This window comes from Acetobacter conturbans (assembly GCF_011516755.1).
GTDB classification, from domain to species: Bacteria; Pseudomonadota; Alphaproteobacteria; order Acetobacterales; family Acetobacteraceae; genus Acetobacter; species Acetobacter conturbans.
Window position 1 is genome coordinate 1 of record NZ_WOSY01000015.1, and the last position, 55,433, is coordinate 55,433.

Sequence of the window (55,433 nt, forward strand, 5' to 3'; positions counted from 1 at the left end):
GACTGGCCGACTACAGAACCGTCGCCCATGTCCTCGCCGACGCACAGAGACTGGGCATCACAAAGCTCGGTATCGTCGGACAGGACCAGTTCATGAACGAACAGTGAGAATGGTTATGGCGTTGCGTTTTTCCCGTCTGCCTCTGGCGCTCTCCCTCGTCGCGGGGCTGTCGCTCAGCTCCGCCCTGACGGGCGTGGCCTGTGCGGCCGACGATCTGAGCCCCTCCGTGAGCAAGCCGCTGGCGGCAGCGGATTCCGCCCTGTCGGCGAAGAACTATGCGAAGGCGATGGAGGCGGTGAAGGCCGCCGATGCCGTATCGGGCAAGACGGCGTATGATTCCTACGTCATCGAGCAGATGCGCGGTGCGATCGCGGCGCAGTCCGGCGATGTGGCGACGATGACGGATGCGTATGACAAGGTGATCGCCTCGCCGCGCACCAGCAAGGAACAGAAGGCGCAGATGCTGCAGGCGGAGGCGACGACCGCCTATACCGCCAAGGATTATGCGCGCGCGGTGACCGGGTTCGAGCGGTATCTCAAGCAGATCGGCCCGAATGCGGCCATCGAGAAATATCTGGTGCAGTCCTATTATCTGCAGAAGGATTACGCCAACGCCGGTCGTATCCAGAAGCAGCTTGTCGAAGAGACGCTGAAAGCGAAGAAGGTTCCGGCCGAGAACGACCTGCTGATGCTGGCGACGTGCCAGACGCAGGTGAAGGACACGGCGGGTCAGATGCACAGCTACGTGCTGCTGGCGACCTACTATCCGAAGCCCGATTACTGGGCGCAGCTGCTGCATGCGCTGGTGACCAACAACAGCCTGCCACCGGCGTTGCAGCTCGATGTCTATCGCGTGCGTCTGGCAGCGGGAAACCTGACGCAGGCGTCGGATTTTCTCGATGCGGCCGAGATTGCCGTGCAGTCTGGCGTGCCGAAAACCGGTCTGGACATCCTGACGCAGGGCTATGCGGCGGGTGTGCTGGGCAAGGACCCGGGGGCTGCGCGTCAGGCGAAGCTGAAGGATTTCATCGCGGCGACGGTGGAGAAGAAGAAGGCGTCGATCGCGGCTGACGAGGCGGCGGCGCTGAAGGCTCCGACGGGCGATGCCCTTCTGACGGTGGGCTACAATTACGTGACGTTCGGCGAGACCGACAAGGGTGTCGGCCTGATGCAGCAGGGAATTGCAAAGGGTGTGCGGGACGTGAACATCGCCCGCCTGCATCTGGGTGAGGCCCAGATGGACGCCGGTCGCACTGCCGATGCCGTCACCACCCTCCGCACCGTCGACGGAACAAACGGCGCTAAAGATATCGCTCAGCTCTGGATACTGAAAATACAGAGTGGCACCCGCAAATAACGCAAGGGCGGGCGCTTGTCATGGTCGGATGTGGATGTGACGATCATGACCATGCCTGCCGTACAGGGTGTTCCTCTGGCCCATGTTGGTGAGCCTGCGCGGACCAAGGAGACGGTTCAGCACTTCGTGGCCTGTCGTTAAATCGAGGGGGCAGTCCACAGCAAAATGCCGCGTACACAATTTCCCATGATGCGTGCAACACGACGTCGTTACGTATTCCGGGTGGATTTGTGTGGCGACGGACGAGGAACCTCCGCCCAACGAGGACGGTATCGAAGCTTTCACGATTCCGGTGGGACGAAAAGCCATTCTGCGCGTTGTCGTGGATTGTGAGGCCCGGAAGCAGGCATCGGTGGCTGAGCTGCACTGAGCGAAGAGCCGCGAGATAATTATCCTCTTTATGCGTGGCGAAGGTAGTTTGCGAAACGATGCGCCGGTTCATGAAGAGGGCGCGGATATCTGCCTGCCAGTGAGAGCGGACTCAGGTCATTCCACGGAAGCTCGGTGAGTGCCATGATGTTCTGGACTGATGAAATGGAAGGGAGACGCAGAGCCGATGCCCGCAGAACAGGACGCCCTGAAGCAGGTTGACCGGAACCTCGACGCAAGCCTTGAGCGGCTGTTTGCTTTCCTGCGTATTCCGAGCATTTCCACCAAATCCGCCCATACGCAAGATTGCCGCATCGCCGCTGAGTGGCTGGTAACGGAGCTGAAATCTCTCGGATTTAGGGCTGCAACGCGGGAGACTCCGGGGCACCCCATCGTGGTTGCTCGTCGCGAGGGACCGGCAGCCGCGCCGCATGTGCTGTTTTACGGCCATTACGATGTGCAGCCCGTTGATCCGCTCGCCTTATGGGAGAAGCCACCTTTCGAGCCGCGGCTTGCGACGGGTCCGGACGGTGCAAAGGAAATCCGCGCCCGTGGAGCCGCTGACGACAAGGGGCAGGTCATGACGTTCATTGAGGCGTGCCGCGCCCTGATCGAAGCAGATGGCAATCTGCCTGTCGGCGTCACGTTTGTGATTGAGGGTGAGGAAGAGTCCGGCGGCATGAATTTGCTGCCCTTCCTCAAGGCCAATGCCGAAGAACTGAAAGCCGATCTGGCGCTGATCTGCGATACCGGTATGCTGGATGCGAAAACGCCTGCCATAACAACGATGTTGCGCGGCATGGTCGGTGAGGAAGTGACCATCATCGGGGCCGACCGGGATCTTCACTCCGGTATGTTCGGGAATGCCGCGCGCAACCCGATTCAGGTTCTGTGTGATATTATCTCGGATCTTCGTGACGGCACGACAGGCCGTGTCACGCTGGCCGGATTTTATGATGGTGTGCCGGATATCCCAGACAGAGTGCGTGAACAGTGGCGCAGTATCGGGCCATCCGATGAAATGGGGCTTGGCTCAGTCGGTCTCCGCTGGCCGGCAGGCGAGGTCGGCTATACCGCTCTTGAGCAGACATGGTGCCGTCCAAGCTGCGAGATCAACGGCATTTCAGGCGGCTATGAGGAAGATGGTTTCAAGACGGTGCTGCCTGCGAAAGCATCCGCCAAGATTTCCTTCCGTCTGGTTGGCGAGCAGGACCCCGACGCTGTCCGTCGCAGTTTTCGCGAGCATGTCCGGTCGCGACTGCCAAAAGACTGCACGGCAGAGTTCACAGCACATGGCGGCTCCCGCGCCAGCGTGGTTCCTGCTGACATGCCGCAGCTCGGGAGAGCGCTGGATGCTCTCACTAACGAATGGGAGACGACTGCTACGGTCATCGGTTGTGGCGGTTCCATTCCCGTGGTCGGTGAGGTCAAAGAAGCGCTGGGTCTCGACACGCTGCTGATCGGTTTCGGACTTGATGATGACCGCATCCATTCTCCAAATGAGAAATACAGCCTTACGTCTTTTCATAAGGGCACCCGCTCGTGGGTGCGTGTTCTCAAAGCGCTCGGCCGATGAGAGATCTGCCTCTTGCCCTCACGATGGGTGATCCCGCCGGGATAGGGCCGGAGATCACGGCTGGCGCGTGGAATGCTCTGCGTGAGGAAGGCCCTGTGTTTGCATGGCTGGGTGATCCGGGGTGTCTACCCTCATCTCTGCCGGTGCGTGAGATCGAAACCATTGAACAGGCCGCATCTGTTTTCAGGAAAGCGTTGCCGGTCCTGCCATTGGCGCTTCCTGCAAGCGTTCGTGCCGGTGAACCGGATTCCGCCAACAGCCATACCGTGATCGACAGCATTGCCCGCGCGGTAGGTCTTGCCCTTGCCGGGGCTGCCGGTGGGGTGGTGACCAACCCGATCAGCAAGGCCGTGTTGCGTCGCGCGGGCTTTCCCCACCCCGGTCATACGGAGTTTCTTGCTGAACTCTGCCTTGTTCCGGGACGTGAGATCATGATGCTCGCCAGTCCGATGCTGCGTGTGGTGCCGGTCACGATTCACGTGTCCTTGCGGGACGCGCTCGACAGGCTCGACGAGGAGATGATCGTGGAGGCGGGTCGCACCACGGCTCTGGCGCTGCAACGTGATTTTGGAATTGCCAGTCCCCGTCTTGCTGTTGCCGGGCTGAATCCACATGCCGGGGAAGGGGGCATGATGGGGCGCGAAGAGATCGAGATGATCATCCCCGCCATCACGCGCCTGAAAGCCGAAGGGATCGACGTGTATGGTCCGTTGCCGCCGGACACGATGTTCACGGATGCGGCGCGTGCGAAATATGATGCAGCGCTATGTATGTATCACGATCAGGCGCTGATCCCCATCAAGACTCTGGACATGGCCAATGGCGTCAATGTCACGCTTGGCCTGCCGGTTGTGCGTACATCGCCCGATCATGGCACTGCTTTCGATATCGCGGGCAAAGGGATCGCGGAATCGAGCAGTCTTGTCGCCGCTCTTCGGCTTGCGGGGATTCTGTCCAGAAATCGCCAGAAATATACGGAAGGATTCCTAGTATGAGTCTTCGTCAGCGCCTTGGCGTGAACATTGATCACGTTGCCACCATCCGCAATGCGCGCGGTGGCGTGCAGCCTGATCCCGTGGAAGCCGCATTGCTCGCCGTCAAAGCCGGGGCGGACGGGATCACCGCCCATCTGCGCGAGGATCGACGTCATATCCGTGACGAGGACCTGATCCGTCTGCGTTCCAGCCTGCGTGCGCCGCTCAACATGGAAATGGCCGCGACGGAGGAGATGGTCGGCCTCGCCTGTGGGCTGAAGCCACATGCCTGCTGCATCGTGCCGGAGCGGCGCGAGGAAGTGACGACCGAAGGCGGCCTGAATGTCGCCGGTCAGGCTGTCTCTCTTGCGCCGATGGTGCGCAGGCTGACGGATAAAGGCATTCGCGTATCGCTGTTTGTCGATCCCGTAGCAGAGCAGATCGCGGCGGCTGCGGCGGTTGGGGCTGCTGTGGTGGAACTGCATACCGGGGCCTATGCCCTCGGAGCAGACGGAGAGATTGCCCGACTGAAAACCGCAGCCTTGCAGGCTTCCAGTCTGGGACTGGAAGTTCACGCAGGGCACGGGCTGAGCTTTGGGAATGTCGCGCCTGTCGCTGCCATCCCGCAGATCGTGGAACTCAATATCGGCCATTTCCTGATCGGTCAGGCCATTTTCGACGGACTGCCCGCAGTCATCCAGGAAATGCGACGGCTTATGGATGCTGCCCGGAATACGTTGCCCTGATCCCCGTTTCGTCCGGGCCGGGGGAAATGAAAGCGGAAGGTTCTATGATTGGCTCACGGTACAGACCTCTACTTTTGCGAAGAGGCGCTGACCGCCCACCAGTCATGATCCGGCGGCAGTTGACCCCGCTTTTGCCGCCTGCCATTGAAAGATCAAGCACGATGGTTTCTCCGGTGCCCCGGAGAATGAAAAGGGAAGCCGGTCAGGGTCCGCCCCAAATCCGGCACTGCCCCCGCAACTGTAGGTGGTCGCATCGTCCCGCCGGGCCTCAGGTCCGCCACTGGAGTCATGCTCCGGGAAGGTTAGGGACAATGTTGCCGGAGCATTCGGTCCGGCAAACCACGAGTCAGGAAACCTGCCATCGCTCCGGCCTGTCCGGAGGCTGACCGATTGTCCTCTGGCGGGGTGCCTGGAGACTGAACGGAACCATGCGGCCCTGTGCTACAGGTACGCGCTTCTTGCCCCCATAGTAACATGCCCGACGGCAGAGTCGGCAAGGGAGGGCAGGATGGACGCAACGCTTTACGTCTGTGTCACGTGCGGCAGGCAGGACGACCCCGAAGCCGAAACAACGGGTTCCCGTCTCTATGAAGCCGTGCGCGGAGAAATGGCCCGCACAGAAACTCCGCATGTCCGTGTGGAAAGCGTCGCGTGTCTTGCAGCCTGCTCCCATAGTTGCACGGCGGCAGTCAGCATGCCGGGCAAATGGTCATGGCTGCTGGGACGATTGTCCCCCGGCATCGCCGCTGACCTTCTGAATTACGCGGGTGCCTATGCCGCGTCGAAGTCCGGGAACGTGCTGCCGTCCAGGCGCCCCGCCTCATTGCGCGACGTCATGCTCGGGCGTCTGCCTCCCACCTCTGTCACCGTTTCCTCGGAAGGATGAGACCTTTGGCTGCTCAGGGAAAAATCGCCGCGACCATCATCACCGGCTTTCTTGGCGCGGGAAAGACAACGCTGCTCCGGCATCTGCTGGAACAGGTGGACGGGCGGCGCATCGCCGTGATCGTCAACGAGTTCGGCTCTCTCGGCATTGATGGCGACACCCTGCGGGCCTGCGGCATCGCCGGTTGCCGCGACGAGGATATCGTGGAACTGGCCAATGGCTGTCTCTGCTGCACGGTTGCGGATGATTTCCTGCCGACCATCGAGCGCCTTCTCGATCGTCCCGAGCCACCGGAACATATCGTCATCGAGACGTCGGGGCTTGCGTTGCCCAAACCGCTCCTGAAGGCATTCAACTGGCCGACAATCCGCCCGCGCCTGACGGTGGACGGCGTGATCACCGTGGTCGATGCACCTGCCGTGGTGGATGGTCGCTTCGCTGATGACCCCGAGGCAGTGGCCGCCCAGCGCGCCGCCGATCCCTCGCTGGACCATGACAATCCGCTGGCCGAAGTGTTCGAGGATCAGCTCCTCTCGGCCGATCTGGTGGTGCTGAACAAGACTGACCTGCTGGATGAAAAGCAGCTTGCTGCCGTCGAGGCGATGATCGCTGGCGAGACGCGGGGGCAGGCTCGCATTCTTCAGGCCGATCACGGTCGTCTCGATCCGCGTATTCTGCTCGGTCTTGGTGCTGCGGCCGAGGATGATCTCGATACGAGGCCATCGCACCATGATGGCGCGGACGATCACGAGCATGATGATTTCGAGAGTTTCGTTCTTGATCTTCCTGAATATGACTCCGTGGATGAGTGTGTGTCTCGCCTGACGCACGCTGCCCGTGAGCATGACATTCTGCGCATGAAGGGCTTTGCCGCCATCAAGGGCAAAAACCGTCGTCTCGGGGTGCAGGCCGTTGGCGCGCGGGTTCGTCATGAGTTCGATCCGGTTCATGGCGGCAGCGGTCGTCTGGTCATCATCGGCCAGCAGAGACTGAACCGCGCTGCCATTGCCGCAGCACTCGGCGCTCCCTGAGGATAAGCGGCAATGCATCTTCTTCTGCGGGAAACGCGTAGCCTCGACGAAGACGCCACAGCGGAAGATCTTGAGCACAGTCCGGCAGATATCGTGTTTTTGTCCTTCGTGGACAGCGATCTGCTGGCGCTGGGCCGGGCTCAGGAACGGGCCGTCGAAAAAAATGGTGAAACAGGCACGCTCCGGCTCGCACAGTTGGGACGGCTGCGTCACCCCATGTCGGTTGACCTGTATGTCGACCAGACTGTCACGCAGTCCCGTTGTGTGGTGGTCCGTCTTCTTGGCGGCATCGAATACTGGCGTTACGGCGTGGAGGAACTGTCCCGCGTGTGTCGGGCGGAGCGTATTCCGCTTGCCTTGATTGCCGGAGATGGGCGGCAGGACAGGCAGCTTGCCGAACTCTCGACGGTTGATTCCGAAATTCTGGAACGATTAAACGGCTTTTTCCGTGAAGGTGGCGCGGAAAACATCGATAATGCGCTCGCGCTTATGGAAGCCCTTGCTGGTCTCAGGGAAGACGGCAACGAGCAGCCGGTTTCGCTCCCGCCGTTTTTGGTGTCCCGTCACGCATCGCGCCAGCAGGGTCCGCGTGCGGCGCTGGTGTTCTATCGGGCGCATGTGCAGGCGGGTGATACAGCCGCTATCGACGCCCTTGCCGATGAACTTGAACGGCAGGGTATCGGCACCGACTGTCTCGCTGTGGCCTCTCCCCGTCAGGGAGAGGCGGCGTTGGCGCTGGCTTCATGGCTGAATGACACGAAGCCGGACATCCTGCTGAACGCTACATTTTTCTCGGCCCGGGATGCGGATGGCGCCTCGGCACTGGAGGCGGCGGGACGGCCGGTGCTGCAACTGTTGCAACCCGGCGGGACGGAAGCCGCGTGGCGCAAGGATTTCCGGGGTCTGGCCCCCTCCGATCTGGCGATGCAGATCGTGTTGCCGGAACTTGACGGACGAATCGGCACATTTCCGATTTCCTTCAAATCGGAAACCGGAGAGGGCAATGCAACACCGCGTCATGTGCCCTACGAGCCGGGTATCAGGGCAGTTGTGGCCCGTGCTCTGGGCTGGGTCCGACTGGGTCGTCTTGCACCGTCCGAACGGCGCGTCGCCATCATTCTTTCCCATTATCCCGGAGCGGAAGGGCAGGCTGCCCATGCGGTCGGGCTGGATACATTTGCCAGCGCGTCGTCCATTCTCGAATTGCTGAAGGAACACGGATATACGCTTGGCGGTGAAAATTTGCCGGAAAGTGCAGCGCTTGCCCGCTGCCTCACGCAGGAACCGGCATCTTCTGTCCTGTCCCGCGAAGCCTATGTCCAGCATTTTTCTTCTCTCCCCGAGACTTTTCGGGAAAGCATCACGCAGGCTTGGGGTGAGCCGACGTTCCCCGCGTTCGGCTGGCGGATGTGGCGTGCCGGCAATGTGCTGATCGCCGTGCAGCCCGATCGTGGTCGTCATGCGGATCGTCGCACTCAGTATCATGATCCGGACGTGCCGCCGTGCCACGACTATATCGCGTTTTATGCGTGGTTGCGGAAAGAGACTGACGTGATCGTGCATCTTGGCACTCACGGCACGCTGGAATGGCTTCCCGGCAAGACTGCGGCGCTGTCGGAAAGCTGCGCGCCAGCGGTGCTTCTGGATGGGTTGCCGGTGATTTATCCGTTCATCGTCAATAATCCCGGCGAGGCAGCCTGCGCCAGACGCCGTCTCGGTGCGGTGATCGTGGGGCATCTGACACCCCCCATGGACACGGCGATCCTGCCTCCCGGCCTCACCGATCTCGAACGTCTGATCGATGAATATGCTGAAGCCGACGGGCTGGATCGTCGCCGGGGTATGCTATTGCGCCGGGAGATCCTCGATCATGCGGAGCGTGCCGGTGTGCTGGCGGAAAGCGGCGTCGCATCTGGGGAAACCGACGAACAGGACGCCCTTGCCCGTCTGGATGCCTATCTCTGCGATGTGAAGGATCTTCAGGTCCGCCGTGGATTGCATGTGTTTGGTCGTCCTTCTCCACATAGTGCGGCGCTGACACGGGCTATCGCGGAAACATCCGGTCACCTCGACGCGTTTGTTGCTCCGTTGGTCGCCGCCTGCCCGGATGCGGAGGCGCGGGCGCTGATTACGGCACTGGATGGTCGGTTCATCGAGCCCGGTCCGGCGGGGGCACCCACACGGGGCCGGTGCGATGTATTGCCGACGGGGCGCAATCTTTTCACGGTGGATCCGCGCATGTTGCCGACTGCCAGCGCGGTCGAACTGGCCCGAAAAAATGCTGATCTGATCCTGATCCGTTATGAGCAGGATGAGGGAGAGCCACTGCGTCATCTCGTGCTGGATCTCTGGGGATCGGCAACATTGCGGACCGGCGGCGAAGACCTCGCGCTTGCGTTTCTGCTGATGGGCGTCCTGCCCACACGGGATGGGAATAGCGGACGCATCACCGGATTTGAGATCGTGCCGCTGCCAGTGCTCGATCGTCCGCGTGTGGATGTCACGTTACGGATTTCCGGTTTGTTCCGCGATGCTTTTCCGGGACAGATCGCTCTGTTCGATCAGGCCGTGCAGGCACTGGCCGAGCGAGCGGAAGACCCGGAATGGAATCCCTTGGTGGCTGAGCGCGATGACGTGCCTCCGCGTGTGTTCGGGCCTCCTCCCGGCGTTTATGGCACTGGTATCGACGCGATGCTGGCCAGTGGCGACTGGCAGACATCGTCTGAACTTGGCCACGCCTATATCGATGCCTCTTCCTCGGCTTATGGCGGCACACGCCAGGGTGAGGCGGACCCGGAAAATTTCCGAAAAGCTATTTCCCGGGCAGACATTCTTCTGCATGTGCAGGACCACGCGGAGACGGATCTGCTCGACGGTTCCGATCGTGCCGCGCATGAAGGAGGGCTTGCTCTCGCCGCCCGTACACTGGGCTCGCAACCTTATATCCTGCACGGCGACACCAGCCGTCCCGATGCGCCCGTGCTGCGGGAAACAGCCCGTGAAGTGGCGCGTATCGTGCGGGGACGGCTCGCCAATCCACGCTGGTTGCACGATATGACGCAGCATGATTATCGGGGCGCGGCGGAGATTGCGCGGGGTGTGGAAGCACTGCATGCCTGCGCGGCTATGCTGCCCCAGCGGTTAGATCCTCTGTTCGATGCCTGTTTCGAGGCGATTCTGGATAAGCCGGACATTGTTGATTTCATGAAAACCGTCAATCCGGATGCTTACAACGCAGTCCGTTCGCGCCTGAAGGATGCTCTGCACCGTGGGCTTTGGCAGCCACGCCGCAACTCTGTCATCGAGAGTCTTGATGATGAATAAGGAGCCTGTCTTCGATACCGCTCAGGAGCAGAGGGGAAGGCTTTCTTCCAGTTTTTTCCACTGGTTTTCATCAGAAGGCAGACCGAAGCGGAGCTGGTTAGGACGTTCATGAAAAGCCCGTGTTACAATGCCGGTCCGGCATAAAGTTTCCCAGACCTGGTGGGCATTCGGCACGTTCACCAGCGTAAACAGCCGCGTTCCGCCCGCAATGGACCATCTTTGCTTCTTGATGAGGGTATGAAGACGTTCTGTTGACTGCAACAGCTTCGCTCCGGTCTCCTTGTGCCAGCGGCGATCGGACAGCGCCTGTGCGCCGCATGCCAGCGCAGGACCACTGACAGCCCATGAGCCCAGTATCTTACGGAGCTTTTCGGAAAATTCCCGGTTCGCCACAACAAATCCCAGACGAAGACCAGCCAGCCCATAGGCTTTGCCGAAGGAGCGGAGGACGATCAGCCCCGGCTGCGGCAGGGCAGGGATCATGGAAGTCTCGTTCCAGTCTCCGAAAGCCTCATCGACGATCAGGATGTTGCCTTTCTTCGCGCACTGTTTTGCAAGATTGGAAAGAAGGGAAACGTCCAGAAGGCGGCCATCGGGATTGTTGGGATTGATCACCACGCAGGCTGTGCGGGGTGGGGCATCGAACAGGGCGCCGATGTCGGTCACAGGCTCCACGATCCGACCACAGGCGCTCCATGCTTCGGCGTGACCGGTATACGCAGGACCGAGAATGCGGGCGCGTTCCAGCCCGAGGACAAGGGGCAGCGTGCCAATGGCAAGCTGCGTGCCCGGCGTTGCGACAAGCATGTCGGCATCGGTCGCGCCGTAGGCTTCGGCGGCAATGCGGCGCAGATTATACTCAGCCTCCGGTTCCGGCAGCCGGGTCAGGAGCGTCGGGTCAGACATTTGGAACGGGTATGGAAACGGGCTTATGCCTGTCGAAAGGTCGATCAATGGCGTTACAGCGTCTGGGAAACGCTCCCGGATGGCCGCCAGATTGCCGCCATGCGGAGGAAGTCGGGTCGGGACGGTCGCGGTCATATCGGGAGTGCGGTAGGATGGAGGCATGACTGTTCCACTGATTGCTCCCGCCACGGCAGCCGTCGCTGCGGCGATTGAAGGGCTGCTTGGCTATCCCGCGCCGCTGTTTCGTCGCATCAGCCACCCCGTCGTCTGGATTGGCACCCTCATGGCATGGCTGGACCGGCGATTCAACGATCCGACGGCTTCGCGCACCCGAAAGATCGTGGTGGGCGGAGGCGCTCTCATCGTTGAAACCGGCGTGCCGACCTTGCTCGCGGTTCTCTTTACCTGTGTGGTGCGGCATCAGGCTGTCGTCATGGGACTGGTGGCGAGCAGTTGCGTGGCCCAGCGGTCCCTGCACCAGCATGTCGAGGCTGTGGCGGACGGACTGGAGCAGGGAGGGCTTGAGGAAGGCCGGCAGGCTGTTTCCCAGATCGTCGGGCGTGACCCTGCGACGCTGGATGAGGCTGCCGTGGCGCGCGCGGCCATTGAAAGTCTGGCCGAAAACTTTTCCGACGGGGTAGTGGCGCCGCTGTTCTGGTGTGCTGTCGGTGGTCTGCCGGGAGCAGTGTTCTACAAGGCCGTGAATACGGCAGACAGCATGATCGGTCATCGCTCCGAGCGATATGAAGCGTTTGGGAAAGTCGCTGCGAAAATGGACGATCTTATCAATCTGCCTGCCTCACGTCTTGCGGTGGTGTGGATTGTTCTGGCGGCTTTCGTGAGTGGAAAGGACTGGCGCGGCGCACTGCTCACTGTGTGGCGTGACTCCCACCATCATCGTTCACCTAATGCGGGCTGGCCTGAAGCTGCGATGGCAGGAGCGCTGGGTGTCGCGCTGGCGGGCCCCCGCACCTATGGAGGCGTGGTCGTGCCCGATCACCCGATAGGGGATGGTCGTCGGGAGGCCACGGCGGCAGATATTCGGACGGCGCTGTGTCTTTATCGCCGGGCGTGCTGGATACAGTTTGGCGTATTGGTTGGTCTGACGATGATGGCTTTGAAAAAGCGACGTTAAAGCCATTCGTTTTGAGGAATTTTTATCGAGCGAGAGCGAGCAGCGCATCCAGATCGACATGCTGCGCGAGATGGGTGGCCCACGCATCCAATGCGTTATCCACCCGGACGGTCTGATCCATGCCGATGGAATGGGCAGCGCGCTCCATGCCGCACAGGGTGAGAATGGATGCGCGGGCTCGGGCGTTGTCCAGAATGCCATGCAGATAAGTGCCGAACACCCGTCCATCCTGTGAAATGGCGCCTTCCGGACGTTCCTGATCAAGCACGACAAAAGGCCTCTCCCGATCCGCGCCGTCCGTTTGCCCCATATGCATTTCGTAACCGTGGACAGGCATATTGTTCGTGGTCAGAAAACCGCTGGCAGGACGGAGAATTTTCTCATGTTCGAGCACGGTCACCACGTCGAGAAGACCCAGTCCGTCGCTGTTGCCTGCCGGTCCTTCGATCCCCGATGGGTCGAGAATCTGTCGCCCCAGCATCTGATAGCCTCCGCAAAGACCCAGCACGGCCCCCCCGCGACGATGATGGGCGAGAATGTCAATGTCCCATCCTTCCCGTCTTAAGGCAGTAAGATCGGAACGGGTCGATTTGGAACCGGGAAGGATCACCAGATCGCAGACAGGGAGCGGCTGTCCGGGGGGCACAAAGATCAGTGAAACCCCCGCCATGTCTTTCAGAGGATCGAGATCGTCGAAATTGGACAGAAGCGGGAGCCAGGGCACGGCAATGCGGAACCCCTCAGCTCCGGATGAGCGTGTCAGATCCCGCAGATCGGCGGCGTCTTCGGCGGGGAAACTGCGCGGGATGTCGGAATGGGGGATCAGGCCGAGAGGCGCCCAGCCGGTATGATGGGCAATCGCCCTCATGCCATCGGCAAAAAGGGAGAGATCTCCCCGCATCCGGTTGACGAGAAACCCCTTTATCCGGGCGCTGTCTTTTTCATCCAGAACGGTTTTTGTGCCCACAAGGGCCGCGATCACGCCACCCCGGTCGATGTCGCCCGCGAGAACGACATCGATATCTGCAGCTTCCGCGAACCCCATATTGGCGATGTCATGCTCGCGCAGGTTCACTTCCGATGCGGAGCCTGCGCCCTCGACCAGAACCAGATCAGTATCGCGCCGTAGTTGCCCGAAACTTTCCAGCACGGCAGGCATCAGGCTTGCCTTGCGAAACTGGTAGCCCCGAGCAGAAACATTCTCCTGCACCATGCCGCGCAGAACAAGTTGCGCGCCGATTTCGCTCTGCGGTTTGAGCAGGACCGGATTCATATCCACGGTCGCAGGTACGCGGCACGCCTGAGCCTGCAACGCCTGTGCGCGGCCGATTTCCCCACCGTCCACGACGGCAGCGTTATTGGACATGTTCTGCGGCTTGAACGGACGCACGCGCAGGCCGCGGTTGGTGAAGGCGCGGGCCAGACCGGCGACCAGCACCGATTTTCCCACGCTGGAGCCGGTGCCCTGAATCATCAGGGCGCGGGCGGTCAAAACTCGACGCCTTCCTGTGCTTTGACCCCGGCCTTGAAGTGATGCTTCACCAGCGTCATTTCCGTCACCAGATCGGCGGCTTCGATCACTGCCTGCTTCGCGTTCCGGCCAGTGACCCACACATGCTGCATCTTCGGGCGAGCCGCGATGGAAGCCAGCACCCGTTCGGGCGCGATGTAATCATAGCGGAGAGCGATGTTCAGTTCGTCCAGAATGACCAGCGCCACGTCCTCGCGCTTCAGTGCCAGCTCCGCTACAGCCCATGCCCGTTCACAGGAGGCGATGTCGCGTGTCCGGTCCTGCGTCTCCCATGTGAACCCTTCACCGAGCGCATGCCATTCCACCATGTCGCCAAAGCGTTCCAGCGCGTGACGTTCGCCCGTGTCCCACGCACCCTTGATGAACTGCACGACCACAATGCGCTTTCCGCGTCCAAGCATGCGCAGGGCGAGACCGAAAGCGGCGGTCGATTTTCCCTTCCCCGTGCCGGTGTGAACCGCGAAGAGACCGCGTTCTTCCGTTTTGGAGGCGACTTCTTCGTCCTGAATGGCTTTTCGGTGCGCCATCTTTTCCCGATAGCGGTCTTCATCTGCGGTGGCGGTCATGACGCTTCCTCCTGATGGGGCGATGGTGGCCATCTTTTAACGGCTTTCCATCGCGATGGCATGAAAATAGCTGCCGGACACATGTCCGCGCCGTCCACCTGCGGGACCGAGATCCACGCCGTATCCGTCCGTCATACGGGCGAGCGGCAGATCGGAACCGGGTTTTACAAGGGTGGAATGATGATATTCATGGCCGCGCACGACCGTATCGGCGCAACCAAGCACGCCGTCCGCCTCCAGAGTGGCGCGGCGATATCCCAGATGCAGTCGTCGTTTTGCAAAGGACGTGCTGTGGCTGAGTAGTCCCGCCATCGGATGGGCTATTCCCTCAGCGTCGGTCAGGGATTCACCCAGAACCATATAGCCACCGCATTCGCCGTGGACGGGACGATGATGTGCGAATTCTCTCAGTCCTGAGAGAAACCTTTCGCATGCTGCCAGTCGTCCGACATGGAGTTCCGGATAGCCGCCGGTGAGCCAGCACACGTCGCAGTCCTGCGGAGGCGGTTCATCGGCAAGCGGCGAGAAAGGAATGAGTTCCGCCCCTGCATTGCGCCATGCAGCGGCAAGATGCGGATAGAAAAACATGAATGCTTCATCACGGGCAATCGCGATTTTCTGACCCGGAGGTGCGAGGAGAGGGGGGATTTCACCCAGAGAAAAGTGGAGGGGCGCTGCGGCGTCATTCAGCGCATCGAGGTCAAGGCAGTGTTCAGCCGTATCGGCCAGCCGATCCAGCAGCGCGGAGAGTGCAGGGTGTTCCGTCGCCTGAACGAGGCCGAGATGGCGTTCGGGAATGGCGAGTTCGCTCTCACGCGGAAACGCACCGAACACGACAATCCCGGCGCGTTCCAGCGCATGACGCGCCATGCGCTCGTGCTTTTCTCCCGCTACCCGGTTCAGGATGACACCAGCCAGCCTGACATTGGCGTCCATGCATGAAAAACCGAGCGCCACGGCCGCAGCGGACTGGGCCTGACCGGTAATATCGAGCACGAGCACAACCGGTATGCCGCTTCGGGCCGCAAGATCGCTGGCTGCGCCACGCCGCCGCCCGTCCGTCAGGCCGGAACGCTCTTCCAGCCCGTCGAACAGCCCCATTGCGGCTTCCACCACCAGCAGGTCGGCGTCGGTGGTGCTTTCCCTCAGGTTCAGGGCGTTCTGCGTAGGCGACAAGGCCCAGCTGTCGAGCAAAAGGGACGGTCGTCCAGTCGCGGCGGCGTGGAAGGCGGGATCGATGTAGTCGGGTCCGCATTTGGCGCCAGCGACGCGGACGCCCCGCCGCCGGAACGCCGCCAGCAGGGCGCTTGTCACAGTCGTTTTGCCGCCCCCCGAACGCGGAGCCGCGATCAGCAATGCGCCTGTCATGCCCGTTTGTCCTTAGCCTGAAGCCGCCTGTGTTGTATGCGCCACGCTTGATGCGGATGTGTCACGCGGGTCTCACCATTGTGTTGACACGCCGGGGTCGCCCTGTAAATCACCCCATCATGATGGTTCCCGTAGGTTGCGGCAAAGTCGCGATCCGGGGATGAAAAGGGAAGCCGGTCAGGGTCCGCCCGAATCCGGCACTGCCCCCGCAACTGTAGGCGGTGTGGGTTGCTCTTTCCGGCAATGTGCCGGCCCACTGGAACATTCTGTTCCGGGAAGGGATGAGTTGACCCGGTTAAACCGTGAGTCAGGAGACCTGCCATCATGCCGGATGTTGCGGACGAGACATGTTGGACGGGGTGATCTGACAGGTTGAGCGGATGGATCGTGCAGATGCACGGACCGATGTTTTCCTCGTGGCAACGCTGACAACCACGAGCGCTTTACTGATGCCATTCCGTGCCTTGCTGCTGACGGGAGCCTCGCTGCTCTCTTCCGTTTTCGTGACTTCCGCCCATGCGTCTTCCGGAGTGAGCGCTGCTTCTCAAACGGCAGCACCAACTACCGGAAAACCTGTTGCCTCCGCCGCGAAACCGATGGTGGCCGCCAAATATGCGGCCCCTGCCGCGCAGTCTGCCTCTGCCGCCCGGAATGCGAACATGCCGACGGTTCCTGCCGTTCTCTCGGAACACACCGACACATGGCCCGAGAACATCACCGTCAGCGCCGCGCGCCGCGCCATCCCCGCCGATGAGATCGGCACGGCCATGACGATCATCACCGAAAAGCAGATCCTCACCCAGCAGAGACGCTCTCTGACGGATATCCTCATCCGCCAGCCGGGCCTTAACGTGGTGCGGACAGGCGGCTTGGGCGGCACGACCTCCATCTTCATGCGTGGGTCCAACGCCAATGAGGTGAAGGTCCGGCTTGATGGCATGGATATCAATGACGGCAGCCAGGCATCCGGAGCCTTCGATGCGGCCCAGTACATGACCGACGGGTTGGGGCGGATCGAAATCCTCCGTGGGCCGCAGAGTGGTCTTTACGGTGCGGATGCCATGGCGGGTGTCATCGACATGACCACCGCTCAGGGGCAGGGACGCTTCAAGCCTTTCGTCCGCGTGGAAGGCGGGGGTTATGGCACGTTCAATCAGGTGCTTGGCGCACGCGGGAGCGCCGACCGTTTCCATTATAATGTCGAGTTGTCGCATTACCGACAGGTTGGATTCCACTCCATCCCGAATTACGTGGAACGCTATGCCGCCACGTTTGCAACGATCACGAAAGAACAGCGTGAGCGGGGCAATACGGACGACAACCGCAGCGCCAACATCCGTCTCGGCTATGATGTGATGGATAATCTCGATCTGGGGCTGACCGCCCATCTCATGCAGAGCAATTATCGCTCCTACGGCTCGTATGAAATGCTCGACGAAGCATGGGGTTATGCGGGACGCGAACGCGAGCGCTCGATCCAGAATCAGGCCATCGTGCGGGGCACTGCGCATCTTTCATCATGGGGTGGACTGTTCGATCAGGTCATCGGTCTGGGCTACATGACCAACTGGCGCAACTTTACCTATATCGGCACCAACACGGATGGAACACCCCGCCTTTACGACCCCACCTATTATCGTTCCGACCGTCTCAAGATCGACTGGCACGGCACGCTGGATCTGAAGAAATACGGATCGCTCCTGATTGGCGCGGAACATCTCCATGATACGTTCAACAGCAGCCAGAGCGATGACACCGGCACCAATGACGCCCCCTACAGCACGCGCGCCAGCATGGATACGACGGCGGGATATGGCCAGTATCAGGGCAACTGGAACCAGATCCTCTACGGCGCTGCCAATATCCGTTATGATTCCAATTCCCGTTATGGCCATTACGTGACATGGCGTGTGGCCCCCGCCATCCATATTCCGGGCACGGGCACCGTCATCAAGGCCAGCGCGGGCAGCGGTTTCCACGGGCCTTCCCTTTACCAGCTCTTCGGCAATCTCAACGGTAGCTATTATAACGAGCGTGCCAACCCCAATCTCCGTGCCGAGCGCCTCATCGGCTATGACGTGACTGTCGAGCAGAAGCTTGCTCATGACCGCCTTCATTTCGGGGCCACATGGTATGAAAACCATGTCCACAACCTGATCCAGTCCACCGTGAGCTACAGCAGCGGGATGACCGATTATTCCTACGCAAACGTGGAACGCGCCCGGATGTTCGGCGTCGAGGCGTTCCTGAACTGGAAAGCCCTCGATAATCTCGAGTTCAATCTCAACTACACATGGACGCATGCGCGCGATACGAGTGACAACGAGCCGCTTCAGCGTCGTCCGCAGCACAAGTTCAATTTCAACACCACATGGAAGCCGATCAAGGATCTCACCCTGTCCGGCAACATTCTGTATGTCAGCGGATGGCGGGATTACCCCGTTTATTCCGCCACCGACAGCTATTGCGAGACGTGTGCGAAAGGCCACGGCTACATGACCATCGATGTGGCGGCCAGCTATCAGATCAATCGCTATGTGACCGTGTTCGCCCGCGCCGACAACCTGCTCAACCGGCAGTATGAAAACCCCGTGGGCTATCTCCAGCAGGGCCGGGCAGGGTATGGCGGCTTTACCCTGACCTACTGACTTTCTCAGGGCGCGGGGAAACGCGCGCCATCATCAGGCAAAAGGAGCAACCGGCACGCCATGTCCGTTCTGCGAACCGCCCTCGCGCTTGTCGTGGCGCTCCTTCTGTCCGGTCCGGCCCATGCGGCGCGGATCGCCTCGCTCAATCTGTGCACGGACCAGCTTGCGCTTTTGCTTGCTGACAGAAGCGACATCATCGGTTTGTCCCCGCTCGCGCGTGACTGCACGGAGTCCGCGCTGTGCGAACAGGCGCGGGACGTGCCTGTCCTGCAGGCCACGGGGGAAACCGTTCTGGCTGCGCATCCGGATGTCGTGCTGGGTGGACGCTTCACTGCCCGGCTCGCCATCAGGGCCGCGAAGGAAGTCGGGGCACAGGTGCTGACGCTGGCGCCCGTGCCGTCACTGGCCGACATTCCGAGACAGATCCGTCAGGTCGCCCGTCTTGTCGGACATCCGGAACGGGGCGAGCAGCTCATTGCAGCATTCAATGCGAGACTGGCGGAATTGTCGCTGGAGCGGCGAGAGACTGATCCCGTCGCGGTTGTCTATGAAGCGAACGGCTTTGTCGTGCACAAGGGCAGCCTTGCCGACGACGTGCTGGCCCATGCCGGTCTGCGCAATTTCTCCACACTGGCCGGCACGCCGTCAACGGGAGGGCAGGTCGCCATGGAACTGCTGCTGGTCTATCACCCCGACCTGCTGGTGCGCGATTTCTCCGGGCCGGGTCGCTCCCTCGCTCAGGCCATGCTGTCCAATCCGGCATTGCTGGCCACGTTTCCGCCGCCGCATGTGGTGGATGTGCCCGCACGCCTGTGGCTGTGCGGTCTGCCGCAGACGCTTGATGCGCTGGCCATCCTTCGATCCGCCCGCGACACGCTTGTAAAAAAGGATGCCGCGCCATGACGGTTCCACGCCCCGCAGGTCTGATCCTGCTGCTGTTCGCACTGGTCGCGAGCCTGTCCATCGCAGCCCTGTTATGGGGTGAGGCCCCTATCGATGTGTTTGCCGCCTTCCGCGACTGGGTGGCCGGACGTCCCACCGTTGGAGCCGTCATCCTCGGACAGCTTCGCCTGCCACGCCTGCTGCTTGCTCTCATGGTCGGCGGCACGCTGGGGCTGTGTGGTGCTGTGCTGCAAGGTTATCTTCGCAATCCGCTGGCCGATCCCGGGCTTCTCGGTGTCTCGGGCGGCGCGGCGCTTGGTGCGGTCTGCGTGTTCTATACCGGCCTGTTCCAGATCGCCGCTGCCCTTTTGCCGCTGGGCGGTCTGCTGGGAGCCGCTGCGGCCACCACGTTGCTGGTCGCGCTCGTCGGACGCGGTGGGCCGCTGGTTCTGCTGCTCGCGGGTGCTGCCCTGAGCAGTTTCACCGCTGCCCTCACGGCACTTGTTCTCAATCTTGTCCCGAGCCCTTATGCCACGTTCGAGATCATGCGCTGGCTGATGGGATCGCTCACCGATCGCACCATGACGGACGTGATGCTGGCGCTTCCCGGCGTAGTCATCGGCTGCTTCCTGATGCTGGGCACCGGACGCGCGCTCGATGCGCTCACCATGGGCGAGGATGTGGCCGAGAGTCTCGGTTTCCGCCTCCACGGCCTGCGTGGTGTGCAGATGCGCGTCGTCGCGGGGGCGGCGCTGGCTGTCGGTTCCTGCGTGGCGGTGTCCGGAGCCATTGGTTTTGTCGGGCTGGTGGTGCCGCACCTGCTGCGGCCGCTGACCGGCCACCGGCCCGCACGTCTGCTCATTCCCTCCGCCCTCGGAGGCGCGGCGCTGGTGCTGGCCTCCGACCTCGCCGTGCGGATGTTGGCCGGACGTGCGGAACTCAAACTTGGCGTGGTCACGGCGCTGATCGGCGCTCCGGTGTTCTTTCATCGTGTCATCCTGTTTCGCAAACAGGGAGCGTTGTGATGCTTGAAACACGCGACGTGACCTTCACAACCGGCGGCGCGACGCTGCTTCACCATGCGTCGGCAGGTTTCGAGAGCGGCACCGTTACCGGCCTGCTCGGTCCCAATGGCGCAGGAAAGTCCACGCTGCTGAAACTGCTCGCCGGATTGCTGCCGCCCACTGAAGGCGCTGTGTTCTGCGATGGTGACGATCTCACGCACCTGAACCAGTCTCGCCGCGCCCGTCGCATCGCCTATATGCCGCAGGACATTCCCCCGTTTCCCCCGATGCCGGTGCGTGAGATTGCCTCCCTCGGACGGCTGCCCTACGCCGAGGCGCCGGATGTGGCCCTGAACCATCCCGCCGTCAGTATGGCCATGGGGCTGGTCGGTCTGGATGACCTCGCCACACGTCCCGCCAGTCGCCTTTCCGGCGGCGAGCGCGCCCGTCTGATGCTCGCTCGCGCCCTTGCCGTGGAAGCACCCGTGCTGCTGGCCGACGAACCCGTCGCCGCGCTCGATCCGGCGCACGCACTCTCCGTCATGCGTGTGTTCCGTGCGCTCGCGGCAGAAGGGCGCTGTGTGGTGCTGGTGATCCACGACCTGATGCTTGCCACCCGCTTCTGCGACCGGCTTGTGGTGATGAAAGAAGGCGCGATCCGCTACGCGCTTCCGGCGGAGGCGCTGAGCGATGCAATGGTGCGGGAAGTTTACGGCGTGGATGTGAGGCGGGTTGAAGGCGCGGTGGTGCCGTGGGGGTAGGGGACGCCTTATAGCTCCACTGTCAACACCGGACTGCGGGCTCTCGAACAGCATAGCGCAATGTTGCAGCCCTGTTCTTCTTCCGTCAGGATCATGTCCCGATGATCCGCTTCCCCAGCCAGAAGTGGGACAACGCACGCGCCGCACATTCCCTGTTCGCATGACAGGGACACGTCGATTCCGGCAGCAAGAAGAGCCGATGCGATGCTTTGGCCAGCAGGGACCGCAATGGTCTGACCGGACCGTGCCAGCACGACGTCAAAGGGACGATCTTCCTCGTCATGGGACGATTCTGTCGGCCGGAAATGCTCCGTCCTGACCTGATCCGTCTGCCAGCCGTTCGCTACGGCCTGCGCGAAAACGGCATCCATGAAACCTGTTGGTCCACACAGCATGATAACGGTATCGGGTGACGGAGTGCTGAGTGCTTCGGGATAGCCATTCCTGATGCTCTGATGCAGATGCACGCGGTCACTCTCAGGGCCGTTCAGAAGAGCCTCTCTGAAAGGTGCGTGTTCCGGCTCGCGTGCGTAATAATGCAGTTCCCAGTCGGCACCCCCCTGCTTCAGTCGGCCCATCATGGAGAGGAGAGGGGTAATGCCGATCCCGCCGCCGATCAGGATGTAGCGCTGAGCAGCCGGAAGCGGAAAAGCGTTGCGTGGATGGGAAATCTGCAACTCCATTCCGGGCTGAGCCTTACTGCACAGGGATTCAGACCCGCCACGCGAGTTGTTCTCGCGTTTGACGCAGAGTTCATAGGCCTCCCGGTCATCTGCCGATCCGCACAGGGAATACTGGCGGATCAGTCCGGATGGCGTCATGACATCAATGTGCGCACCCGGTTCAAAGGCAGGTAGCGCATCCTGCCCTTCGAGAGCCGTCAGGCGCAGGCGCACGCAATCTCTGCCTTCTGGTGTAGCCTCCTGAACCAGAACCGGGAAAAGTGGTGACATGTCCAGCTTCTCTCAGGATGTAAAGAACTGGCTGAGCCCCATACCGCGCAGGGCGCGACGATAGGCGATCGAGCTTCGGTCAGCCATCACATGAGCTTCGAGCGTTGGGTCAAGAGGCAGGTTTTCGGGCTTCTGCGCCTCGACAAGCGCCCGGTCTTCTTCGAAGACGCGCAGATTGAAGTCGTAGACGTCCTGAAGCGGAAGGTCCTTGTCAAAGTTGCGGCACATGGGTGCAAACATGCGGGTTTGCAGGGCGGAAACGGGTGTCGCGGCGTTCATGATGACAAGACGGCCGTTATCCGGAAAATGGATTTCCAGTGTTGCCGTAAAGGGAACATGGATCCTGAAATGCCGCAGCCATTCGAAGCCGGGCCGTCCCCGGTCGCTCTTGCCGATCGGATAGTTGCCGACGCTGCTGCGATATTGCGCTTCGAAACCGTCAGTCGTCATTTTCGGCGTGTAGGGTGGCACGACCGGATTTTCCGGGTCCGCGAAGGTATCCGTGTGAACAAACGCGAAATGTGCGACGTCGATAAACCCTTCAACCTGCCGTCCGGCAAAGCCCGCGATGTCGATTGATGGGCAGTTGATCTGTTGAAAGTCCGGCTCATCCCAGTGCGGCATGGGTGGAATGAGAGTTTCCTCGTTCGGCCGCAGACAGGTCCAGATGAGGCCATAGCGTTCCACGGCTGGATACGTCCGCAGGTTCAGCTTCGAGGGAATGGCGGAATCGGGGTGTGCGGGAACCTTGACGCAATGACCCTGCGTGCCGAAGCGGAAGCCATGATAGGCGCAGGCGATGCTCCGGCCATCGCCTTTCCCCATGCTGAGGGGCACGCCGCGATGGGGGCAGAGATCGTCCGCGACGACAACGCTGTCCCCTGCGCGATAGATGACCAGCGGTGCATCCAGCAGGGTCACGCCCATAGGCTGTTCGCCAAGTTCGCGGATCAGGGCAACCGGATACCAGCAGCGGGCCAGAATGTTCCAGTCATCCGCATCGAAAGTCATGTGGCGGGGCAATGATGCGGGATCGGTCGTGCGGGAGCAGACAGCGGTCGTCACAATGGATCCTCCAGGGAACGCAGCCGGAAAGCTTGCTCCGGACATTTTTGATTCTGGAGAAGATCATTTCACATGTGTGCCGATCTCAGATATAGCATAATTGATGGTTTTTCATTCTCGAAACGAGAACGCATGAATCCCTTTTCAAAATTTCTCATCTACTTTCTGGCTGTCGCGCGCCAGCAATCCATCCGCAAGGCCGCGGAAGAACTGCGGATTGCCGGATCGGCCATCAACCGGCACATCCTTCTGGGTGAGCAACAGATCCAGACGCCGCTTTTCGAGCGCCTTCCCTCGGGAATGCGCCTGACGGCAGCGGGGGAGCTGCTTTACGCCTGCGCACGTCGCTGGATGAAGGATTTTGATGATCTCAGCCGCCAGATCGATGATCTGAAAGGCATACGGCGGGGGCAGGTCAATCTGCTGGCCCCGGAGGCTCTTGCACGGGCCTTCCTGCCGCAGCTTGTCGCCCGGATGAAGGAGCATCACCCCGGCGTGGTGCTCAATGTCAGCATTCAGGATAACAGACGGATCTACGAAAGATTGCTTGCCGGGGAAGGGGATCTTGCTCTCGTGCTTGACCCTGAAGACATGCGCGATGTCGTGGTGGCGCGACGCATTTCCTTCCCACTGGGCTTCGTCTGCCTGCCCGGACATCCGCTCACGCAACATGCTTCGGTGCGGCTGGCGCAATGTGTCGATTATCCGATGATCATTCCGGAACAACCGCTGGCCCTTTCCTCAGTGTTTGCAAAACTGGTGACTGCGGGACGCGCCACACCCGTTGTCGCCGCGCGGGCAAACAATGTTCAGATGATCCGGTCGCTTGTGGCTGAAGGGATTGGCATCTGTTTCCTGAGTTATCTGGATGTCATGTCAGAAGTGACAAAAGGGGAGCTCGCATTCGTGCCGCTTTCCGGATCGGCCATGCCTCATCTCACTCTTGCACTGGTCTATGACCGCACCCGGCAGCTTTCCCGAACAACCCATCAGGTGGGGCGTATTGTCGAAAGCATTATGTCGGAAGGCCGCGAGTTGGCGGCACCGCCTGTCGGCGAAGGAAAAGGAGACCTGTCAGTCCAATGAATGCGATAAGGGCGTAGGCCAGCCCGGCATTCAGGCGTGTCTGGGCGAACACGGGAAGAACTGCGAGCAGGAGTGCCAGTATTGCGGAACACAGTCCGGCCAGTAGCGATATCTTGCGACCTCCAGCCTGCCGTTTGCTGATGTGCAGGCAGGCAAGAGAGGCCATGAAGTAGCTGAAGATGATGATCGTGCCGGATGAACCGAGCAGCACCGCATAAACGCGGGATGGCGACCATGTCGCGGACAGGACGATGAGTGTTTCCGTGAAGGCGGTGATGGAAACGGCAAGAAGTGGAACGCCACTTGATGTGGAGCGATGGAGTTTCGCCGGGGCGCAGCCAAGTGTCGCCAGTTCTCTCAGAACGCGCGAGACCACATATTTCGCTGAGTTCAGGCAGGAGACGATCGCTATCAGCGTCACGGCTATGGCGAGTCCTTCCGTTCCCGGAATGTGCAGATCATGCATGACCAGCACAAAGGGGGACTGGCCCGGAATGATATCCGTCCAGGGGCGGAGAGACAGAATGACAAGCACCGATCCCAGATAAAACAGCAGGATGAGGAAGGGCAGACGCATCACCGTCCGGCGTACATTGCGTCGGGCATCTTCGCTGTCCACGGAAGCGACAAACGCGATTTCGCAGCCGGTGAATGTCTGGACAATCATCGGCACGACGGCGGGGATCGCCCAGACCCCCAACGGGAAAAATCCTCCGTGGCCCAGCATGTTGTCGTGAATACGGGCCTCGGCTCCCGGTGTCGTCATGGCCCAGAACACACCAGCACTTATGAAAAGTGCCAGAGCGATCAGTTTGAAAATCGAAAGGATGCCCTCGCTGAGCCCGTATATGCGAACCGGCAACATGTTCAACAGTAGCCCGAGCGCCACCAGTCCCAGAGCCCCCGGCGTGGAAGGCACATCAAGCAGATGCCCGATGATGATGCCGCCCGCGACCGCCTGTGCCCCCGCAGTTACCACCCATAGGAAGGCATAACTCCATCCGGTGACGAAGCCACTGTGGCGTCCCAGAACTGTGGCCACATGTGAGATGAAAGAACCGCGCCCCTCATGGTGAAGCGCCAGTTTTCCCAGAAGGAGCATGACGATCCAGACGAGCAGTCCCGCCGCCAGATAGGAGAGAATGACGGCCGGACCAGCCGCCGCGATGGTGGCGGACGTGCCGACGAACAGGCCCGCGCCTATGATTCCGCCGACCGAGATCATGGAGACGTGCCAGTCCGCAAGTTGCTGCGTCTGCAATGGCTTTTGAAGAGAAGAGACACGCACTTCAGAGGACAACGGTAACTCCAGATTTTTTACAGACACGTCTTGGAGCCCTTTTGAAAATTCCTCTTCCAGACCGGAAGAATTCAGTGTGGGCAGAGGTGAAATATGAAACCGCCGGAAGCAGCCAATCAGGCGTTTAACGGCTTCGCGGAAAGCTTGCGGTTGAAGGTGAACAGCACTTTCCAAAAGGACTCTCGGGAGAGAAAAGAGAGGTGCCCCAGTATGGTCATGCGATGCACGATACGTCGATGCGCTCGATCACCGTTCCGTGCGCAATATTGCGGGAGAGGAGCGGTGACACCGGAGAGCGCCGCGTCGTCATCACGCCATGACCAGCGGTTGGGGATGCCAGTCTGGCAGGATGTCGAAACAGGCAGGCCGCATCATTCCATGCGGTGTTTGCAGCCACATGATGGTTCAAGCTGAGCGGTCCGTGTAAAAGAAACGGCATGAACTACCGACACGCCTACCGTGATATAGAACAGGTATAAGACATTGACTTCACAGTATTATTTTTTCAGCGTGAAAACACTGTGAAAAATCGTCATATAGACCCATTTTATTTCTTCTAAAAGTGGCATTTTTTTCGATTCGGATCAAGGGGTGTTCTTAATCTGGACATTTTCAGGCTGATTTAGCGCCTTCGGATAAAGATTTTTTAGCTGTGCTTTTTAGGTCTGACAGCGTGCATTTCAGGCGCACTGGTGACGCTGATCCAGTCCTGTAATGTGGTCTGATTGGTGGAATTGATTAACATAGGAATGATTATGTCTGACGTGGTGGTGCATCTTGCCGGTTCTGATCTGACTGCCCTGCTTGACCACATACCGACGGCAACTGTGTCGGGGTGGCAAACTTTCGTTGCCGTCGGAACGCCCATTGTCACGGCGGCCACATCCATCATCACGGCCTGCGTCTTGATAGCAAACAGAAAACTGACAAAAGACTTAGCAGAATCAAATATTATTCTTGCAAAGGAAAATAAAGAAATATCAGAAAAAAAATTAAACTTAGATATGTTTAACAAAAGATGTGAATATATTATTCCTGTAATAAAAAATAGCCTTATGTGTATAAATTTTCTTGATTTGGTAAAAAAAGGTGATGAATCTGCAAAGGAAGAAATATTTAATTGTCGCTTATATATGAAAGAAAATGAAGATGTAATAAGGTGTTTACTTTCAACAGAAACAAGAAGATATTTTGATGCAATGTATGATGGTATGCGGAAATGTTTTCATGGTAAAGAAGCAAATATTTATAAATTTTTTGATTCTTCTGAACTTTCATCACATTATTTTGGTGCATTATGTGATAATATAGAAAAATTTAGAAAATTGTATAATTTATTTCTATTATCGTTGTATAAAAATGAATTTTCAGGATTAGGTATTGTATTGATTAAAGAAAATCAGCCTGAATAGACTAACCATTCAGGCTAATTTCCCACAAAGGATGATGACTGATTACCTTGCCATCTAAAATACTTACAGGCTTCTATCTGTTCATTTAAGGTCGATTGTCAAAAAAAGCGTTTGTCGTGAACTTACCTATTGCGCCGATGCTGGTCATTTCCTTTTTTCAAAATACCCCTATCCCCCCTTACGGGGCAGGACGGGTCGATATGTGTGGTGTGCATGGATAGCCCGTGCCTATGTGTTCAGGTAATGCCCTTACATATCCCAAGAACGGCACCAGAAGCCTGTACGCCGGGTCAATGATTTAATAATATATTATTCCCAGAAGAAGAAATTTGATAAGCTGTGTGTCGGCCTTCAGACCGGAAACAGTCCCTGCATAGAAATGATTAAATGATGTCTATTGCTTAGTGATGTTTTGCGCCGGTTATACCTTGAATTTTCGTCATAAAAATCAAAAACATCAATAAAAAAAGACTAGTGAAATCAATCATCAATCCTTTTTTAGTAACTAAACAGAAAATAATATATTATTGATAATTTCATTATCTTTTATATTTTTGACGTGCATCCCGTATGTTTTTTATTAAATTATCATGGCTGGTTTTTCCGGTCCATGATGTCAGCGCATCAAGAAGTGTCCTGTCATCAACCACATTATCACCAAAGCGGGTGCCGCAATATCCAACCATGTGCGCGATGAAAGATGCCATCACAGAACCTTGGGATTCTGCGCCAATGTATGCCGCCACTTCTTTCGGGTCAGCGACGTTATAATCACCGGAATGATTAAAATAAGGACGTTGTGGATTGATAATTTTTCCATGAATTGCTTTTGCTTTAGCGGATTTTTCCATTTGGCGCAGGACATTTTCACGGGCAATTCGTTTGTGTTCGTTCGCCATCAACGGTGATGATGATGCATTGTCCAACGGTCCACGGTTCTGAACCGCCCATGATTCACATTCAATACCCGTCGCCCGGTTAGAACCGGGGACATAAAATTTTCGGGCAATGTTGGTGCATGATTTATCCATCACCAGCCCGAAACGGTCAAAATGTGGGACCAGTGCATTATATAACATTTTGTTTTCTTCATTGGACATAATGGAATCGGTCACATGGATAACGGCACGGCATTTTTCCTTTTCACCGGGCACATAAGACATTGTGGTGTGCAGATAATAATCACATCCCAATGCATCCAGTGCCGTCGTGATATTGGCGATTGTGTTCCCGGCATCATCGAAATCCAGCCCGAATAAATGGGTGGGTTGTGCCAGTGCGTTCATCGCACGTGGAAAGCCCATTTCAGGGCAATCGTTCAGACGACATGGCAACCACAACACATGACCGGGGGCATTTTTGTCGTCATGCCAAACGATGCGATGTGTTTCCATTTCCAGAATGAACCCACGGAAATCATCATGGGTTTGTTCGGGGTTATTCATGCGGATGACATGGGTTGCCGGTGCGATGGTGAATTGATAACCCGACATCACACACCCCCATTTTCACGGGCAATGACACGCGCCATGCGATGTGATGCGCCAGTATTTTTAGCGGTTGCATATGTGTGGTTACGCGCGACATCATGGACCAGTTCATGACCCGTCAGGAATGGCACGTGACCCGAAATGTCATGTTGTGGTGGTGTTGCCGTTGGTTCGGTTCGTGGATTGGCGGCATCAATTAAATCATCAACCGTGGCATTATAAACGGGTGCCGGTGGGATTGGTGCATCATCCCGTTCGTCATCGTCATGTTCGTCCGGGTCAACATCCACCGGACATCCATCGCGTGCATCAATGAATCCATCCAGAACCCACCATTTTTTATTGGAAAACTTAAACCAATCAGGATGTGCAGAAAATTCCGATTTGAAGTGTGGTTTTGTGATTTGTTCATATCCAAGCGATTTTGCCCATGCATTATATCCATTAAACAGATCGTTGATTTTTATATATTGGTTTTTATCGGATTTTTTAGATGCATCGGTTGATATATAATCAGCCAGATTTTCAGATTTAAGAAATTGTTCGATAAGTGAAAATGAATTAGCAATAACCTTTTTTGCCAATTCCGTTTGTCGATATTTCAATACGTCCGTGTCGATTTCCATATAATGACATAGTTTCGCCAACGCATGTGCCACATCATCATCATCGTATTTCGACGTAATGTCATCGGCGGCACGTTTACGTCCATCGGTGATTGACGTTGATTCATCATTGAACGTGCGGATGAATATGGTTCGTCGATCAGTGGAATCAGTTTTATATGGTGTTAGTGAATTCGAAAATAACCAATAATTCGCCATGTTGGACACCATGCGTTGATCACGATATTTTTGCGTGATGGCAATGGTATTTTCGATAGTGGTAGTTTTTATTTTTTGATTAAATTCATCATTATTCGATTGATTTTGTAATTCATTCAGAACGATAAACGTGTGATTGTCGGCCCATTCGTTATATGGGCCGGTGGGATTGGATGGTGATGTGCATAATGATTGACCAATCATCCGCACCATCAGATTTTCAAGGTAATTTTTTCCCATGCCGCCGGGTTGTCCACACAATGCCAGATTGGTGCGAATATTAAACCCCGGACGCATATAATTCATGGCGATATTGTGTATCACATAACGGAATTCATATTCGTCATCGTTTGCGGTGTCATGTATAATATCCCATAATTCATCGAAATTTTTATTGCCGCGTTTGTTGCATAAATTGATACGTATGATGTCATTTATCACATCGGATAACATGGTTTTTTCATCATCGGTAAATGGTTCGTTTATTGGTATATTGATACCGTCATTGCGATATGTATTTTTCATAATGACACCATTTTTCATGAACACATGGTCGCCCATGGGCCAGAATCCATCACCACCGGATACGTCCCACATTGATGCATCGTTCATCATCCATTCGATGAAATCCATTGCCGGTTGTCCATCCGGGTGGTTTTTTAATTCACGATGTATGACGTTGGCAGCATCAGTTTTTCGGGAATAATCGTTCCATTTACGTGCGGTATTGATATAAATTGACCATTCGCGTTTGGCAAAATTAGGGACGCATATACCAGCAATCGCACGGGCGAAATCGTTATAAACCGCCAGATTGGCAGGATTTGTGTCCGGTGTTAATGAAGCAAAGGCATGTTTTTTACCGGTGGCGGCATCGGTGATTTCGGTTGTCGTATATAACGGATACGATGTGATGTTAATCAGTGGAAAAGTGCATTTCGTAAATGCATTACAACCAGCAGCACGTTCATGCCACATTGGTATTATTTTTTGATTATTCATAATATTTTAGTATTTTCATTGATTGGCATTGCAACGGGTGAATTTGCCAAAAAAAATGGTGTCACCCCGACCAAAAGATGACACCACAAGATAACGAACATAAAAATATTATGAAAACGGGCAATCAATCCCGTTACAGGTATTTATATACCATAAAAAATCAATTATTATGTTGCGTTATCAATGGGTCGATGCATTTGGTCAGTCAACCGTTGATGATTTATTTATGCCATATTTCGTTATGATTTGTCAATGAAATAGTAATCAATGCCTTACGGGACCAAAATCGCACCCGTCCAGACCAAAAAAGGACCAAAACTGGTCCCGGAAAAAATGGCAGCCTTCTGCGGTTTTTGATGCGTTAGGACCAAGGGGACCATTTTTTTTTAAAACTTCTATAGTAAAAATATATAGGGGGGACATATAAGAAGTTAGTTTTCTTTTTTTGGTCCTTTTGGTCCCCTTGGTCCTGTGTGTGATGCATTTAACTTCATAGCCGCATGGATTTGGGTATCAGCTTGTCTTTATATTGTTCCAGCGATGTGTGGTCGTAATGCTTCCTGATCTGATCTACGCTGGTTCCACATGCTTTTGCAATCAGGTAGGCATCTAAACCGCGTTCAAGCTGACTGGTGATGTAATAATGCCGGAAGCTGTATGAACTGCGTCGGACACCACGATAATCAGTCTGCAATCCGGTCTTTTTCAGAATCCTGTTCATTAACACGTTGGTATAATCTGACTTCTTCCGTGATGTGCTGCAAAAAATGAAATCGTCAGGACTTGGCACATGGCCGAAATATCCATCGAACAAGTCCCACATTGTCGCTAAATCAGAACCAGCCGCAGGAAACGGAATAGCCGTTCGGTGCTTCTTTTTGGCGTGGACAAGAATTTTAAAGTCTGACAGGGCATCACATGACCAGCCCACAAGGTCTTTCCAGCGGAGCCGCAAGGCTTCGGTGGGACGTAAGCCGGTGTTAATCATGAACCCTGAAAATGCCCATATCAAAACACGGTCATATCGTTCCCTGATATTCAGGTCTTCCGCTGTAATGTCCTTCTGCGCCTGATTCATATACAGGGCGATTTCATCCGACTTAAAGCCGGGACGTGCTGATGTCGCAACTGGTGGTCTTTCCCATGTTATCAGATTGCGAATATATCCGTTATCATGCAGCCATCGGACTAACTGGTGCATTGCAGCATTGTTGCCTTCAAGTGTGCTTGATGTTGGATAGACCTTCAGATTAGCTGGAATACGTCTTTGAAAGACGCGATTTCCACGATGAATGGTCCTATGCGTCTGTTCTTTTCCCGGTCCTGTAATCCAGTAATTGCAGCGCCATTCAATAAACTTGTTAATTTCATGCGTATTCAGAAATTGTGGTGTTTTCTTATGGAAGTATTCCATAAAATAGGAATCAATAAATTTCTTGTGTTGTGTATATCTTGTCAGGGTCAGTTTCCGCTGTTCAAGACGTTCTTTCAGAAACGCATGAAATTTCGGCATGACGTGCTGGAAATTATCATTCTTAACAGGAAGTCTGTGTTCGATCTTGGCCTTATAGCCGTAATAGACCGAAGCAGCCTTTTCATCTGCTGTGGCTTTGTCCTTTGTCCGCAGGCTTTCACGTATCAGGCCGATTTCCGGCAAGCTGAACGAAACCCACCAATTCGGCGAATCTGGACGACGGAAAACAGTGTAAAGGATTGACATTCAAGACCTTCTATGAACGTGCAAGCCAAGCCAGCGTGAAAAGGGCAACGTGAAAACAGCGTGCAGACACCTTATAAAAGTGCTTTGTTTTCAGTCGCTTAATTTCCAGCGTGAAAGGCGCGTGAAAGATTTTGTGTCAGGTAAGTCATTGATATTAAAAGGAAAAACATGAACTACCGACACGCCTACCATGCCGGCAATTTCGCCGATGTCATGAAGCACGCCCTCCTCTACGCACTGATCCGCGCCCTCAGCCGCAAGAGCACGCCGTTCACGGTGCTCGATACGCACGCGGGCATCGGCCTGTATGACCTTTCCAGCCCGGAAGCGCAGGCGACGGGTGAATGGCGTGACGGAATCGGGCGACTGCTCGATCTTCCACCGGAAACGCCGGACCTTGCACCCATCGCCGACTGGCTGGCGCTTGTCCGCCAGATCATGCGCGAGCATGGGGCGCGTATGGTCTATCCCGGATCGCCGGACCTCGCTGCTCATATGCTGCGTCCGGCTGATACGCTGGTGTGCTGCGAATTGCACCCGGAAGACCAACGCTATCTCAGGCGGTTGTTTCGCAACAATCCGGCTGTATCCGTCCATCATCGTGACGCCTATGAGGCCATCACCGCCCTTCTGCCGCCGAAAACAGCGAAGCGGGGACTGGTTCTCATCGACCCGCCTTTCGAGAAACGGTCCGAATTCGGCGATCTGGTGCAGGCTGTCGCAAAAGCACGCCAGCGTTTTCCCGGCTGCATTGTCGCCGTGTGGTATCCTGTGAAGCATCGGGCACCGCCCCGAGCATTCTTCAATGCGCTGAAGGATTCCGGACAGCGAAACCTGCTCAACCTCGAACTGACTGTGCGGCCGCCGCTTGATCCTGAAAAGCTGAATGGCTGCGGTTTGCTGATCGCTAATCCGCCTTTCAGATTTGATGAGGAATCTACAGCGATTCTTTCCACGTTGTGTCATCATCTGGGGCATGGGGAGACGGAATCCCTTGTGGAGTGGATAGTGCCGGAATGAAGCGAATTGCAGTCATAGGCGCAGGATCGTGGGGTATTGCTCTGGCGCTTCAGGCGGCGCGATCCGGGGCCGAGGTGCAGTTGTGGGCGCGGAATCCTGCTGCGCGGCTGCCCACTGGCGCGATGCCGCGTCTTCCCGGTTTTCCGCTGCCATCCACTGTCACCGTAACCGACAGTCTTTCGATGGACGCCGACATGGTGCTGTCGGTTGTGCCCATGAAACATTTCGCGGCGGTGTTGGCGCGTCTGGAGACGGCGGCGCCCGTCGTGCTCTGCTGCAAGGGCGTTGAGCCCGACAGTCTGCGTTTTCCCCTCGATATCCTGCGCGACATTCGCCCTGACCTGACAGGCGCGGTTCTGTCCGGCCCTAACTTCGCTCATGAGGTGGCCGCCGGACTGCCCGCTGCTGCCGTCATCGCGGCCGAACAGCCCGGACTGGCCCGCACTCTTGCCGACGGTCTCGGGACTCCGCGTTTCCGTCTTTATGACAGCTTGGATGTCGCTGGTGTGCAGTTGGGCGCAGCCGCGAAGAATGTCATCGCCATCGCGTCCGGCGCGACGATCGGTGCGGGGCTTGGGGAGAATGCCCGCGCCGCGCTTGTCACGCGAGGACTGGCCGAGATCACGCGTCTCGCCGAGGCCCTTGGAGGGCGCGCCGAGACGATGGCCGGGCTGGCGGGCATCGGGGACCTCATGCTGACCTGCACGGGCGGCTCGTCGCGCAATTACCGGGTCGGGCTTGCGCTGGGGCAGGGCGCCACACTGGAACAGACGGTCGCTGACCTTGGAGGCGTTGCGGAAGGGGTGGCGACGGCTGGGGCACTGGCACGACTGGCGGGGGAAAAAGGCGTCTCGGTGCCGATCATCGATGCGGTGACGGAAGTGGTGAGTGGGAAAACACCTTTGCAGGACGCGATGATGCGTCTGCTGACGCGACCGGCGAAAACAGAGAGTTAAGTTTCAATAGCTTTCTGCTGAGTGAGAATGCTCCTGGGGGCGCGACCGGTGTGTCTCGGTTAAGTAGAAGCGGAGTGTCCGTGAGCTGTCGGAGCGCAGAAAATGCGCGTCGGATGGCCAGCGGAAAGCCGTTGAAACAGCCTCTTACTCTTCCACTTCTGTCGCGACGATGCGTCCGCTGGTCATGTCGGTCAGCCGTGTGACGACATCCTCCATGTGCACGACCGGCACGGCCACGATATAGGCAGCCCCGGTTGCATCGAACTCTTCGCTTTCCACGACCGCATCCAGTCCGGGCAGGCGTGACCCGACCAGCGCCAGATCGCTGAACGGGCAGTGAAACGTTAGTCGCACACGCTCCACCAGTTCCACGCGGGGCGCAAGTCGGAGACATTCCGCCGCCGTGCCGCCATAGGCACGGACCAGTCCGCCCGCGCCAAGCTTCACACCACCGAACCAGCGCGTGACGACCACCGCCACCCGGTCCAGCCCCTGCGCCTCGATGACCTGAAGGATTGGACGACCCGCCGTGCCGCCGGGTTCGCCCGCGTCATCACTCCGATAACGCGCGCCGATCTTCCACGCCCAGCAATTATGTGTAGCGTCGGGGAAAGAAACCTCCCGGATGAATGCCAGGGCAGCCTCTTCCGTCTCGACCGGCATTGCCATTGCCAGAAACCGGCTTTTCTTGATGTCCTTTTCGAAATCCGCCCGACTGATCAGCGTTTCCACCATCAGTCGGCTCGCCAGACCCACAGTTTGGCAGCGCCATGCGCCCGGTCCGAAAGGATTTCGACGTTCTCGACAGGACAGGTTTCGTCCCGACCGGTTTCCGTCACCACCAGCGCTCCCGGTGCGATCCATCCAGCGCCCCGGAGCGCGGATAACGCCTGAGCGGGCAGGGATTGACCATAGGGAGGGTCGAGAAACACCAGCGTGCAGGGTGCGTCCGTGCGAGGTGGCTTCAGCACGCTGAACCCATGAATGCGCGACACATCGCCCATTCGGCACGCGTTCACGTTCGCTCGCAGCGTGGCAAGTGCTGGACGGTCCACCTCGAAGAACGTGCAGAATGCAGCCCCGCGAGACAGCGCTTCCAGTCCCAGCGCTCCGGTGCCCGCGAAGCCGTCCAGCACGCGCGCGCCTTCGAGACAGTCGCGGCCACCCCATGGCGCATGGAGCAGCATGTCGAATAGTGCCTGCCGGACGCGGTCAGCCGTCGGACGGGTTGATTTGCCTTCGGGGGCGACGAGCGCCTTTCCGCGTCTCGTCCCTGCGATGATCCGCATCAGGCGCGCCGCTTGCTCCCGATATCCACGTCACGCGGGATCTGCGTCCGCATCACCTTGGCAGGTATTTCCTCAAGTTCGCCGGGCTTCAGTTCACCAAGCGGGAAGGGGCCATAGGATGTGCGGATCAGTCGGCTGACATGGAGGTTCATTGCGACCATGACGCGCCGGATTTCGCGGTTCTTGCCTTCACGCAGCGAAACGGTGAGCCACGCATTGTCGCCCTTGCGGGAGTCCAGCGCGGCTTCGATCGGGCCGTATTTCACCCCCTCGATCGAGCAGCCCTTCGCCAGTCCGGCCAGCTCCCGCTCGTTCACGGCACCGAACACACGCACACGATAACGGCGCAACCAACCATTGGAAGGCAGTTCGAGCCTTCGGGCCAGTGCACCGTCATTGGTCAGCAGCAGCAGGCCTTCGCTGTTCAGGTCGAGCCGTCCGACACTGACAACACGCGGCATGCCTTCAGGCATCTTTTCGAACACGGTCGGACGCCCTTCCGGATCACGGTGCGTCGTCACCAGTCCGTCGGGCTTGTGGTAGCGCCAGAGCCGTGTGTGCTCGGGTCCATGGATCAGTTTATCATCCACCGACACTGCATCTGTGGCAGTGACAAATGTCGCCGGATGTTCGACCACTGCACCGTTCAGCTTGACGCGGCGTTCTGCGATCATTCTCTCGATATCGCGGCGGCTGGCAACGCCGCTGCGCGCCAGCCATTTGGCGATCCGGTCGCCACGATCTTCAGTTTTTTCGTTTACCACACACCGTCTCCCGACACTGTTTCATCCTGCGCGGCCTGTATAAAGGCCGCAAACAACGCGCTGTCACCCGGATCGATGAGAAATTCCGGATGCCACTGAACCCCCACGCAAAAGCGCGCGGAGGGGTATTCTATCGCCTCGATGATACCATCTTCCGCTCGGGCGGAGACCCGTGCGCGGCCCGGCGTCCGCACGGCCTGATGGTGCGAGGAATTCACGGCCATCGTACCACGCCCAACGATCTGTCCGAGCAGCGTATTCTGTTCGATATGCACGATATGCCCGGCCTGATCGCGCGGGTTGGGTTGCTCATGGGGAAGGGCGTCGGGCTGTTCGGTCGAGATGTCCTGTATCAGCGTTCCCTCCAGCGCGGCCGCCATGAGCTGCATGCCGCCGCAGATGCCAAGCACCGGAATATTGCGCTTCAGCGCAGCTTCAAGGAGCGCCATCTCGGCGGCTGTCCGGGCTGGCTTCAGCGTGGTGGTGGTTTCCGCGCGGGGCGTCCCATACAGTTTCGGGTCGATATCGAACGCGCCGCCGGTCACGATGAGGGCGTCTAGACGGGCGACGACCTGTTCGGCAAGACAGGGCGCGTGCGACAGGGCAACAGGCAGGCCACCAGCCTTGACCACAGCTCCCATGTAATTGGCGCGCAGCGCATACCATGGGAAGGCGGAATACTGACCGGAGCCTCCCGGTTCCTGATCGAGCGTGACGCCGACAAGGGGGAGGGGAGCGAACGAAGACATGCGCTCCCCTTAGAATAAACGCGGGCTGGCGTATATGCCCGCGTGACCGGGAGACCGTGTCTTATCGCGTGGTATGACTCATCCGCTCGACCTTGACGGGCGCGGGCGCGAATTTTGACGTGAAATGATCGGAGGCGGCAAATGCGAAGCCGAGTGTTGCGGCGGCAAGAACCAGTGTCAGACTCTGCATGACGTCCTCTCTTCCGCTTACAGGCCGGTCTCCCCATGAGCCCGGCGAACGGTTGGCCTGAAGTAATTTTTTCTTCACTTCGCCGTATGGCGGCTGAATAATTGTTACAGGCTGATGAAACACACTGTGACAGATGGAAAGTTGAGGAATCAAGGAAAAACCGTGGCAATCCGACATTTTTTTGCCATGAAAAGAGGGCGTCGAGTATGAAGCGTTGAAACAGAACGTGATGAGCGAAGATTGTACGAGAAATCCCGGCGGGATAACCCCTTGTGTTGCAATGGAAACGGCGCTTATCGCGGCCTGTTCCGCCGCCGCACGCGGAGAAGTGCCGGTGGGGGCCGTCGTTCTCGATGGAAACGGTGTTCCGCTGGCCATTGCCGGTAACGAAGTGGAACAGACCCACGATGCCTCGGCCCATGCCGAGTTGCTGGCGATGAAACGGGCTGCGCAGGCGCGCGGGACGACCCGCCTTGAGGATTGCACGCTCGTCGTCACGCTGGAGCCCTGTCCGATGTGCGCCGCCGCCGCCGTGCATTTCCGCGTCCGGCTCGTGGTTTTCGGTGCCTATGACCCAAAGGGCGGCGGAATCACCCACGGCCCCCGGGTGATTGACCATCCCGCCTGCATGCGGCGCCCCGAGATCATCGGTGGTGTGCGGGAGACAGAAGCCGCCGGATTGCTCCGGTCTTTTTTTCGCGCACTCCGCGGCGCTGGCTGATCAGGGTTCCCAGCTAACGCAGGTTTCATCCCGCCGTATGGCTGGTGTTTGACGCGTGCAGGCAATTTCCCTTTCGTATCAAGGAGACGGATTGCCCTCGCTGCCGTCTCCCCCCATCATCGGCGCGGGCCGCACAGGCGGTCCGGTTCAAGGGATTTATCGGAACAGACATGCCATTACAGAATTCGTCGATCCGCCAGACCCGCAAACGTTTCATGACGACAGCCGCCGCTCTTGCCGGTCTTGGCGTCGTCGCGTTTGCATCGCCACTCGCGTCGGACCTTGTACCGTCCGCGCTGGCTGACACTCCAGGCCCCATTCAGCCAACAAGCCCGAACCGGACAATCCCCGACTTCGTCACCCTCGTGAAACAGGTGAAGCCGGCGGTCGTGTCCATCACGGCGATGATTCGTCCGGATTCGGTCGGGGAGGGTGAAGAGCAGGGCATGCAGCAGCAGTCGCCTTTCCCGTTTCCGTTTCCCTTCCAGATGATGCCGCAGCAGCGTCAGCCGGTGGAAGCGCGTGGTTCCGGCTTCATCATTTCCGGTGATGGTTATGTCGTGACCAACAACCATGTCGTCAAAGGCGCGACCAAGGTGACGGCCACGCTTGATGATGGCACGACCCTTCAGGCGCGTGTGGTCGGTCGCGATCCCAAGACCGACATCGCGCTGCTGAAGCTGAACAGCACGAAAAAACTGGCGTTCATCGAACTGGGCGAGTCCGACGATGTCCAGCCGGGCGAATGGGTCATCGCCGTTGGCAACCCCTATGGTCTGGGCGGCACGGTGACGGCGGGAATCATCTCGGCGCTGGGTCGCGACATCGGCGACGGTCCCTATGACAATTTCTTTCAGGTCGATGCGCCGATCAATCGCGGCAACTCCGGCGGTCCGCTCATCACGCAGGATGGCAAAGTCATCGGCGTGAACACCGCCATTTTCTCACCATCGGGTGGCTCGATCGGCATTGGCTTCGCTATTCCGTCGGATATCGTGAAAACGGTCGTCACGCAGTTGCAGAAGACCGGTCACGTGACCCGTGGTTATCTCGGTGTCGAGGCACAGGTCATTTCGCAGTCGATGGCGAGTGCACTCAATCTCAAGCCTGCCAGCCCCGATGCGCCTCCGGCAGGAGCGCTGGTTGCGAACATCACGCCTGACAGTCCGGCGGCCAAGGGTGGCATCAAGGCGGGAGACGTCATCGTCAAGCTGAACGGCAAAGCGGTCGAGACACCGCATACGCTTGCCGTGAAAGTGGCTTCCATCGCACCGGGAACGGATGCGACGGTGACCGTGCTGCGCAATGGCGTGCAGAAGGATCTCACCGTTCATATCGTGAACCAGTCCACCGCAAGTAATGCGACGGGCGGTGGGGCCGGGGCTCACGGCGAGAAGATCGGTGTTTCGCTGTCGCCGCTGACCAGTGACATGCGTCAGCAGCTCGGCCTCGACCACTCGGTTCACGGTGTTGTGGTCTCCGATGTGCAGCCGGGCTCGCCCGCCGATCAGGCTGGCCTGCGTCCCGGTGATGTGATTCAGGCCGTGGGTGAGCAGGCGGTGGACACGCCTTCTGCAACCGTGACCGCCGTGACCGCCGCCCTGAAGGCGCGCCACGCCGTGCTCCTGCGGATCCTGCGTGAAGGACAGTCGCTGTTCGTGGCGATTTCTCTTGATGGCAGCTCGGATAATGCTCCGGCATCGCCCGACGACGATAACCAGTAATGCATCTGGGCTCTGTTCATTGATCGTTGCAGGCGGTCAATGAACCCGGTCGCGAACATTGTTTCAGGTCAGAAAATAAAAAGGCACCCCCGGTAAGGAGGTGCCTTTTTTATTTTCGTGGGATCACCCGCAAACAGATGGGGCCTTTTTTCGCTTTCGACTCTCAATGATGGTCGTCTGATTCCGAAAGCCGCCATGGGAAAGCCTGTGGGCTGCACAGGGAAATCAGGAGAGCGGAGATGATCACGACGAGCGCGACGGGCGTCAGGACATTGAAGCCCATTGACGAGAGCACCTGACCGCCGAGGGCCGATCCCAGAAGGATTCCCACATTGCTCGCGCTGTTGATGGCGGCGCCAGCCACGTCTGGTCGTGTGGCGTTGGCCCGGATGGCTCCTGACATCACAAAGGGAACGATGGCGGAGAAACCGATGCACCATATGGCGATGGCCACCACGCACTGCCATCCCGACAGCACATGCCCATACATTAGCCCCATGCCGATCAGCATGAAGATGCCGCTGGACAGCAGACCCCCTGCCGGCCAGCGATCGACTGTCAGGCCCGAAAGCCATAGTCCAAGGATGCTCAGGCTGCCGGTGATGAGCAGGGCGATGCTCAACTCACTCTCGACAAGGCCATGATCGAGAAGAAGCGGCGTGACATAGGTATAGAGAAGGTTGTGAGCCAGAAAGAAGATGGCATCGACCAGAACGACGAGCAGGAAACTACGCATTGCCGTGCCTGAACGCATGGAGGGAACCCCGCCCGGCGTGGCAGGTGAAGTGGCGACGCGGGGCAGCGCAACGGCGACGCAGACCAGCAGCAGCGTCGTTAGTCCCGTCATGATAAGCATGGCGACGCGCCAGTTGGTGAAATGACCGATGGCGGCGGACCCCGGCACGCCCAGAATCGCGCCGAGCGATGTGCCGCCATAAACGAAGGCAATCGCGCGTCCCGTCATCTTGGCCGGGACCAGTCGGGCGGCGTAGGCCGCGACAACAGACATGAGCACGGCATGGGCTGTGCCGCCGATCATACGCCCAAGGCACAGGATCAGAAACGTCGGGGCGAGCGCCACGGTCACGTTGGACACCATATAGCCCCCAAGCGACACAAGCATCAGCAGTTTCCGGTCAATGCCGCCGGTGATGATGGTCAGGGGAACCGCTCCGAACGCGACCATGAGCGCAAAGGCGCTGATGGCCAGCCCGGCGGAGCCTGTCTTGATATGAAATGTCTGGGCCATGTCGATCAGGAGGCCAACTGGCGCCACCTCACTGGTCAGGGCGGTGAAGGTGCATGCGAACAATGCACACAGGCCGACGATGGCAGAGCCCGGAAGGGATTTGAAAAGCATATTGCCCTTGAACGAAAACTTGAAACCAAAAGTTTCAGGGATGGAGACAGATTCAGCCATACCCCAACATGGTGGAAGATTCGTGTGTTGTTTTCGTACAGGCTCAATGTGAAAGCGGTGAACATCTCTGGCGCACGGATATGGGCCAGAGTTTCCTCGGAAAAGTCAGGATTTTCCGGGCTGCGATGATGACTCGGCTGACCAGTGCTGGAGCGCGTTTTTTAGCAACGTGGATGCAGGAATATCCTTCTCCGAGCCCGGCAGAACGAACGTCACTGTTGCCCAGATCACCACAAGCAGCGCCGCTGCCGCGATATAAGGCACGAAGGACGGTTCCTTCATGGGAGGACGTTTTGCCCCCCCTACTTCATTCGGCTGGCTGAAAATCGATTCAGGCTTGTCCATGCAGCACCGACTGGAACTCGTCCCACTCCCGGCGTGACAGACCGGAGCTTTCCTGCGTGATGGTCTCGCCCGCCAGCATCCGGCGCAGAAGCGAGATCATCGTGGCGGAAAACGTGACGGCGCCGACGCGATATTCCTTGAACGCCTCGGCTGCGATCGGCACCCATGCCTGCATGATATCCAGCATGATCTGGGCGTAGACGCGGATTTCATACTGCGCGTGCGGGTCGATGCGCAGGGACAGGAAATGCATCAGGTTGTGCAGATCGACCTTCCAGTACCACTGGGTATAGGTGTTCAGCGTCAGGTTCATCCGCGCCAGTTCGCGCGCCAGCCCGGGGCCGTTATCCGTGTCCAGCAGGTTTTCGTAGGTGTCGTAGCAGCGGATGGCATCATCGCGCAGCAGGTTCAGCACCTTCGCGGAATTCTCGGCGTCCAGAACATCGCCGCGTCCTTGCCGGTTGCTCGCGCTCTGCGCCGCCATATGTTCCGGCGCGGGCAGATAGAACTCCCGGTCGAGGATGGAATAGCGGGCGGAATATTCGTTCACGTTGGCCGTGCGGTGGCGAATCCACTGGCGGGCGATGAAGATCGGCAGCTTGATGTGAAGTTTGATCTCGCACATTTCGAACGGGGTCGAATGGCGGTGTCGCATCAGATAGCGGATCAGGCCGGTGTCTTCCGACACCTTCCGGGTGCCACGGCCGTAGGACACGCGCGCCGCCTGCACGATGGCCGCGTCATCGCCCATATAATCGATCACACGGACGAAGCCGTGGTCCAGAACCGGGTAGGCCTTGAAGAGAATCTCTTCCAGTGCCGGAACGGTCGGGCGTCTGGTCTCGGTCGTCGTCTGGCCATGCTCTTCGATTTCGGTGCGCTGCGCGTCGGTCAGGGGCATGGTCAATCTGGCCTTGTGTCTGAAACTGAAATGGCGGCCGCAAGGTCCGCAATGGCTTGGCGTGTCGTCTAGCACAGGGCGAGCACGGCATGGAACGGCCTCGGCACGCGGACGATACGAATGAGTGCGAAACGAAGGAAGGAGGGGGTGCCTTTTCCCCTATAAAGACGGAATGGCTTCTTTTTCTTCTGGCGGGGTTCCGCCCGTGCGCTCCATGCGGCTTTTCGCCGAGTTCCTGCTTGTCTTTGTCTGCGGCCCCCTGCTCGTGCTCGCGTTCCACAAGGCAGGCGTTCTGTTCGGTTTGCTATGGGGTGCGGCTCTGCTCATCTGGCTGGTGGGGAAGCAACAGAAGCCCGAGCCGCACGACAGGAAACGGGAGCTCAGGGAGATTGCGCTTCGCTTCCTTGTGCTAGCGCCGATGATCACGGTGCTGACATGGGTGATATGGCCGCAGACTTTCCTGCAACTCCCTCGCCAGCGGCCCCTTTTCTGGCTCATCATCATGGTTCTTTACCCGCTGCTGTCGGTGTGGCCGCAGGAAATGCTTTATCGCCGTTTTCTGTTCACCCGTTACGCACCGCTATTTCGTTCACGGTCGGCTCTGGTGCTGGCGAGCGCTGTCAGCTTTGGGTTTGCCCATGTCATTTTCCTTAACGGGGTCGCCGTGGGCATGACGCTTATCGGTGGTTTTCTGTTCGCACGGGATTACGCGCGGCATCGATCACTCTTCCTGGCCTGTGTGGAACACAGTCTTTATGGCTGCCTCGTGTTTACCCTGGGGCTGGGGCGGTTTTTCTATACGGGGGCTGCCTGGCATGGGCACTGAACGGGGAGCGTGGGCCGGAGGAAGACGCAGACTGATCTTGAACATTTCCGAGGGATAGAGAAGAGCTGAACGCGGTTTTTCCGGGTCATAAATGACCGTGGCGTTTTGCCGTAGTTTCCGTAGAGTATCATTTCCCTGATCGGGTAAGTTGATCAATGGGAATGTGGGTCGAATCATTCTGACCCGTCCATCCTGATCGGCATACGCGCACCAGATCTTCAAATGGCGTGCTTTGTTTTTCCAGACGATACGGGAGTAGGTCACAAGCCCGGCTGTCGCATTGCCCCATGCGAGGAGCTTCCTTTCCTTTCGCCACATCAAAATGGTGAGGTACAGGCTGCCAGCTGTCACAAAACCAGAGATGCCGATCAGAGAGGCAAGGACCTCAATAAACTGAGTTTTCCGGTGCGCGATATCGAAGTTCAGTTGGTTTTCTTCAGGATTTGCTGGCAAATATATGATTATGACAGCTTCCCCCACTCTTTCGCGGCAGGTGGATGTCAGGCTCTGACTTTGTTTGCCATGAACGGTTTTTCCATCCACCGTGGAGAACACGTAGTTTAACAGGCATCTTCTATGTCCGCGGTCGCTAACGAGTTGCGCGTGTTCTACCCGGCCAGTCGCTGTTTTCGCGCTTTTTTGCCAATGATTGAGCGAAAAATATTCACCGCAGAGTAAGCCAGCGATGGGTATCAACCCCACCAAAAGCATGGCACCTAAAGCCCACCCTGCATCTTTGTTAACCCGTCGGCTGACTACGTTGCGCGGGCGCGGGCCATTGAGTTCGTTCGGGCTGCTCCATGAAAGTGCCGTCAGGCGCCCGGGATCAGGCTTGTGTTTCGGTCCGAAAAAATGACTGAAGAGCCTCACCCCACCATTAATCTGCCTCTGAAAGCCGCCGGCAGTCATGATCCCGTGCATTTCCTATGGGGGTGAATGAAAAATAGTGGGGGTAAATCGATGGTAAGCCAAGGGGGAGGTAGGGATATGCTCCAGAAAGACCTTGCGGAAAGAAACCGGTCTCCTTATCTTCACCGGTGCAGGAGGGTTTCGGCCCTTGGCTATGGCGATAAACGGAACGTAGAATAAGCGTTGTGGACCCGGGGGCGGTACCCGGCGTCTCCACCATAAACCTTCCCGGCTCGTTCGGGATTGTGGGGACGAAACAGGCTCGACACGCGTGGTAAAGACCTTCCTTTTGCCCGGTATTGTACCACCGTCATCGGGCTATATTACAAGTGCCAACGATAACTCAGAGGTGCTCGCTGTCGCTGCATAAGCGATAAGCGCGGTTCGGGAGGGCACCGGGCAACAGAAGCTCTCCCACCTTACTTTTCTCCCACAGATCATGCTTCACCTCTCCGTGAGAGGATGTCATGCGCGGCGGCTTGCCTTCGTGCAGTCTTTGCCGCATCCATGGCCGCGATGTAACGTTAGATAAACGCATGGGTGTAATCCCATTGCATCGTAATGTGGCAGCAGACGAGGGATTTTTCCATGACGGACAACCATGATGGTGACGGGGTGGGCGGTGATCTGCCGGAGAGCGTGCTGCCTTATGACGTCTGGATGGAAGACGCTTACCGCGACGTCATGCTGCGCGCGCTCGAACATGTGAGCCGTGAAGGGCTTGCGGGCGGTCATCATTTCTATCTGTCTTTCCGGACCGACTGGCCGGGCGTGGACATTCCGTCCCGTCTGCGCGCCCAGTATCCGCATGAGATGACGATCGTGTTGCAGCACCAGTTCTGGGATCTGAAAGTGGACCGCGAACAGCGCTGTGTCTCAGTCGGCCTGTCCTTTGGGGGAGTCGGTTCGATACTCACGATTCCAGTGGCCGCCTTCAGCGGTTTCGCTGATCCCCATATCCAGCTTTCCATGCGCTTCAACCCGCGGGAAGAAGAGGCCGACGCGGCAGAGCCGACAGAAACAGTTGGTGTGGTCGCGGAGCCGGAGGAAAGCGAGCCTTCTACAGGGGAAGCTGCGGTCGTGAGTCTCGATGCCTTTCGCAAAAAGGGCCCGAAACCGAGCTGAAGCCAGAACGCTCAGCCCGAAGGCCCCATCGGAGACCGTAAGACGATGACTGCTGCTGATACCACCGTGACGAAAGCGTCGGAGCAGAAGGCCGCCTCCGGCACGCCGGCCATCAAGGAGTTTTCCTATGCGCCGCTGTTCAGCCTCGGAAAGGACGAAACGCCTTACCGCAAGCTCGATATAGGTGGTGTCATTGCCTCGGACGTGGGCGGCAGGACCGTCCTGCATGTCGAGCCGGAGACCCTGTCGGCGCTGGCTTCGGAAGCCTTCAACGACATCGCGCATCTTCTGCGTCCGGACCACCTCCAGTCGCTGGCCAATATCCTGAAGGACCCGGAAGCCTCGGATAACGACCGTTTCGTGGCGCTCGACCTGCTGAAAAACGCCTGCATCGCCGCTGGTGGTGCGTTGCCGATGTGTCAGGACACAGGAACGGCCATCGTTGTCGGCAAGAAAGGCCAGCGCGTCTGGGTCGATGGCAACGACGACGAGGCGTTCGCACGAGGTGTCTACAAGACCTACACGACCACGGCGCTGCGTTACTCGCAGATGGCGCCGCTGACGATCTTCGACGAGAAAAACACAGGCACCAATCTGCCGGTGCAGGTCGATGTTGCTGCCAATCCTGGTAATTATCATCCCGAGGAATACGACCTTCTGTTCGTTGCCAAGGGTGGTGGTTCAGCCAACAAGACGTTCTTGTTTCAGGAAACGCGGGCGCTGATCTTCAACAAGGACACGTTGCTGAAGTGGCTGGAGACCAAGATCCGGACGCTCGGCACCTCGGCCTGCCCGCCTTATCACCTCGCCATCGTGCTGGGCGGCATGTCCGCCGAGCAGACGCTCAAAACCGTCAAGATGGCCTCGACGCACTATTACGACTCGCTGCCTGACAAGGGCAACGAGAACGGACAGGCGTTTCGTGACCGTGAGATGGAAGCGGAAGTCCTGAAGCTGACGCAGAAACTCGGGATCGGTGCGCAGTTCGGCGGCAAGTATTTCTGCCACGATGTCCGCGTCATCCGCCTGCCGCGCCACGGTGCGTCCTTTCCGGTGGGGATCGGCGTGTCCTGCTCGGCGGACCGTCAGGCCAAGGCGAAGATCACGGCGGAAGGCGTGTTCCTCGAACAGCTTGAGCACGATCCGGCCCGCTTCCTGCCCGAGACGACGGATGATCATCTGGAAGGCGAGGCGATCAAGATCGACCTCAACCGTCCGATGGATGAGATCCGCAGGGAGCTGTCAAAATACCCTGTCAAAACCCGCCTGGCGCTTACCGGGACGGTGGTCGTGGCGCGTGATATTGCCCACGCCAAGTTCAAGGAGCGTCTGGAGAAGGGCGAGGGCCTGCCGCAGTATCTGAAGGATCACCCTGTCTATTATGCGGGTCCGGCCAAGACCCCCGCAGGCATGCCGACCGGCTCCTTTGGTCCCACGACAGCCGGACGTATGGATTCCTACGTTGCTGAACTCCAGAAGGCTGGCGGCTCCTATGTGATGCTCGCCAAGGGCAACCGCTCCAAGGCCGTGAAGGATGCCTGCCAGACCTATGGTGGCTTCTATCTCGGCTCGGTCGGTGGTCCGGCTGCGCGTCTGGCCAAGGACTGCATCCGCAAGGTCGAAGTGCTGGAATATCCGGAGCTGGGCATGGAAGCGGTGTGGAAGATCGAGGTCGAGAATTTTCCGGCGTTCATCGTCATTGATGACAAGGGCAACGACTTCTACGCGGGCCTGACTGGCTGACGAAAGGCAGGTGCCGGGGGAGGGAGGGCTTGCTTTCCTCCGGTGACGGCTTTCAATAGGCGGCAGGAAAAGCGAATAAGCTCCCAGAGTAAGGTTCTTGTCCCATGCGCTTCACTGTCGACCGACTGGATCACGTTGTTCTTACCGTTCGCGATATCGAGGTTTCGGCTTCGTGGTATCAGCGTGTGCTGGGCATGGAACGTGAGGAGTATGGTCGGCATAACCGCACGGCACTGAAGTTCGGCGGTCAGAAGATCAACCTGCGCCCTGAAGGCAAGGATGGCTGGGACACCGCCGAGTTCGCGACCTGCGGTTCCTGTGATCTCTGTTTCATCACGGCCGTGGCCAGTGACGATGTGATCGAACATCTCAGTGGATGTGGTGTGAAAGTGGTGGAAGGACCGGTCGCGCGTCTTGGCGCACTGGGACCGGTGACATCGGTTTACTGCCACGATCCCGACCAGAACCTGATCGAGATCGCTTCCTATCAGGGCTGAGCGCCGGAAGACCTTTTTCAGGCAGCGGGATGTCCGCTGCCTGTTTTCTTATTCCGCGGCCCGCACCAGAACGTGGTGCTTCTTTCCTGATGACAGCTTGATCGCGCCATCCACGGCATCAGCCAGCGATACGATCAGACCTTCATCCTTGACCTGCACGTCATTCACCCGCGCGCCGCCACCACGGATCAGACGACGGGCCTCGCCATTACTGGCGGCCAGTCCGGCGTCCGCAAAGAGGCGAAAAGCCGGAATCCCTGCTTCCAGATCGGAGCGGGGAAGTGCACGTGTCGGAAGTGCTGCGGTGGTCGTGCCGGTCTCGAACACTTTGTGGGCAGCCTCTGCGGCTTCCTCGGCAGCAGCACGGCCGTGGCAGAGCGCTGTCGCTTCAGTTGCGAGAATTTTTTTCGCCTCGTTGATTTCAGCGCCTTCCAGTGCGCCAAGCCGGTCACACTCTTCGATCGACAGATCGGTGAACAGCTTGAGAAAGCGCCCGACATCGGCATCCTCGGTGTTGCGCCAGAACTGCCAGTATTCGAAGACGGGCAGCTTGGCGGCGGACAGCCATACCGCGCCTTTGGCGCTCTTGCCCATTTTGCCACCGGAAGCCGTCGTCAGCAGTGGTGCCGTGAGGCCGAAGACCTGCTTGCTGTCCGTGCGCCGGACAAGGTCGATGCCCGAGACGATGTTGCCCCACTGGTCGGACCCGCCCATCTGGAGCGTCACGCCATAGCGTCGGTTCAGTTCACGGAAATCGTAGGATTGGAGGATGGAGTAGTTGAATTCGAGGAAGGTCAGGCCCTGCTCACGTTCGAGACGGGAGCGGACGGAATCGAAGGCCAGCATCCGGTTGACCGAAAAATGTACGCCCACTTCGCGCAGCAGTTCGATGTAGGACAGCTTGTCCAGCCAGTCAGCATTATTGGCCAGAATGGCGTCGCTCGGACCTTCACCGAAGGTCATCATCTGGCGAAGGCTGCGTTCGATACCGGCAATATTGGTGGCGATCGTTTCGTCCGTCATCAGCGAACGGGCTTCTTCGCGGAAGGACGGATCGCCGATTTTTGCCGTGCCGCCGCCGAGCAGGGCGACAGGGCGATGGCCATGCTTCTGAAGCAGGCGCAGCAGCATGATCTGGGTGGCTGAGCCGACATGCAGACTGTCAGCGGTCGGATCGAACCCGATATATCCGGTCACCGGGCCAGCCAGCATGGCGGTATCCAGTGCCTCTGCATCCGTGCACTGGAAGATGAAACCGCGGTCCAGCGCCTCGCGCATGAAGGTGCTGCGGAAATTACCGGAAGTGGTCTGCTCGGTCATCACGGGTCCTGTTCATCTCGCGGCGCAGCTTTACCACGACCGAACGGGAGACGGAACCGACGTCCTTATTTCCAGTTGCTGGTATCAGGAGACGACAAACAGAGGGAGGCAGACGGACATGATATCCGTAAGTTCTGCCTCCCTGTCACCCGTGATCAGTCGGCTGCCAGCGCAAGGCTGCGGCGTGCCATCATGGTGCTGACGTGGTCTTCGAGGGCCTCGACGACCTGATCGGCCTGCTTGGCGAAGATGTGATCGGCGTCCGGGAAGATCCGGTAATCGACCTGCACGTTCTTCTGGGTGTTCAGCTTGTCCACCAGCTTGTGGATGGCGGGTTCCGGCGCGAGATCGTCCTTGCCGCCAGCGATCATCAGACCACCGCACGGACAGGGAGCCAGAAAGCCGAAATCATAATGCGCCGCCGGAGGGGCCACGCTGATCCAGCCGCTGATTTCCGGACGACGCATGAGCAGTTGCATACCCACGAACGCACCGAATGAATAACCGGCGATCCAGAGCGCACTGGCGTTTGGATTGACGGCCTGCATCCAGTCAAGAGCCGCAGCCGCATCGGAAATCTCTCCGATGCCGCCATCATAGCGCCCCTGTGAGCGACCGACACCACGAGAGTTGTAGCGCATGACCGAGAAACCCATCTTCTCGAACGCACGATACATCGCATACGTGATGCGGTTGTTCATCGTCCCGCCGTGAAGCGGGTGTGGGTGGAGCACCAGCGCCAGTGGCGCATTGGGCTCGTTCGAATGGTGGTAACGTCCTTCAAGGCGGCCATCCGGGCCGGCGAACATAACCTCAGGCATTATGTTTCCGCAGTCTCGGGCTTCCGTCCCTGGGCATGACAGGAAGCCGGTTAGAGGACTCATCCGGATGAGGGCGATGCCTCGCACACTCCGCCGGGTTCGAAAAACGTCTTCGAAAAGACAAAAACCAAAGAGCCTGAGAACACACTGGGCGCTTCAGGAAAGTGTCATCGTGTTTTCACTTGCGTGGGATGGAAGGACGCTTAAACTACCACTATTGAGCCAGAATTGGGCATTGAAGCTGCGTCGGGCGTGTAAAACGTGCCATGCACTGAGTGCAATGCTCATCCGCCGTGGCCTGATGGGCCACCGCAATGGATCTGACCCGGAGTCGCTATCAACATCTGTTGACTGGTCTGCGTGGCCATTCATTCTGTCCTTGCCTTTGGCATGCGGCATTTCTGCAACACACCTCCCGCCTCGTGACGATAATCGATCTTGCAATCGAATCGTGTCTCGTTGGCAACATATAGCGGGGTGAGGGGGCAATTTGCCACATAAATCGTATATTTATGAAAAGACACCCCCAAGGGGAGGCAATCAACGCCTCCAACACCATTCAAAAGCTCACGCCCGATGATCTATCTCGATGCAAACGCGACGGAACCACTGCGACCGGAGGCCCGACAGGCAGCACTCGCCGCGATGGATGTTCCCGGTAATCCGTCGTCGCCCCATAAGGCAGGCCGACAGGCCCGCGCCCTTCTGGACGATGCACGCAGGCGCGTGTCAGCCCGGCTCGGTGTTCATCCCGATAATTGTGTCTTCACTTCCGGCGGCACGGAAGCTAATACGCTCGCCGTTCGGGCTCTGGGCACAGGGCGGCATATTCTCATAAGCGCGACCGAGCACGATGCTGTTCGCAAGGCCCCAGCCGACGGTCATTCCGTTACATTCCTGCCTGTCTTGCCGAGCGGGGTCATTGACCTTGCTGTACTGGAAGAAAGGCTGGCGGACACGGAGGCGGCTAAGCTCGTCTGCGTGATGCTCGCCAACAATGAGACGGGCGTCATCAATCCCATCGGTGAGGTCGCCACTTTGTGCCACGCCGCTGGCGCGTGGCTGCATGTCGATGCCGTGCAGGGGGTGGGGAGACTACCAGTCGATCTCCCATCGCTTGGAGCGGACAGTCTGGCTCTCTCCGGACACAAGTTCGGCGGCATGAAAGGGGCCGGCGCTCTGGTGCTGGCAGGAGATGCTCCGGTTGTCCTTCATCCCCTCCAGGCTGGAGGGGGGCAGGAACGGGGGCGACGCGGAGGCACGCAGGCTCTTCCCGCGATTGCGGCGCTGGCAGCGGCGCTCGATGCGGCGCTCGATCATCCGAGTGACCTGACGGGGCTACGCGACCGGATCAATACCGCCGCTATAAGGTGCGGAACGACGGTGGGCGGAGATGATGCCCACCGTTTGGCGAACACCTCTTGCCTCATTTTGCCGGGCGTGAAGAGTCAGGCGCAACTGATCGCGCTGGATCTGGAAGGATTTTGCGTGTCCGCTGGCGCAGCCTGCTCATCCGGCAAGGTGGGCGGTTCCCATGTTCTCGAAGCGATGGGGCTGGGCGACCTCGCTGGAAATGCAATCCGCGTTTCGTTGCCATGGAACGTGGAGGCGGAGCATGTCGAGCGTTTCATAGCGGCGTATGAACGGATGGCAGCACGGCGGCGGGCAGAGTGACGCGGATCAGCGCGTTATATCGTTCCAGCCGATAAGGGTCGTCCGGGAGTCTTCAAGCCCGATCCGAAAGCCGGGACTGCACAACGCGGCCAGTTCGGCCTCATGCTCATAAGTCGGCATGAGGTGCTGAAGGAGCGCGTTCTTCTGCGTCGCCGGATGAAAATAGATCTCCGAGACGCCGTCCGGCAGATGGGCCGCCAGAGCCGCCACTCTGTCCGCCGTCATGTGCCCACTCCACTCAATGCCGAAACACCAGTCGTTCGTAACCATGCCGGCGGAGCGGATCTGCCAGCGGAGCAGCTTCGTCCATCGCCGCAGGGCAGCGGCACCTAGGGTGTCGGTGTAAGTGCCTGCCGCCATCAGGGGCTCGGGTGGCTCCAGCGGTACGCGCACGGCACGCAGACCGTAGCGCTTGCCGGTTGCGATCATCATCTTCCCCACAGTCGGGTGCAGATGCATGTGCTTGTGGGCGTTGGCGTGGTCGAGCGTGAGACCCGTCCGGGCAAAAGCCGCGAACTGCGCTTCGATCTCCGCCGCAAGCTGACGCCGGACAGCGGGGCTGAAGAAGTAGTTGATGCCGAGCCTGAGCTGATCGGACGGGAATTGCCCGTCCGGAGACACCAGTAGCGGAATTTCGCTAGGGGGAAGGACGCACGGTCCTTCGATCACGACCAGATGCAGTCCGACATGCAGGGTCGGAATCCGTCTGGCGCGTTCGATCGCGTCCTCGACCGCCGGGCCTGCCACCATCAGGCTGGCCGTGGAGAGGACGCCGTCGCGGTGCGCGATCTCTATCGCCTCGTTGGCTTCGACAGACATGCCGAAATCATCAGAGGAAATGATCGCGCGCCGCATGGCAGTCAGATCAGGCCGCGTTACGGTCGCGCAGGAAGTGGAAGAACTCCACACCCTCGCGCAGACGACGCTTCATCATCTGCGGGCTGCGCACCATCTCGCTGACGATGGAGGCGATCTTCGGAGCGCGGAAGTAGAACTTCTTGTAGAACTCCTCCACGCCGTTGAAGATTTCCGTATGCGACAGGTGCGGGTAGTGCAGCGGGGCCATCTGCACGCCGTTCTCGTCGATCAGGTCGGCATGAGATTCATCGAACCAGCCGTTCTCGATCGCCTGCTTGTGCAGGGCCGTGCCCGGATAAGGAGCGGCGAGGGACACCTGCAGCGTGTGCGGGTTGATGTCCTTGGCGAACTTGATGGTTTCCTGAATGGTCTCCCTCGTCTCGCCCGGCAGGCCGAGAATGAAGGTACCGTGGATCTTGATGCCCAGCTCATGGCAGTTCTTGGTGAACTCCCGAGCCACTTCGACGAGCATGCCCTTCTTGATGTTGTGAAGGATCTGCTGGTTGCCGCTCTCGTAACCTACGAGCAGCAGACGCAGGCCGTTGTCCTTCAGAATCTCAAGTGTCTTGCGGGGAACATTGGCCTTGGCGTTGCAGGACCATGTCACACCCAACTTGCCCAGTTCTCTGGCAATAGCCTCCGCGCGCGGCAGATCGTCTGTGAAAGTGTCGTCGTCGAAGAAGAATTCTTTCACCTGCGGGAAATACTGCATCGCCAGACGGATCTCGGCGGCGACATGCTGCGGGCTGCGCGTGCGGTAATGATGGCCACCGACTGTCTGCGGCCACAGGCAGAATGTGCAGCGCGACTTACATCCGCGACCCGTGTAGATCGAGATATACGGGTGCATCAGGTAGCCGATGAAATAGTCTTCGATCCGGAGGTCGCGCTTGTAGACCTCCGTCACGAACGGCAGGCTGTCCATGTTCTCGATCATGGCACGGTCGCGGTTATTGACGATCTCGCCTTCGCTGTTGCGATAGCTGATGCCGTCCACGTCCTTGAACTCGCGTCCCTCGGCGATTTCCTTGATCGTGAAGTCGAACTCGTTGCGAGCCACGAAATCGACGACAGGTGCCTTGAGCAGGCTCTCTTCCGGCTGCACCGCGACCTTGGCGCCGACGAAACCGATCTTGATCTTCGGATTCACGTCCTTGATCATCTGCGCCACTTCCACATCCTTCGTAAAGGACGGCGTGGAGGTGTGGATGATCACGAGGTCGCGGTTTTTCACGTCCTCAAGAATCGGCTCCATTCCCATGTTCGCGGGAGGCGCATCAATCAGACGGCTGCCTTCGACAAGCGCGGCCGGCTGGGCGAGCCATGTTGGATACCAGAAGGATTTGATCTCGCGCTTGGCCTGATAACGGGAGCCGGCACCCCCGTCGAACCCGTCAAAAGTGGGCGGCTGTAAAAACAGGGTCTTCAGCATGGCGCGAAATCCTTAGTTGGGCATTCGCCGAAATAAAAAGTTGCAAACGGGTATCGCCAGCGGCGGCGGCTGGCAAGTGTTAGGTTGCAACACCTGGGCAACAGAACGACATGACGCCACGTATGGCTGTCATGCTGGCGTTCATTGGAGGCGGTGCATTTTCACTGGTTGTCACCCGGAGAAAGTGGTGTGCGATTGGGCGGAACGGAAGAGGCTACCACGGGATGCGCCGAGACATGCATCGTATGTCCCCGCCATGCGACCCGCGATCCTGTCATGCTGCCGACCATGATTCCCGCTGATAGCCAGTCCCGGAAAGGCAGGAGCAGCAAGGGCAGCAGAGACCGCAGTCCGAGTGCCCTGTCCACCGTGAATGCGCACAGCGCCCGGAACACCCAGCCCCAGAGAAAAACCATCACGGGCCATTCGACATGCGGCTGGAGCAGCACGGTCAGAGAGAGCCAGAAAAGCGGCAACTGGATGCACGACGCCATATAACCGGCGGGAGCAAGAGCCCGTACTGTCCGTCCCCACCGCAGTTCATGGCTCAGCAACTCGGAGAATGTCGCTTCAGCGATGGTCGTCCACGTCATGCATCCGGCGATGGCGATGTCCTTGCCTTCAGCGCGTATGAGGTGACCGAGAACGGCATCATCCGCCACATGCGAGACCAGCGCCTCAAATCCACCCACCCGTTCCAGCGTGGTGCGGGACAGGGCCATGGTAGCACCGAGACAGTCCTGTCGCCCGAGGTAACGCGACAGAAGCACGCCGGGCAGGAAATTATGGTTGATCTGGCAGGCCGAGAACAGGCGTGGGAGAAGGTTGCTGGCGGGAAGGCCCGCGTAAATGGTCGTCACCAACCCAACATTCGCAGGCACCAGCGCGGCCACGACCTGACGCAGGTAGTCCGGGCCGACATGGATGTCTGAATCGGAAATGATCAGAATCTCATGCTGCGCCTGGGGCAGCATGTTGATGAGATTTCCAACCTTCCTGTTGTCGCCATGCTGTGCGCCGTTCACCACAAGGGACGTCTCGATGGCCGGGTGACGGGCGCGCAACTGTTCGACCAGCGCGATGGCGGGATCATTGGCGCGCTGGACGCCAAAAACGATCTGGAAAGCCGCAGGGTAGTCCTGCGTGAAGAAGCTTTCGAGAGCTTCCTCCAGTAACGGTTCATCCCCGTGGAGAGGCTTCAGAATCGTGACGGGCGGTAATGGCGAGGGGGTAACGGGCTGCTGGCGTTCATGGGCCCGGAAACACGTTACAAGAACTGCCCCCAGCGCCCCCTGCACGCATCCTGCGATGCCAAGCACATCACAGGCCAGAGCGAGATCGTGGAAAAGAGCCATCAGGACTGCCGGGTTAGTGTCATCGGAAACGCAAGCAGCGGCATATCCGACGCAAGAGGATGAAAAGGCAGCCGCGAAAGCATTGGATCTCAGTCCTCAGCGAAGGTCTTCACTTTTTTGTTCAGAACGGCAATGAGGCCATTCACGCCACCAGACGACAGCGTGGAGCCAAAATCCGAACGCTGAGCAGCTGCCTGACTGATATGCCCTTCCAGAAGCACATCGACAATCTTCCAGCTGCCGTTTTCCTGCCGCATGACATAATCGATTTCCGTGCCGGGCATATTTTCATCAGAGCCGATATGCGTCGTTACGATCTGATCGGAACCGACAGGGGAGGGACGGACATCGGAAGAAAGGGTGAATTTGGCCCCGGCCCCGCGCTTGAAACTCGAAAGGTAACGGGCAACCGTATATTCCCGGAAAACTGATAGAAGTTGCTGTTTCTCGTCAGCAGACAACTGCATGTAGCGGGATGCGCCGACCGATGAGCGCAGGACAGTTTCCAGATCGTAGGCCTGATCGACAACCGGCGTGAGTTTCGCGGAACGCTGGGTGAAATTTCCCGAGCCTTCCTGCTGAATCGAATCGAGCGCCTGATCCAGTGCCTGAATGGGGGTGGTGACGGCTGTCTGAGCATGGGCGGCGACGCCAGAAAAGGAGAGTGCGGCGCCGAACGCGAAAGCGGATAAAGTCGAGAGACGGAATTTGATCATGTTTCTTACGCTCCTGAGGCCATTTTCGCAGACGTCCGCTCCTGCCCGATTCCGACAGCGTTAAGGGCGGTTTTGACGATTTGTGGCGCGTTGAGTTGTGCGATGTTGTATTGCTCGAACTGGCTGTTGTGGTCGATGAACATGTCCGGGAGCGTCATTGTG

Annotated in this window: 51 protein-coding genes, 1 other RNA gene, 1 pseudogene and 2 riboswitches; of the genes and pseudogenes, 27 read left to right on the plus strand and 26 right to left on the minus strand. The window is 58.4% G+C overall.

The window, feature by feature from the left end; genetic code table 11:
* The 10 genes and pseudogenes from GOB81_RS17760 to cobN form a co-directional block, all read left to right on the plus strand.
* Positions 1-107: pseudogene (locus GOB81_RS17760) on the plus strand (biopolymer transporter ExbD); the annotation flags it as partial.
* Positions 108-115: 8 nt separating this feature from the next.
* Complete coding sequence (locus GOB81_RS13445) at positions 116-1,357, plus strand: tol-pal system YbgF family protein (RefSeq protein WP_173570944.1); 1,242 nt, start codon at positions 116-118, stop codon at positions 1,355-1,357.
* A 15-nt stretch (positions 1,358-1,372) separates the two neighbouring features.
* Complete coding sequence (locus tag GOB81_RS17905; protein ID WP_277876925.1) at positions 1,373-1,498, plus strand: hypothetical protein; 126 nt, start codon at positions 1,373-1,375, stop codon at positions 1,496-1,498.
* 91 nt (positions 1,499-1,589) lie between these two features.
* Positions 1,590-1,727 (plus strand): hypothetical protein, encoded by a 138-nt coding sequence (locus GOB81_RS13450; RefSeq protein ID WP_173570945.1) that lies wholly within the window; start codon positions 1,590-1,592, stop codon positions 1,725-1,727.
* A gap of 186 nt (positions 1,728-1,913) precedes the next feature.
* Positions 1,914-3,302, plus strand: coding sequence for a M20/M25/M40 family metallo-hydrolase (locus GOB81_RS13455; protein WP_173570946.1), 1,389 nt, complete (start codon positions 1,914-1,916; stop codon positions 3,300-3,302).
* Complete coding sequence (pdxA, locus tag GOB81_RS13460; RefSeq protein WP_173570947.1) at positions 3,299-4,297, plus strand: 4-hydroxythreonine-4-phosphate dehydrogenase PdxA; 999 nt, start codon at positions 3,299-3,301, stop codon at positions 4,295-4,297. The genes GOB81_RS13455 and pdxA overlap by 4 nt, the downstream gene beginning before the upstream one ends.
* Positions 4,294-5,022, plus strand: a complete 729-nt coding sequence (locus GOB81_RS13465; RefSeq protein ID WP_173570948.1) for a pyridoxine 5'-phosphate synthase — start codon at positions 4,294-4,296, stop codon at positions 5,020-5,022. The genes pdxA and GOB81_RS13465 overlap by 4 nt, the downstream gene beginning before the upstream one ends.
* Positions 5,023-5,167: 145 nt before the next feature.
* A riboswitch (cobalamin riboswitch) is annotated at positions 5,168-5,399 on the plus strand.
* 131 nt (positions 5,400-5,530) lie between these two features.
* Positions 5,531-5,908 carry a DUF1636 domain-containing protein gene (locus GOB81_RS13470; protein ID WP_173570949.1) on the plus strand — a complete coding sequence of 126 codons (378 nt, stop codon included), beginning with the start codon at positions 5,531-5,533 and terminating at the stop codon, positions 5,906-5,908.
* The gene (gene cobW, locus GOB81_RS13475; protein WP_173570950.1) at positions 5,905-6,939 is read left to right on the plus strand and encodes a cobalamin biosynthesis protein CobW; all 1,035 of its coding nucleotides are present in this window, start codon (positions 5,905-5,907) and stop codon (positions 6,937-6,939) included. The genes GOB81_RS13470 and cobW overlap by 4 nt, the downstream gene beginning before the upstream one ends.
* Before the next feature lie 12 nt (positions 6,940-6,951).
* Positions 6,952-10,263: a cobaltochelatase subunit CobN gene (cobN, locus tag GOB81_RS13480; protein WP_173570951.1), complete on the plus strand. Its 3,312-nt coding sequence runs from the start codon at positions 6,952-6,954 to the stop codon at positions 10,261-10,263.
* A gap of 21 nt (positions 10,264-10,284) precedes the next feature.
* Here the strand turns inward: cobN and cobD are convergent, their stop codons facing one another.
* Positions 10,285-11,331 carry a threonine-phosphate decarboxylase CobD gene (gene cobD, locus GOB81_RS13485; RefSeq protein WP_242010282.1) on the minus strand — a complete coding sequence of 349 codons (1,047 nt, stop codon included), beginning with the start codon at positions 11,329-11,331 and terminating at the stop codon, positions 10,285-10,287.
* Here cobD and cbiB point away from each other — a divergent pair.
* Positions 11,330-12,304, plus strand: a complete 975-nt coding sequence (cbiB, locus tag GOB81_RS13490) for an adenosylcobinamide-phosphate synthase CbiB (protein WP_173570952.1) — start codon at positions 11,330-11,332, stop codon at positions 12,302-12,304. The two genes, cobD and cbiB, sit on opposite strands and share 2 nt — an antisense overlap.
* A 22-nt stretch (positions 12,305-12,326) precedes the next feature.
* Here cbiB and GOB81_RS13495 read toward each other — a convergent pair whose 3' ends face one another.
* From GOB81_RS13495 to GOB81_RS13505, 3 genes are read right to left on the minus strand one after another with little or no spacing between them, the layout of a single operon-like run.
* Complete coding sequence (locus tag GOB81_RS13495; RefSeq protein ID WP_173570991.1) at positions 12,327-13,778, minus strand: cobyric acid synthase; 1,452 nt, start codon at positions 13,776-13,778, stop codon at positions 12,327-12,329.
* 14 nt (positions 13,779-13,792) lie between these two features.
* A complete protein-coding gene (gene cobO / locus GOB81_RS13500) occupies positions 13,793-14,401 on the minus strand; it encodes a cob(I)yrinic acid a,c-diamide adenosyltransferase (protein WP_173570953.1) in 609 nt (202 codons plus the stop codon).
* A gap of 36 nt (positions 14,402-14,437) precedes the next feature.
* Positions 14,438-15,769 carry a cobyrinate a,c-diamide synthase gene (locus tag GOB81_RS13505; RefSeq protein WP_173570954.1) on the minus strand — a complete coding sequence of 444 codons (1,332 nt, stop codon included), beginning with the start codon at positions 15,767-15,769 and terminating at the stop codon, positions 14,438-14,440.
* A 106-nt stretch (positions 15,770-15,875) separates the two neighbouring features.
* A riboswitch (cobalamin riboswitch) is annotated at positions 15,876-16,107 on the plus strand.
* 111 nt (positions 16,108-16,218) lie between these two features.
* On the opposite strand from GOB81_RS13505, the gene GOB81_RS13510 reads away from it, so the two are divergent.
* Genes GOB81_RS13510 through GOB81_RS13525 form a run of 4 tightly spaced genes read left to right on the plus strand, consistent with a single transcriptional unit; the run spans position 16,219 to position 21,064 of the window.
* Positions 16,219-18,417: a TonB-dependent receptor plug domain-containing protein gene (locus GOB81_RS13510; RefSeq protein ID WP_173570992.1), complete on the plus strand. Its 2,199-nt coding sequence runs from the start codon at positions 16,219-16,221 to the stop codon at positions 18,415-18,417.
* A gap of 60 nt (positions 18,418-18,477) precedes the next feature.
* On the plus strand, positions 18,478-19,320 hold the full coding sequence (locus GOB81_RS13515) for an ABC transporter substrate-binding protein (protein WP_173570955.1): 843 nt from the start codon (positions 18,478-18,480) through the stop codon (positions 19,318-19,320).
* Positions 19,317-20,324: a FecCD family ABC transporter permease gene (locus GOB81_RS13520; protein ID WP_173570956.1), complete on the plus strand. Its 1,008-nt coding sequence runs from the start codon at positions 19,317-19,319 to the stop codon at positions 20,322-20,324. Before GOB81_RS13515 ends, GOB81_RS13520 begins: the two co-directional genes overlap by 4 nt.
* Positions 20,324-21,064 carry an ABC transporter ATP-binding protein gene (locus GOB81_RS13525; RefSeq protein WP_173570957.1) on the plus strand — a complete coding sequence of 247 codons (741 nt, stop codon included), beginning with the start codon at positions 20,324-20,326 and terminating at the stop codon, positions 21,062-21,064. Before GOB81_RS13520 ends, GOB81_RS13525 begins: the two co-directional genes overlap by 1 nt.
* A gap of 8 nt (positions 21,065-21,072) precedes the next feature.
* Here GOB81_RS13525 and GOB81_RS13530 read toward each other — a convergent pair whose 3' ends face one another.
* Both GOB81_RS13530 and GOB81_RS13535 read right to left on the minus strand, forming a co-directional pair.
* Complete coding sequence (locus tag GOB81_RS13530; protein WP_173570958.1) at positions 21,073-22,017, minus strand: PDR/VanB family oxidoreductase; 945 nt, start codon at positions 22,015-22,017, stop codon at positions 21,073-21,075.
* A gap of 12 nt (positions 22,018-22,029) precedes the next feature.
* Positions 22,030-23,028: an aromatic ring-hydroxylating dioxygenase subunit alpha gene (locus GOB81_RS13535; protein WP_242010283.1), complete on the minus strand. Its 999-nt coding sequence runs from the start codon at positions 23,026-23,028 to the stop codon at positions 22,030-22,032.
* Between the two features lie 186 nt (positions 23,029-23,214).
* Here GOB81_RS13535 and GOB81_RS13540 point away from each other — a divergent pair, with 186 nt between their 5' ends.
* Positions 23,215-24,168 carry a LysR family transcriptional regulator gene (locus GOB81_RS13540; RefSeq protein ID WP_173570960.1) on the plus strand — a complete coding sequence of 318 codons (954 nt, stop codon included), beginning with the start codon at positions 23,215-23,217 and terminating at the stop codon, positions 24,166-24,168.
* Here GOB81_RS13540 and GOB81_RS13545 read toward each other — a convergent pair.
* A complete protein-coding gene (locus tag GOB81_RS13545) occupies positions 24,098-25,495 on the minus strand; it encodes an amino acid permease (protein WP_338421370.1) in 1,398 nt (465 codons plus the stop codon). The two genes, GOB81_RS13540 and GOB81_RS13545, sit on opposite strands and share 71 nt — an antisense overlap.
* 187 nt (positions 25,496-25,682) lie before the next feature.
* Positions 25,683-25,865, minus strand: a complete 183-nt coding sequence (locus GOB81_RS13550) for a hypothetical protein (RefSeq protein ID WP_173570961.1) — start codon at positions 25,863-25,865, stop codon at positions 25,683-25,685.
* Positions 25,866-26,223: 358 nt separating this feature from the next.
* Between GOB81_RS13550 and GOB81_RS13555 the strand changes: the two genes are divergently transcribed.
* On the plus strand, positions 26,224-26,880 hold the full coding sequence (locus GOB81_RS13555; RefSeq protein WP_173570962.1) for a hypothetical protein: 657 nt from the start codon (positions 26,224-26,226) through the stop codon (positions 26,878-26,880).
* Positions 26,881-27,419: 539 nt separating this feature from the next.
* Here the strand turns inward: GOB81_RS13555 and GOB81_RS13560 are convergent.
* The 3 genes from GOB81_RS13560 to GOB81_RS13570 all read right to left on the minus strand — a co-directional run bounded on the left by GOB81_RS13560 (position 27,420) and on the right by GOB81_RS13570 (position 31,916).
* A complete protein-coding gene (locus GOB81_RS13560; protein ID WP_173570963.1) occupies positions 27,420-28,376 on the minus strand; it encodes a hypothetical protein in 957 nt (318 codons plus the stop codon).
* Positions 28,373-30,196 (minus strand): primase-helicase family protein, encoded by a 1,824-nt coding sequence (locus tag GOB81_RS13565; protein ID WP_173570964.1) that lies wholly within the window; start codon positions 30,194-30,196, stop codon positions 28,373-28,375. Before GOB81_RS13565 ends, GOB81_RS13560 begins: the two co-directional genes overlap by 4 nt.
* Before the next feature lie 490 nt (positions 30,197-30,686).
* Positions 30,687-31,916 carry a tyrosine-type recombinase/integrase gene (locus tag GOB81_RS13570; protein ID WP_173570965.1) on the minus strand — a complete coding sequence of 410 codons (1,230 nt, stop codon included), beginning with the start codon at positions 31,914-31,916 and terminating at the stop codon, positions 30,687-30,689.
* Between the two features lie 168 nt (positions 31,917-32,084).
* On the opposite strand from GOB81_RS13570, the gene GOB81_RS13575 reads away from it, so the two are divergent.
* Both GOB81_RS13575 and GOB81_RS13580 read left to right on the plus strand, forming a co-directional pair.
* Positions 32,085-32,936, plus strand: coding sequence for a 23S rRNA (adenine(2030)-N(6))-methyltransferase RlmJ (locus tag GOB81_RS13575; protein ID WP_173570966.1), 852 nt, complete (start codon positions 32,085-32,087; stop codon positions 32,934-32,936).
* Positions 32,933-33,892, plus strand: a complete 960-nt coding sequence (locus GOB81_RS13580) for an NAD(P)H-dependent glycerol-3-phosphate dehydrogenase (protein ID WP_173570967.1) — start codon at positions 32,933-32,935, stop codon at positions 33,890-33,892. The genes GOB81_RS13575 and GOB81_RS13580 overlap by 4 nt, the downstream gene beginning before the upstream one ends.
* Positions 33,893-34,036: 144 nt before the next feature.
* Here the strand turns inward: GOB81_RS13580 and GOB81_RS13585 are convergent, their stop codons facing one another.
* The 5 genes from GOB81_RS13585 to GOB81_RS17910 form a co-directional block, all read right to left on the minus strand.
* Entirely contained in the window at positions 34,037-34,627 is a 591-nt protein-coding gene (locus GOB81_RS13585; protein WP_173570968.1) for an IMPACT family protein, read from the minus strand.
* Positions 34,627-35,181 (minus strand): 16S rRNA (guanine(966)-N(2))-methyltransferase RsmD, encoded by a 555-nt coding sequence (gene rsmD, locus GOB81_RS13590; RefSeq protein WP_173570969.1) that lies wholly within the window; start codon positions 35,179-35,181, stop codon positions 34,627-34,629. The genes GOB81_RS13585 and rsmD overlap by 1 nt, the downstream gene beginning before the upstream one ends.
* Positions 35,181-35,945 carry a pseudouridine synthase gene (locus GOB81_RS13595; protein WP_173570970.1) on the minus strand — a complete coding sequence of 255 codons (765 nt, stop codon included), beginning with the start codon at positions 35,943-35,945 and terminating at the stop codon, positions 35,181-35,183. The genes rsmD and GOB81_RS13595 overlap by 1 nt, the downstream gene beginning before the upstream one ends.
* The gene (locus GOB81_RS13600; RefSeq protein WP_173570971.1) at positions 35,939-36,694 is read right to left on the minus strand and encodes a gamma-glutamyl-gamma-aminobutyrate hydrolase family protein; all 756 of its coding nucleotides are present in this window, start codon (positions 36,692-36,694) and stop codon (positions 35,939-35,941) included. The genes GOB81_RS13595 and GOB81_RS13600 overlap by 7 nt, the downstream gene beginning before the upstream one ends.
* Positions 36,695-36,755: 61 nt before the next feature.
* On the minus strand, positions 36,756-36,884 hold the full coding sequence (locus GOB81_RS17910; RefSeq protein ID WP_277876926.1) for a hypothetical protein: 129 nt from the start codon (positions 36,882-36,884) through the stop codon (positions 36,756-36,758).
* A gap of 280 nt (positions 36,885-37,164) precedes the next feature.
* Between GOB81_RS17910 and GOB81_RS13605 the strand changes: the two genes are divergently transcribed.
* Both GOB81_RS13605 and GOB81_RS13610 read left to right on the plus strand, forming a co-directional pair.
* Positions 37,165-37,605 carry a nucleoside deaminase gene (locus GOB81_RS13605; protein WP_173570972.1) on the plus strand — a complete coding sequence of 147 codons (441 nt, stop codon included), beginning with the start codon at positions 37,165-37,167 and terminating at the stop codon, positions 37,603-37,605.
* 170 nt (positions 37,606-37,775) lie between these two features.
* Positions 37,776-39,329 (plus strand): trypsin-like peptidase domain-containing protein, encoded by a 1,554-nt coding sequence (locus GOB81_RS13610; protein WP_173570973.1) that lies wholly within the window; start codon positions 37,776-37,778, stop codon positions 39,327-39,329.
* A gap of 163 nt (positions 39,330-39,492) precedes the next feature.
* On the opposite strand, the gene GOB81_RS13615 is transcribed toward GOB81_RS13610, so the two are convergent.
* The 3 genes from GOB81_RS13615 to thyX all read right to left on the minus strand — a co-directional run bounded on the left by GOB81_RS13615 (position 39,493) and on the right by thyX (position 41,995).
* Positions 39,493-40,689, minus strand: coding sequence for an MFS transporter (locus GOB81_RS13615; protein WP_173570974.1), 1,197 nt, complete (start codon positions 40,687-40,689; stop codon positions 39,493-39,495).
* A gap of 165 nt (positions 40,690-40,854) precedes the next feature.
* Entirely contained in the window at positions 40,855-41,094 is a 240-nt protein-coding gene (locus GOB81_RS13620; protein WP_173570975.1) for a hypothetical protein, read from the minus strand.
* Positions 41,081-41,995, minus strand: a complete 915-nt coding sequence (gene thyX / locus GOB81_RS13625; protein WP_173570976.1) for an FAD-dependent thymidylate synthase — start codon at positions 41,993-41,995, stop codon at positions 41,081-41,083. The genes GOB81_RS13620 and thyX overlap by 14 nt, the downstream gene beginning before the upstream one ends.
* Before the next feature lie 172 nt (positions 41,996-42,167).
* Here thyX and GOB81_RS13630 point away from each other — a divergent pair, with 172 nt between their 5' ends.
* Positions 42,168-42,821, plus strand: coding sequence for a CPBP family intramembrane glutamic endopeptidase (locus GOB81_RS13630; RefSeq protein ID WP_173570977.1), 654 nt, complete (start codon positions 42,168-42,170; stop codon positions 42,819-42,821).
* Here GOB81_RS13630 and GOB81_RS13635 read toward each other — a convergent pair.
* The gene (locus GOB81_RS13635) at positions 42,717-43,730 is read right to left on the minus strand and encodes a DUF3592 domain-containing protein (protein WP_173570978.1); all 1,014 of its coding nucleotides are present in this window, start codon (positions 43,728-43,730) and stop codon (positions 42,717-42,719) included. The two genes, GOB81_RS13630 and GOB81_RS13635, sit on opposite strands and share 105 nt — an antisense overlap.
* A gap of 90 nt (positions 43,731-43,820) precedes the next feature.
* Between GOB81_RS13635 and ssrA the strand changes: the two genes are divergently transcribed.
* The 4 genes from ssrA (at position 43,821) to GOB81_RS13655 (ending at position 47,095) form a co-directional block, all read left to right on the plus strand.
* Positions 43,821-44,149, plus strand: a transfer-messenger RNA (tmRNA) gene (ssrA, locus tag GOB81_RS13640).
* Between the two features lie 169 nt (positions 44,150-44,318).
* A complete protein-coding gene (locus GOB81_RS13645) occupies positions 44,319-44,855 on the plus strand; it encodes an SspB family protein (protein ID WP_173570979.1) in 537 nt (178 codons plus the stop codon).
* Positions 44,856-44,900: 45 nt separating this feature from the next.
* The gene (locus GOB81_RS13650) at positions 44,901-46,598 is read left to right on the plus strand and encodes a fumarate hydratase (RefSeq protein WP_173570980.1); all 1,698 of its coding nucleotides are present in this window, start codon (positions 44,901-44,903) and stop codon (positions 46,596-46,598) included.
* A gap of 104 nt (positions 46,599-46,702) precedes the next feature.
* Positions 46,703-47,095, plus strand: coding sequence for a VOC family protein (locus GOB81_RS13655; protein WP_173570981.1), 393 nt, complete (start codon positions 46,703-46,705; stop codon positions 47,093-47,095).
* A gap of 48 nt (positions 47,096-47,143) precedes the next feature.
* Here the strand turns inward: GOB81_RS13655 and tyrS are convergent, their stop codons facing one another.
* Together tyrS and GOB81_RS13665 are read right to left on the minus strand one after the other, a co-directional pair.
* A complete protein-coding gene (gene tyrS / locus GOB81_RS13660) occupies positions 47,144-48,415 on the minus strand; it encodes a tyrosine--tRNA ligase (RefSeq protein ID WP_173570982.1) in 1,272 nt (423 codons plus the stop codon).
* Between the two features lie 155 nt (positions 48,416-48,570).
* Positions 48,571-49,236 (minus strand): alpha/beta hydrolase, encoded by a 666-nt coding sequence (locus GOB81_RS13665; protein WP_173570983.1) that lies wholly within the window; start codon positions 49,234-49,236, stop codon positions 48,571-48,573.
* Positions 49,237-49,812: 576 nt separating this feature from the next.
* Here GOB81_RS13665 and GOB81_RS13670 point away from each other — a divergent pair.
* The gene (locus tag GOB81_RS13670; RefSeq protein ID WP_173570984.1) at positions 49,813-50,910 is read left to right on the plus strand and encodes a cysteine desulfurase family protein; all 1,098 of its coding nucleotides are present in this window, start codon (positions 49,813-49,815) and stop codon (positions 50,908-50,910) included.
* Positions 50,911-50,916: 6 nt separating this feature from the next.
* Here the strand turns inward: GOB81_RS13670 and hpnK are convergent, their stop codons facing one another.
* The 4 genes from hpnK to GOB81_RS13690 all read right to left on the minus strand — a co-directional run bounded on the left by hpnK (position 50,917) and on the right by GOB81_RS13690 (position 55,271).
* Positions 50,917-51,765: a hopanoid biosynthesis-associated protein HpnK gene (hpnK, locus tag GOB81_RS13675; RefSeq protein WP_173570985.1), complete on the minus strand. Its 849-nt coding sequence runs from the start codon at positions 51,763-51,765 to the stop codon at positions 50,917-50,919.
* 10 nt (positions 51,766-51,775) lie between these two features.
* Positions 51,776-53,200, minus strand: coding sequence for a hopanoid biosynthesis associated radical SAM protein HpnJ (gene hpnJ / locus GOB81_RS13680; protein ID WP_173570986.1), 1,425 nt, complete (start codon positions 53,198-53,200; stop codon positions 51,776-51,778).
* Positions 53,201-53,361: 161 nt separating this feature from the next.
* Positions 53,362-54,555 (minus strand): bacteriohopanetetrol glucosamine biosynthesis glycosyltransferase HpnI, encoded by a 1,194-nt coding sequence (gene hpnI / locus GOB81_RS13685; protein ID WP_173570987.1) that lies wholly within the window; start codon positions 54,553-54,555, stop codon positions 53,362-53,364.
* 89 nt (positions 54,556-54,644) lie between these two features.
* Positions 54,645-55,271, minus strand: coding sequence for an ABC transporter substrate-binding protein (locus tag GOB81_RS13690; protein WP_173570988.1), 627 nt, complete (start codon positions 55,269-55,271; stop codon positions 54,645-54,647).
* Between the last annotated feature and the right edge of the window lie 162 nt (positions 55,272-55,433).

Excerpts from the sequence above, each read along its gene's own strand:
- GOB81_RS13445 (WP_173570944.1), top strand. The coding sequence starts at position 116 with ATGGCGTTGCGTTTTTCCCGTCTGCCTCTGGCGCTCTCCCTCGTCGCG.
- GOB81_RS13455 (WP_173570946.1), top strand. The coding sequence starts at position 1,914 with ATGCCCGCAGAACAGGACGCCCTGAAGCAGGTTGACCGGAACCTCGAC.
- pdxA (WP_173570947.1), top strand. The coding sequence starts at position 3,299 with ATGAGAGATCTGCCTCTTGCCCTCACGATGGGTGATCCCGCCGGGATA.
- GOB81_RS13465 (WP_173570948.1), top strand. The coding sequence starts at position 4,294 with ATGAGTCTTCGTCAGCGCCTTGGCGTGAACATTGATCACGTTGCCACC.
- GOB81_RS13470 (WP_173570949.1), top strand. The coding sequence starts at position 5,531 with ATGGACGCAACGCTTTACGTCTGTGTCACGTGCGGCAGGCAGGACGAC.
- cobW (WP_173570950.1), top strand. The coding sequence starts at position 5,905 with ATGAGACCTTTGGCTGCTCAGGGAAAAATCGCCGCGACCATCATCACC.
- cobN (WP_173570951.1), top strand. The coding sequence starts at position 6,952 with ATGCATCTTCTTCTGCGGGAAACGCGTAGCCTCGACGAAGACGCCACA.
- cbiB (WP_173570952.1), top strand. The coding sequence starts at position 11,330 with ATGACTGTTCCACTGATTGCTCCCGCCACGGCAGCCGTCGCTGCGGCG.
- cobD (WP_242010282.1), bottom strand. The coding sequence starts at position 11,331 with ATGCCTCCATCCTACCGCACTCCCGATATGACCGCGACCGTCCCGACC.
- GOB81_RS13495 (WP_173570991.1), bottom strand. The coding sequence starts at position 13,778 with ATGATTCAGGGCACCGGCTCCAGCGTGGGAAAATCGGTGCTGGTCGCC.
- cobO (WP_173570953.1), bottom strand. The coding sequence starts at position 14,401 with ATGACCGCCACCGCAGATGAAGACCGCTATCGGGAAAAGATGGCGCAC.
- GOB81_RS13505 (WP_173570954.1), bottom strand. The coding sequence starts at position 15,769 with ATGACAGGCGCATTGCTGATCGCGGCTCCGCGTTCGGGGGGCGGCAAA.
- GOB81_RS13510 (WP_173570992.1), top strand. The coding sequence starts at position 16,219 with ATGCCATTCCGTGCCTTGCTGCTGACGGGAGCCTCGCTGCTCTCTTCC.
- GOB81_RS13515 (WP_173570955.1), top strand. The coding sequence starts at position 18,478 with ATGTCCGTTCTGCGAACCGCCCTCGCGCTTGTCGTGGCGCTCCTTCTG.
- GOB81_RS13520 (WP_173570956.1), top strand. The coding sequence starts at position 19,317 with ATGACGGTTCCACGCCCCGCAGGTCTGATCCTGCTGCTGTTCGCACTG.
- GOB81_RS13525 (WP_173570957.1), top strand. The coding sequence starts at position 20,324 with ATGCTTGAAACACGCGACGTGACCTTCACAACCGGCGGCGCGACGCTG.
- GOB81_RS13530 (WP_173570958.1), bottom strand. The coding sequence starts at position 22,017 with ATGTCACCACTTTTCCCGGTTCTGGTTCAGGAGGCTACACCAGAAGGC.
- GOB81_RS13535 (WP_242010283.1), bottom strand. The coding sequence starts at position 23,028 with ATGACTTTCGATGCGGATGACTGGAACATTCTGGCCCGCTGCTGGTAT.
- GOB81_RS13540 (WP_173570960.1), top strand. The coding sequence starts at position 23,215 with ATGAATCCCTTTTCAAAATTTCTCATCTACTTTCTGGCTGTCGCGCGC.
- GOB81_RS13555 (WP_173570962.1), top strand. The coding sequence starts at position 26,224 with ATGTCTGACGTGGTGGTGCATCTTGCCGGTTCTGATCTGACTGCCCTG.
- GOB81_RS13565 (WP_173570964.1), bottom strand. The coding sequence starts at position 30,196 with ATGAATAATCAAAAAATAATACCAATGTGGCATGAACGTGCTGCTGGT.
- GOB81_RS13570 (WP_173570965.1), bottom strand. The coding sequence starts at position 31,916 with ATGTCAATCCTTTACACTGTTTTCCGTCGTCCAGATTCGCCGAATTGG.
- GOB81_RS13575 (WP_173570966.1), top strand. The coding sequence starts at position 32,085 with ATGAACTACCGACACGCCTACCATGCCGGCAATTTCGCCGATGTCATG.
- GOB81_RS13580 (WP_173570967.1), top strand. The coding sequence starts at position 32,933 with ATGAAGCGAATTGCAGTCATAGGCGCAGGATCGTGGGGTATTGCTCTG.
- GOB81_RS13585 (WP_173570968.1), bottom strand. The coding sequence starts at position 34,627 with ATGGTGGAAACGCTGATCAGTCGGGCGGATTTCGAAAAGGACATCAAG.
- rsmD (WP_173570969.1), bottom strand. The coding sequence starts at position 35,181 with ATGCGGATCATCGCAGGGACGAGACGCGGAAAGGCGCTCGTCGCCCCC.
- GOB81_RS13600 (WP_173570971.1), bottom strand. The coding sequence starts at position 36,694 with ATGTCTTCGTTCGCTCCCCTCCCCCTTGTCGGCGTCACGCTCGATCAG.
- GOB81_RS17910 (WP_277876926.1), bottom strand. The coding sequence starts at position 36,884 with ATGCAGAGTCTGACACTGGTTCTTGCCGCCGCAACACTCGGCTTCGCA.
- GOB81_RS13605 (WP_173570972.1), top strand. The coding sequence starts at position 37,165 with ATGGAAACGGCGCTTATCGCGGCCTGTTCCGCCGCCGCACGCGGAGAA.
- GOB81_RS13610 (WP_173570973.1), top strand. The coding sequence starts at position 37,776 with ATGCCATTACAGAATTCGTCGATCCGCCAGACCCGCAAACGTTTCATG.
- GOB81_RS13615 (WP_173570974.1), bottom strand. The coding sequence starts at position 40,689 with ATGCTTTTCAAATCCCTTCCGGGCTCTGCCATCGTCGGCCTGTGTGCA.
- GOB81_RS13620 (WP_173570975.1), bottom strand. The coding sequence starts at position 41,094 with ATGGACAAGCCTGAATCGATTTTCAGCCAGCCGAATGAAGTAGGGGGG.
- thyX (WP_173570976.1), bottom strand. The coding sequence starts at position 41,995 with ATGCCCCTGACCGACGCGCAGCGCACCGAAATCGAAGAGCATGGCCAG.
- GOB81_RS13630 (WP_173570977.1), top strand. The coding sequence starts at position 42,168 with ATGGCTTCTTTTTCTTCTGGCGGGGTTCCGCCCGTGCGCTCCATGCGG.
- GOB81_RS13635 (WP_173570978.1), bottom strand. The coding sequence starts at position 43,730 with ATGACTGCCGGCGGCTTTCAGAGGCAGATTAATGGTGGGGTGAGGCTC.
- GOB81_RS13645 (WP_173570979.1), top strand. The coding sequence starts at position 44,319 with ATGACGGACAACCATGATGGTGACGGGGTGGGCGGTGATCTGCCGGAG.
- GOB81_RS13650 (WP_173570980.1), top strand. The coding sequence starts at position 44,901 with ATGACTGCTGCTGATACCACCGTGACGAAAGCGTCGGAGCAGAAGGCC.
- GOB81_RS13655 (WP_173570981.1), top strand. The coding sequence starts at position 46,703 with ATGCGCTTCACTGTCGACCGACTGGATCACGTTGTTCTTACCGTTCGC.
- tyrS (WP_173570982.1), bottom strand. The coding sequence starts at position 48,415 with ATGACCGAGCAGACCACTTCCGGTAATTTCCGCAGCACCTTCATGCGC.
- GOB81_RS13665 (WP_173570983.1), bottom strand. The coding sequence starts at position 49,236 with ATGCCTGAGGTTATGTTCGCCGGCCCGGATGGCCGCCTTGAAGGACGT.
- GOB81_RS13670 (WP_173570984.1), top strand. The coding sequence starts at position 49,813 with ATGATCTATCTCGATGCAAACGCGACGGAACCACTGCGACCGGAGGCC.
- hpnK (WP_173570985.1), bottom strand. The coding sequence starts at position 51,765 with ATGCGGCGCGCGATCATTTCCTCTGATGATTTCGGCATGTCTGTCGAA.
- hpnJ (WP_173570986.1), bottom strand. The coding sequence starts at position 53,200 with ATGCTGAAGACCCTGTTTTTACAGCCGCCCACTTTTGACGGGTTCGAC.
- hpnI (WP_173570987.1), bottom strand. The coding sequence starts at position 54,555 with ATGGCTCTTTTCCACGATCTCGCTCTGGCCTGTGATGTGCTTGGCATC.
- GOB81_RS13690 (WP_173570988.1), bottom strand. The coding sequence starts at position 55,271 with ATGATCAAATTCCGTCTCTCGACTTTATCCGCTTTCGCGTTCGGCGCC.